The organism is Vibrio sp. ECSMB14106, assembly GCF_000972265.1.
Taxonomy (GTDB): domain Bacteria; phylum Pseudomonadota; class Gammaproteobacteria; order Enterobacterales; family Vibrionaceae; genus Vibrio; species Vibrio kanaloae.
This window is the reverse complement of the sequence record NZ_LAUM01000011.1, coordinates 57,672-101,123: the sequence shown is the minus strand read 5'-3', so window position 1 is coordinate 101,123 and position 43,452 is coordinate 57,672. Positions and strand designations below refer to the sequence as shown.

The following is a 43,452-nucleotide window of genomic DNA, read 5'->3' as shown; positions in this document are numbered from 1 at the left end:
ACTTTGCTTTCAAACTCATCACATAAGTCTGGTGTTATATCGTGCATATATCCTCCGTGAGTAAGGCACTACCTATAAAACAAGGTAAACCTCTATGCTTTTATATGTAATTGAACTTAATCCTTTGTTTTCATCATATTATGCTCAATTCAATAATGAATAAAAATTTGATTAAGCATATTTATCTACTAGACTATCGGAACAGCTTGGCTTCCTTGGTTCATTATCATGTCTTAAACAAGTCAGATATGAGAACAATCACGAATAACCATTCTGGTTTGCTATTAAATAATCAACCATAATATCGGTTAAGTTGTAGCCATACTATTAAAGTTTGTTGCGATTCGGCAATTGATGTAAATCAACAAAGTGAATGGAATTAACATTCTCACGTTGTTAGCATGCTGTTAACATTATAGAATCCTCTACAATCACTAAGAGAATGATTAAAAGGCGTACTGGATCTACGTTATTGGGCAATACTTCAAGGAAGGCAGATAACTGGAAGTAAGTGTTTTTTTGAAAACTTTAAGTTATCATCAAAATTACATTACCTGTATGTTATGTTTTTGCCTAGAATTTATTCTATTAGCACAGTTTCGTCACAAATTTAGGTACCGCCAAATGCAAACCCCGCAGATTCTGATCGTTGAAGATGAGCAAGTAACTCGTAACACTCTAAAGAGTATTTTTGAAGCAGAGGGATATGCTGTTTTTGAGGCTAGCGACGGTGAAGAGATGCACCAAGTGCTATCTGACAACCAAGTTAACCTTGTAATTATGGACATCAACCTTCCAGGTAAGAATGGCTTACTACTTGCGCGTGAACTACGTGAGCAAGCAAATGTAGCACTTATGTTCTTAACGGGTCGTGATAACGAAGTTGATAAAATTCTTGGCCTAGAGATAGGGGCAGATGATTACATCACTAAGCCTTTCAACCCTCGTGAACTGACTATTCGTGCACGTAATCTTCTTAACCGTTCAATGAGCACTAGCTCTATTCAAGAAGAAAAGCGTAGCGTTGAAAAGTACGAGTTCAACGGTTGGGTACTAGATATCAATAGCCGTTCTCTAGTTAGTCCAGATGGCGAAGGCTACAAGTTACCTCGTTCAGAGTTCCGTGCTCTACTTCACTTCTGTGAGAACCCAGGTAAGATCCAAACACGAGCAGACCTTCTTAAGAAGATGACTGGCCGTGAGCTTAAGCCACACGATCGTACTGTAGACGTGACAATTCGTCGTATTCGTAAGCACTTTGAATCCATTTCTGGTACGCCAGAAATCATCGCAACGATTCACGGTGAAGGCTACCGCTTTTGTGGTGACCTAGAAGACTAATTTGATTACGCTTCTGCCCGTTTAGTCCTTCTAACCGGTTAGCACTTCTAACATCAGAAGCACAATCAATCGTTATTAAAAAGGGAGATGCCAACGCATTCTCCCTTTTTTATTGATCATGAATCCGAAAGGTCTAGTAGACCGTATCAACCTTCACATCTTTCTCCACTAACCACTTTACGATTTCGCCATCTCTAAGTTGTACTGCAACATCAACAGCTTTCTCACTTTCGATATCTAGCTGCCATACAAAAGCGACTTCCCACTGAGTTTCACTTTGAATTCTCAAATCAAGATCGTCGGCAGTTACCAGTAAGGTATCCGCCCCCTGCTTAACTGTAACACTCTCGACAGCAAGCGTTGCTGGTAATTGAGAGGTTGACTCTAGATAAATAACACCATGCAAAGTCTCATCTTGATTCTCTCCAATCATCGGCATTTTATTTAGCCAAAGGTTGCTTTTCATTGTGACTATCGCGGTTGAGACTTCAACCTGAGTACCTTTTTGCCATTCTACTTGTGGCGTAGAACAACCCGATAATGCCAACACACATGCGGAAAATGCTAATTTTTTCATTATTCTTCTACCTTTGGTTTAACCAACTTTTTAGGACTTCAATGTCATTCTGATATTCATTATTAATTTCATCCACCCAATCTGAAATATTCTCCCACCACGCAGGCAGATCGGGAGATTGCGCTTTCTGAGCGACTTGCTGTATGCGTTTCAAGCCGATTGAACCTGCCGCACCTTTAATCTTATGCGCTTCAGAAACGATGCTGGCTTGATCTTTCGCGACCATGTTGGAGTTCAATATTTCCATATACTCCGGCATCATATCTTCAAACATCGCTATGCTATCTAAAACCGGTTTCGGCCCAACAATATCAACGTAAGACTCTAGCATATCAATATCAAGCAAAGCGGTGTCAACCAATGAAATAGTAGGCGTATCCTCTGCTACTTTCTCGATAACCTCGGGAACACCTTCGATCAATTTGCTGATCACATCTTGAATAGCGCGAACAGACAGTGGTTTACTGATCGCTTCATCCATGCCTTTTTGTAGGTATTCTTGCTTGTTATTTAAAACATTCGCGGTTAATGCGACCAAAGGAGGTAACTGACTGTATTTCTCTCGGTAATACTGGGCGATATCAAAGCCTGTCATGTCAGGTAATTGAATATCTAACAACACCAGATCGTAGTCTTGTGGGTTGAATACGATTTGAGCCTCTTTACCTGTCATCACCACTGTCACTTCGTGACCTAGGCTTTCAAGTAGAGAGCGAGCCACCGTGATATTAAGTTCAATATCTTCGACCATGAAAATCTTAAGATGCGATTGCTTTCTTGGTGCTTTAATGAGTGCTTGAGTGTCGTGATTGACAGGAACTCGAATCGAAACGGTAAAGGTACTGCCAAAGCCTTCTTCACTGGTTACTTCGATGTGACCATCCATCATGTTGATCAGCTGCTGAGATACCGCGAGGCCAATACCTGTACCCACCGCATGCAGATTATCCGTTCCAGATTTCACCTGATAATACATCGCGAAGATCTTCTCGATTTCACTTTCAGGTATACCAATGCCGGTGTCTTCCACTTCCATAGTAATGTTAGCAAAGTCGCCATCAATATCGGCGCTAACTGTCATTACCACACCACCATCTTTGGTGAATTTCATCGCGTTGCTGACGAGATTCCACAGCACTTGTCTCAGGCGAGTACCATCCACTTCAACCGCAGCAGGAAGGTCGGATAATCTTTCTAAATCAAACCTCAACCCTTTTTGCTCCGCCATCAATGCAGAAATACTTTCGATCTCGACAACAAAGTCTTCAAAGTTGATCGGCGTTGGGAATAACTCAAGCTTACGACGATCGAATTTGTCCATATCAATAATGTCGTTAAAAATATTACCCAGAGTCACCGCACTCACCTTGATGGTTTGCATGTGCTTGCGCTGCTCGGTAGTCAGCTGGCTATCTAATAGCATGCGGCTCAAGCCAATAATACCGTTGAGCGGCGTTCTTAACTCGTGACTAATGGTTGAAATGAACGTGGTCTTGTCCCGACTGGCTTTCTCTAGCGACTTTTGATGCTCTCTACGTTCAGTAATATCACGTCCATAGCCCACTAAGCCCAAGTGACGCCCATCTTTGCTGTAAAAAGGCACCTTACGCAGCTCGAAATAGCTTTTTCGCCCATCAGGGTATTCTAGCCATTGGTCATAGGTCAGGGCCTGATTATCAGCAAACACTTTCTTATCAGTTTCAACAACTTGTTGAGCGATCTCTTTGCTGTATACATCCCAAGGTGTCAAACCAACCAGATCTTTTTCTGTTTTTCCAGTGAGTTCTTCAACCGCGCGGTTACAACCTGAAAACACACCATCTTCATTACGATAGTAGATAAGGTCGGGTGAAGCGTCGATAAACGAGCGTAGGAGTGCGGTACGTTCTGCTAATTCAAGCTGAGTTCGTTCACGCTGAAACACCTCATTTTCTAAATCCTGCATCGCTTCAGCACGTGCTTCTTCCGCTTTTTCTCGCTCTTCAATTTCTTGATTAAGCTTCTCGATATTAAGTTGTAACTGGCTATTTAGCTCTTGGTCTCGCTCACGCATATCGCCAAGCTTAGAAACCAGCTTCGCCAATCTTTGACGAGACTCTTCCAGTTGATCAACAACCACTGAAAGAAAATAAACCGCCCATGGTGTAATGACTAAACCGAAGAAAGCAGAACGAATAATGTCGATATCATCAACATTACCTTTGAGTGCGAGGGTTATGCCGACCTGCACAACTACGGCGAGGGCAACAAGCGCTAAGGCAAGCAAGATAGAAAAGCGGACAATTCCCAATTTTACGAGTAGATCCACGTAATATTGAGCAAGATTTTTCATGGGTTTCATTTAGCGCTCCATGCGATAAGACTAGCAGTATTCTACCTTGTTTGAAGGTAGGAGGTAAGCTAGCTACATCACATGCAGCAAGAGATCCAACGCAATATCATGGTTAATGAATCAATATAAATATTAACTAAGCCCAAATGCACCTGTTAACAAAATCACAGAGTTTATAGGGTTAATGAGTTGAAGAAGGGTGCACAATCGAACGATTTCGACCCTCAGACTTAGCTTGGTAAAGCGCACTATCTGCTAAGGCAACCGCCGACTCCATTTCGTCACCGGGCATCGGTATATAAGAGATGATACCGATGCTGACAGTGATGAATTCAGAGACTGTCGACTTCTCATGATCCAATTCCAATTTAAGGACTTTATCATGGATACGCTGTGCCACCAGCTGAGCACCTTCGGTTGTCGTGTTTGGCAGAATAAAGCCGAACTCTTCACCACCATAACGAGCCACGCAATCAGAAGAGCGATTGAGTACCTGCTTAAATGCCTGAGAAACTTTAATCAACGCATTATCACCTTGTTGATGTCCGTAAAAATCGTTATACCCCTTAAAAAAGTCGATATCACACAGCATAATGGTCAATGGCAACTTTTCTCGAGCATGGTAATACCACAATGCCGACAGCTGCTCATCAAAACGGCGTCGGTTCGAAACCGAAGTTAAGCTATCCATGAAACTGAGACGTTCTAGCTCAAGGTTGGCTTCTTCAAGTTTTTGCTCTGCTAGATAGCGCTCGGTAATATCACGCGCCATAATCAACACACCATTTGTACTCGATGCCGGATCCTTAAACGGTGATTTCACCACATCATACCAAGTGCACTCACCATCACTAGAAACAACCTTATCGATATAGCGTAATGATTTGCCTTGATGAAGCACTTGGTGATCAGTATTAGAAAGGCGCATATAAATATTGTTTGGCACTACATCTTGCAAGCGCTTACCAACTAAGTCACTCACTTCAGAGATACCAAGAGCTGTAACAAACGGCTTGTTACACGCTTGGTAAACCATATTTTCGTTAAAGATACCGATAGAGTCAGGGCTTGCTTCTAAGATATTTTGTAAAATGGTGTCACGTTGAGCAAGCGCAACCTCAGTGTCTTTTCGCTTTTCCATTTCGCCACGCAGTTTTTGCTGCATATCATGCCAATCGGTCACATCATGACTGATGGAAAGCGTACCAATCGCTTCCCCATCTTGAGAAAGTAAAACGCTTTGATAGGTTTCCAGCAAACAGCCCTTTCCATCTTGGTCTGTGGTCCATGATCGCTCACTCACTCGGCCTTTTAGTGCATCATTGGAAACACTCAAAGTGCCCTCTTCAGGGCGACCATACCAAAATTTTTTAAACGAACGATTACTAGCGACCAACTCACCCTTCTGATTTTTCACATAGATCAACTCAGATAAAGAGTCCAAAGCAGTGCGTGCGACATTAAGCTCACGAACCTCTTGGGATAGTTCTTCATTGGTATTGTTATAAGGCGAGGCATGAATCATCCAAGCCCTTTTGCCTCTAAAAAGGATCCTGCGACCAACCAAGTTGATCTTAAAATGCTCAAATTCAGAAAGTGTCCAAATTGAGAGTTGTTCAAATGATTGAGAGTTTATGTGATTGGCTAGGTGATGACGGAAGCTGTTTTCACTTTCTACGGTAGGGAAACGAAAGTTAACGCCAAGCTGGCGGATGCCAAGCAACTGCATGGCTTGGCGATTGGCATATAAAATCTCACCACTTCGAACATCAACAAAATAGAGGGGGGATGGAGTCGCAACTAGAAGTTTTTCTATATGTAACTGATAACGTGAATAAAGGTGCCAGCAGATGAGAACAGTCAGCAATGCGATAACGATATAGATGCCGTAGCCATATGCTCTATCCCACAACCAAGTCATAACCAGTTCCATTTACTCTCAATCTATACCATCAATTCTGTGAGGGAAATGTTACCACTAATTATAGGGATTATCTGCTGTTACCTACTTTCTGTTCAAATCTATCAATTCCCGCTGTTTAATACCGGTAATCTGTATTCAAATACAGCGCCCGTCTCAATGCCTTGGGCACCCGTCTTGTCTAACGAACGGCCAATTTCAGTCATCGCTAGCCATCGGTTTTCACACCATAAAGGAGAAAGCAAAGTTGGACGTCGTGCGGCAGAAGAAACTCGATGATAGACCACATGAGCAGGTGTACGTTGGATAATTGTGCAGGCGATATCAATGTACTCCTCCAAGGTTGGCGCCTCGAGTTTTCCAGCTTTCCATGCCTTAGCCATGGTACTGCCCTCGACAATATGCAGGCCATGCAGTTTGATGCCATCGGTGCCCACCGCCAATACCTTATCCAAGGTTTCAAGATTATCCGCTTTGGTCTCTTTCGGTAGACCAACAATCAGATGAGTACACACCTTAATCCCTAAAACACGCGCACGTTGGGTGATCGTTTCATACGCCGCAAAATCATGCCCACGGTTAATACGCTTCAGTGTTTTATCGTTTGCGGTTTGTAAGCCTAGCTCAAGCCATATTTCATAGCCTTGCTCCACATAACCCGCCAGTAGTTCCAACACCGAATCGGGAACACAATCAGGTCTTGTTCCTACACACAAACCAACAATATCAGCACCTGGCGTCCTAAGCGCTTCTTCGTACATATTCTTGAGTACTTGCACCTCAGCATAAGTACTGGTGTAAGCCTGAAAATAGGCAAGGTACTTCTTAGCTCGGGCAATTTCACCCGCACGAGCTTTTAGCTGATCAGCAATACTTTGAATTTGAGTTTGTTCGTCGGCAAATGAAGCGACATTACAGAAAGTACACCCACCACGGCCGATTGTGCCGTCGCGGTTTGGGCAGCTAAAGCCACCGTGCAGTGTCAGTTTGTGAACCTTTTCGCCATAACGGCGCTGAAGGTCTTGGCCGATAGTGTTAACCAACTCGTGTAATTGCATATTTTGAAAGTGCTCAAGTAAATAAGAATGAATATCAGTCTATTTCTGAAAAAAAATTACATCCCTGCAAAATTCAACCAATTAGTTTACTCAAGGCCTTTTGCGAGCAACCTATCAAATATCAATAAACATGCAAAAATTCGGCTCTATTTGCCTAATGTTGCACATTTGTTAGACATTAAATTCAAAATAAAACGAAAAAAATGGTCTACATGGGTCAACTTTCATTGCAATTCGCCTAGACAAAATTGTAGGATACTTACACATATTGGCTATTTTTGTGTATTTACTTACAACGGAAACTTGTTAATAAGTCGGTGATATCCATATCCCACCTATATAAACCACTAGTTTGTGGCTAAAAACAAACGGATATCACTAAGGATTGTTTTTCTCGCAATACTTTTCCTGCGAGATACGGAAAGGATTCAAACCGCCAGCATAGGTAGGTTTAGACCCATAAATATAAAAGGACAAGGCTGACTTTATACAAATAAGTTGCGCCTAGATTTAACTGGAAGGATGTATCTATGGTAGATCAAGAGCAGAACTCACAGGGTCTGTATACTCCTGAACTGGAGCATGACGCTTGTGGTATCGGTTTTGTTGCGCATCTAAAGAATCGCAAATCTCATGATGTAGTAACTCAAGCACTCGATATGCTTGCACGTATGGAACACCGTGGCGGCCAAGGCTGTGATCCGTGTTCTGGTGATGGTGCAGGTATCCTGCTACAGAAGCCACACGAATTCTTACTAGAAGAAGCCGTAAAACTTGGAATTAAACTGCCATCTTTTGAAAAATATGGCGTTGGTGTTGTACTTTTCCCGAAAGATGAACACAAACGTGCACAGTGTCGTGACATTCTAGAACGCAATGCACAGCGCCTAGAGTTAGAAGTTATCGGTTATCGTGAACTTCCAACGGACAATTCAATGATTGGTGCTGACCCATTAAGCACTGAACCTCAATTTGAACACGTATTTATCTCTGGCGGCCCGGGTACTACACCAGAAGAGCTTGAACGCAAACTGTATGTTCTACGTAACTACACGGTTCGTGTATGCCTAGAAAGCGTGTCAAACATTGGTGATGACTTCTACATCAACTCAATGTCTTACAAAACATTGGTGTACAAAGGTCAGCTAACAACAGAACAAGTTCCTCAGTACTTCCTAGATCTGCAAAACCCAACCATGGTGACAGCTCTAGCACTAGTACACTCTCGCTTCTCTACCAATACATTCCCACGTTGGCGTCTGGCTCAGCCTTTCCGTTATATCGCGCATAATGGCGAAATCAATACGGTTCGCGGCAACCTAAACTGGATGAAAGCACGTGAAGCAATCCTCGAATCGGATCTGTTTACACAAGCTGAAATCGACATGCTACTGCCTATCTGTCAGGAAGGTAGCTCGGATTCGTCAAACTTCGATATGGCGCTTGAGCTACTTGTTCTTTCAGGTCGTACTCTGCCACACGCATTGATGATGATGATCCCGGAAGCATGGCAAGAAAACAAAAACATGGATTCAACTCGTCGTGCGTTCTACCAATACCATGCGAACGTAATGGAACCATGGGATGGCCCTGCATCAGTATGTTTCACCGATGGTGTTCAAGTAGGTGCAACGCTTGACCGTAACGGTCTGCGCCCTTCTCGTTACACAGTGACAAAAGACGACTTCCTAGTCATGGCGTCTGAGTCTGGCGTCGTTGAAATCGCACCAGAAAACGTTGAATACCGCGGTCGTCTACAACCAGGTCGTATTTTTGTTGCTGACCTTGAGCAAGGCCGCATTATTTCTGATGAAGAAGTAAAAGATGGTATCGCGAAAGCGCAACCTTACGAGAAATGGGTTGAAGAGAACCTTCTGAGCTTGAAAAAGCTGCCAGATGCGAGTAACGAATCTAACCAACCTTCTCCAGAGAAACTTCTGCACAAACAACAATCGTTTGGCGTGAGCTCTGAAGAAGTAAACGAAATCATTCTACCGCTTGCGAAAACGGGCTACGAGCCACTTTCTGCAATGGGTGCCGACTGGCCGCTAGCGATTCTTTCTCACCAATCGCAGCACCTTTCAAACTACTTCAAACAATTGTTTGCTCAAGTAACTAACCCACCAATCGACCCGATTCGTGAGCGTATGGTTATGTCTCTGAACACCTACCTAGGTAAAGATCAGAACCTACTTGCTGAAACACCAGAACACTGTCAAAAAGTAGAACTTGAATCGCCAGTTCTATCTAACTCTGAGTTAGAAAAACTGCGTGCAATCGATAACGATCACCTGCAATCAAAGACACTTGATATCGTATTCCAGGCAAACGGTGGTGAAGGGAAATTGGAACGTGCGTTAAAACGCATCTGCCAATATGCTGAAGATGCCGTGATTGATGGTTACTCTATCATCCTACTGACAGACCGTGCGGTTAACTCAAACCACGCCGCTATCCCAGCGATGCTGGCAGTTGGCGCGGTTCACCACCACCTAATCCGCAAAGGTTTACGTGCTAAGTGTGACATCGTGGTTGAAACGGGCGATGCTCGTGAGACACACCACTTTGCAACGCTTATCGGGTACGGTGCCAACGCCGTAAACCCATACCTAGTTATCGAAACGATTATTGATCTGCAACGTACTAAGAAGCTCGATCCAAACGTACACCCACGTGAGTTATTCGCGAACTACCGTAAAGGCGTTAACGGCGGTCTACTGAAGATCTTCTCTAAGATGGGGATCTCTACGCTGCAGTCTTACCACGGTGCACAAATATTTGAAGCACTTGGTATTAGTAAATCAGTCGTTGAAAAGTACTTCACCGGTACTGTGTCTCGTATCCAAGGTCTAACGATCGACGATATCGCACGTGAAGTTCTGGTTCGCCACCGTGTTGGTTACCCAGCTCGTGAAATCCCAGCTCAAATTCTTGATGTTGGCGGTGTTTACCAGTGGAAGCAGCGTGGTGAGAAACACTTATTCAACCCAGAAACGATTTCTCTACTTCAAGAATCAACGCGTAATAAAGATTACGGTCAGTTTAAGAAGTACGCAAAAGCCGTTGATAACCAAGGCGACAACGCAGCCACGCTACGTAGCCAACTGGACTTCATCAAGAACCCTGCTGGCTCTATTCCTCTTGCAGAAGTAGAACCCATCGAGAACATCCTTAAGCGCTTCGCAACAGGCGCAATGAGCTTTGGTTCAATCTCGCATGAGGCTCACTCAACACTGGCAGTGGCAATGAACCGCATTGGCGCTAAATCAAATTCAGGTGAAGGTGGTGAAGATCCCGTACGTTTCGAACGCAAAGAAAATGGCGACTGGGAACGTTCAGCAATCAAACAGGTGGCTTCTGGTCGCTTTGGTGTAACGTCTTACTACCTATCTAACGCTGATGAGCTGCAAATCAAGATGGCTCAAGGAGCTAAACCTGGTGAGGGTGGTCAACTACCTGGTGATAAGGTTGATGACTGGATCGGTGCAACGCGTCACTCGACTCCGGGCGTAGGTCTTATTTCTCCACCGCCACACCACGATATCTACTCAATCGAAGATTTGGCTCAGCTGATCTACGATCTGAAAAACGCGAACCGTAATGGCCGTGTCAACGTGAAGCTAGTATCAGAAGCAGGCGTAGGTACGATTGCATCAGGTGTAGCAAAAGCGAAAGCTGACGTGGTACTTATCGCAGGGTTTGATGGTGGTACGGGTGCGTCTCCGATGTCTTCTATCCGTCACACAGGTCTGCCTTGGGAGCTGGGTCTAGCGGAAACTCACCAAACACTACTGAAAAACGGCCTACGTAACCGTATCGTTGTTCAGTCTGATGGTCAGATGAAAACACCACGTGACCTTGCAGTAGCAACGTTACTTGGCGCTGAAGAATGGGGCGTAGCAACAGCAGCTCTAGTGGTTGAAGGCTGTATCATGATGCGTAAGTGTCACAAGAATACATGTCCTGTTGGTATCGCAACACAAAACAAGACCCTGCGTGAGCGTTTCGACGGCCGCGTAGAAGACGTAGTAACTTTCTTCCAATACATGGCTGAAGGTCTACGTGAAGTCATGGCGGAACTTGGCTTCCGTTCTATCGATGAAATGGTTGGGCAATCTCACAAACTGAAAGTTCGTGATGACATCGGTCACTGGAAGTACAAGAACCTAGACCTAACACCAGTTCTGCATATTGAGCATGCTCGTGAAGAAGATGGTATCTACAACCAGACACAACAAAATCACAACCTAGAGAACGTTCTAGACCGTAAGTTGATTCAAGCTGCGATTCCAGCGCTTGAGAAAGGCGAAGCCGTGAATGCGAGCTTCCCTATCATCAACACAGACCGCTCTACGGGTACCATGCTGTCGAACGAAATCTCGAAGGTTTACAAAGACCAAGGTTTACCACAACCAATGAACGTTAAGTTCCACGGTAGCGCGGGCCAATCTTTCGGTGCATTCCTGGCGAAAGGCGTTAAGTTCGAAGTAGAAGGCGACGCGAACGATTACTGGGGTAAAGGTCTATCTGGCGGTACGTTGGTACTGTACCCAGATGCGAAATCTACGATCGTTGCTGAAGACAACATCGTTGTAGGTAACGTATGTTTCTACGGTGCGACTTCAGGTGAATCTTTCATTCGCGGTATGGCTGGCGAACGTTTCTGTGTTCGTAACTCTGGTGCGAAGGTTGTTGTTGAAGGCGTTGGTGACCACGGTTGTGAATACATGACTGGCGGTGTTGCAATTATCCTCGGCTCAACAGGTCGTAACTTTGCTGCTGGTATGAGTGGCGGTGTGGCTTATGTTTGGGATAAAGCGGGTGACTTCGAAACCAAGCTTAACCCTGAACTGGTAGACCTAGATCCAATTGAACAAGAAGATAAAGATCTTCTACTGGATATGCTAACTAAGCATGTTGAATTCACAGGAAGTGAAGTTGCTCAGTCTTTCCTAGACAACTTTGAAGCAAGTGTTGCATCGCTAGTTAAAGTAATGCCACGCGACTACAAAGCGGTTCTTGAAAAGCGTAAAGCTGAAGCACAACAAGCACAAACGGAAGAAGTGGAGGCAGTATAATGGGTAAGCCTACTGGATTTTTAGAACACGGTCGTGAGCTTCCAAAGAAGCTCGACCCGTCAGTTCGAATTGAAGACAACAAAGAGTTCGTACTCAACGAAGAGTTTGGTAACAAGATCAATACTCAAGCCTCTCGCTGTATGGACTGTGGCGTACCTTTCTGTCACAACGGCTGTCCGATTGGTAACATCATCCCAGAATTCAATGATGCGGTTTACCGTGACAGCTGGGAAGAGGCTTGGAATATCCTAAGCTCTACCAACAACTTCCCTGAGTTTACAGGTCGTGTTTGCCCTGCTCCTTGTGAAAGTGCCTGTGTTCTTGGTATCAACCAAGACCCAATCACTATATGTAATATCGAGAAAACGATTGTAGAAACTGCGTACCGTGAAGGGTACGCAAAACCTAAAACACCACGCTCTCGCACAGGTAAAACTGTCGCAGTTATCGGTTCTGGCCCTGCTGGTTTAGCCGCCGCTGAGCAGCTAAACAGCGCTGGTCACTCGGTGACGGTATTTGAACGTGACGAGAAAGTCGGTGGTCTACTTCGCTTCGGTATCCCAGATTTCAAACTGGGTATGGACGTGATTGATCGTAAGATCAACCTAATGGCTGAAGCCGGCGTTGAATTTAAAGTTAACCAACACATCGGTGTTGATGTTAATGCTCAACAGTTACGCCAGGAGTTTGATGTAGTATTGCTAACGGGTGGTTCTACGGTGCCACGCGACTTACCAATCCCAGGTCGTGAGCTGGAAGGCGTTCACTTTGCCATGGAATTCCTTGGTCAAAACAACCGCCGTGCTAACGACTTAGATCTTAAGACAGAAGAGATTCACGCTAAAGATAAGCACATTGTGGTTATCGGTGGTGGTGATACAGGTTCTGACTGTGTGGGCACATCAAACCGTCATAAGGCAGCAAGCATTACTCAGGTTGAGATCATGCCGATCCCACCAGAGAAGCGCCCTGCAAACATGCCTTGGCCTCAATACCCAATGATCATGAAAACCACCACTTCTCACGAAGAAGGTTGTGAACGTCACTGGAACATCTTAACCAAAGAGTTCATCGGTAACGAACAAGGTCAAGTGACGGGTCTACGTATTGCTGACATCGTTTGGCAAGATGCAAAACCAGGTGAACGTCCAGGTTTTGACGAAGTAGCGAACTCTGAACGTGTTATTCCTTGTGACATGGCATTTCTAGCAATGGGCTTCTTACACCCAGAGCCAACAGGCGTACTTGCTCAACTAGACATTAAACTGGACGAGCGCGGTAACGTCGCTTCTGAAGGTTTTGCGACGAACCAGAAAGGCGTTTTCGCTGCTGGTGATATGCGTACTGGTCAATCTCTGGTTGTACGTTGTATTAATGAAGGTCGTGAATGTGCCATTGCCATTGATGATTTCTTAATGGGTAACTCAAACTTAGAAGCGAAAGCGGATTCACTCATGCTTTCCGCATAATATTTCTCGGGCTAGCGTTGATGACGCTAGCTTAGAGGAAAGGCAACACCCTTCCTAACTTTTATGTTTGGCTAGCACTTGATGCTAGCCTTTTTTCTATCCGCCCGTAGCTTTCCAATTCACCTTGTTGCATAAGTTAAATATCGTTAATACCCAGCCTCTTATATCTCATTGATATCCATCGACTATTTTAGATTATTAAGTGGCTAATCGCGTTTATGCATGATAATTAACCATGAACTTGACCTTAAACACAATTAGCTATACGTTGTAAATCTGGTGAAAACAAAACCGAACGGTATTGTTCATACAACCAATACGTTTTAACTAGCTAAAAAATAATAAGTTTATAAAAAATAACAAGTACATGAATAGTTAGTCATTTACTGTCTGGATGACAGAGAAGCAAAAGGGAGAATTGCAATGGCTCTATATGATCCTAGTCTTGAAAAAGACAACTGTGGATTTGGTTTAATAGCGCAAATGGAAGGCCAACCGAGTCATAAGTTGGTACGAACTGCTATTTCAGCCCTCGATCGTATGACACACCGTGGTGGTATCGCTGCGGATGGTAAAACCGGAGACGGTTGTGGCTTATTGCTACAGAAGCCAGACTCTTATCTCAGAATTATTGCTGAAGAGAATAACTTCAAGCTCGGCAAGCAATACGCTGTCGGCATGATTTTCTTCAGCCAAGATCCAATCAAAGCGCAATCCGCGCAAGACATCGTCAATAAAGAGCTCGCTCAAGAGACCTTAACTGTTGCAGGTTGGCGCGTAGTGCCGACCAATACTGACGTATTAGGTCCGATTGCCAAAGATTCTGTTCCCAATATTCAGCAAGTGTTTATCTCAGCTCCTGCTGGCTGGCGTGAACGCGATATTGAACGACGCCTTTATATCGCTCGTCGTAGAATTGAAAAACAGATCACCGAAGACAAAGATTTCTATATTTGTAGCCTTTCAACACAAGTCATGGTTTACAAAGGTCTGTGTATGCCGGCCGATCTTCCGCGATTTTACCTCGATCTTGCAGACTTACGCATGGAATCGGCGATATGTCTGTTCCACCAGCGCTTTTCAACTAATACTCAGCCACGCTGGCCACTGGCTCAACCATTCCGCTATTTGGCACATAATGGTGAGATCAATACCATCGAAGGTAACCGTCAATGGGCTAAAGCTCGTGCTTATAAATTCTCTTCACCACTGCTGCCCGACTTACAAACGGCCGCCCCCTTTGTGAATGAGACAGGCTCTGATTCATCAAGCCTAGATAACATGCTCGACCTGTTCCTTGCCGGGGGTATGGATGTATTCCGAGCAATGCGTATGCTTGTGCCGCCCGCTTGGCAAAACCACCCAGACATGGACCCAGATCTGCGTGCATTCTACGACTTCAACTCCAAACATATGGAACCGTGGGATGGCCCCGCAGGTATCGTCCTTTCTGATGGTCGTTACGCCGCGTGTAACCTCGACAGAAACGGCCTGCGCCCGGCACGTTATGTCATTACTAAAGACAACCTGATCACTCTGGCATCTGAGGTCGGCATCTGGAATTACGCCCCAGATGAAGTTGCAAAAAAAGGTCGAGTTGGGCCAGGTGAATTACTGGTAATTGATACTCGTCGTGGCAAGCTGTGGCAATCCAACGAGATCGACAATGACCTCAAAGGCCGCCACCCCTATAAAGAGTGGATGGAAAAGAACGTTCACAAATTAACACCGTTTTCCAAATTGTCAGATGATCAAGTCGGTAAGCGTAGCTTTGACGATGACACACTAAAGACTTATCAAAAACAGTTTGCGATGAGTAGCGAAGAGTCAGACCAAGTACTGCGTGTGCTTGGTGACATGGGGCAAGAAGCGGTCGGCTCGATGGGCGATGATACGCCGATGGCCGTGCTGTCTTCTAAAGAGCGCCTCATCACCGATTATTTCCGTCAAAAGTTTGCTCAGGTGACCAACCCACCAATCGATCCACTGCGTGAAAAACACGTGATGTCTTTGGCGACCAGTATTGGTAAAGAGATGAATGTGTTCTGTGAGACCGATGGTCATGCCTATCGTGTCACTTTCGATTCTCCCGTATTACTTTACTCAGACATGCAGCAGCTTCTGCAATTAAGCCAAAAACATTACCGCCATGTCATTCTCAGCATGCACTACGATCCTAGTCATCAAGACCTTGAACAAGCGATCAAGGCGGTATGTGATAGTGCAGAGCAAGAAGTCCGTAAAGGTGCAGTTTTAATTATTCTATCGGATAAAGGTTTAGAGAAAGGCAAACTGCCCATCCCAGCCGCTATGGTTGTTGGTGCGGTACAAACGAGACTTGCGGACACGGACCTACGATGTGATGCCAACATCGTGGTTGAAACGGCAACTGCGCGCGACCCACACCAATTTGCCGTGCTGCTTGGCTTCGGTGCTACCGCAGTTTACCCATACCTTGCCTATGAAGCGTTAAGTAAAATGTTGGATGATGGCTCTTTAGATAAAGACTATCGTGCCGCAATGCAAAATTACCAAAACGGCATCAACAAAGGTCTATATAAGATCATGTCGAAAATGGGTATATCAACCATCGCATCTTATCGTTGTTCACAACTATTTGAAGCCGTTGGCTTACATACTGACGTCGTTGAGCTCTGCTTCCGTGGCGTAACCACACGAATCCAAGGTGCAAGCTTTAGCGATTTCCAACAAGATCTTTATAACCTCTCTCGTAAAGCGTGGACGAAACGCAAACCAATCGAGCATGGTGGGTTACTCAAGTATGTACATGGCGGCGAATATCACTCCTACAACCCAGACGTAGTCAGTACTTTACAAACAGCCGTAAAGACAGGCGAAACATCAGATTATCAATCTTTTGCGAAGCAAGTTAATGCTCGCCCTGCAGCGATGCTGCGTGACTTAATGAGTCTGAAAAAAGCCGAACAACCTCTGCCACTAGAAAAAGTAGAACCAAATAGCGATCTCTTTAAACGCTTTGATTCTGCAGCCATGTCAATTGGCGCCTTGAGCCCAGAAGCACATGAAGCGCTAGCCATGGCGATGAACCGCTTGGGAGGCTACTCCAACTCTGGTGAAGGTGGTGAAGATCCACGACGCTTTGGGACTGATCGTAACTCGCGTATTAAACAGATAGCTTCTGGTCGTTTTGGTGTAACGCCACATTACCTAACCAATGCAGATGTTCTGCAGATCAAGGTCGCGCAAGGTGCGAAGCCAGGAGAAGGCGGCCAGCTGCCGGGTCATAAAGTCACGGCAGAAATCGCTAAGCTGAGATACTCAGTTCAGGGCGTGACTCTGATCTCCCCTCCTCCACACCACGATATCTATTCTATCGAGGATCTGGCGCAGCTGATTTTCGACCTTAAGCAAGTTAACCCTAAAGCCTTGGTTTCAGTAAAATTAGTATCTGAACCGGGTGTAGGCACCATTGCGACGGGTGTAGCGAAAGCTTATGCCGATCTAATTACCATTTCTGGCTACGATGGCGGTACAGCTGCAAGCCCGTTAACCTCGGTTAAATACGCTGGTTGCCCTTGGGAGCTTGGCTTAGCCGAAACTCAACAAGCACTCGTCGCCAATGGGCTTCGTCATAAAATTCGCCTGCAAGTCGATGGTGGTTTAAAAACCGGCCTCGATGTTATCAAAGGCGCAATTCTCGGTGCGGAAAGCTTTGGTTTTGGAACAGCGCCAATGGTCGCAATGGGTTGTAAGTTCTTACGAATTTGTCACCTCAACAATTGTGCTACTGGTGTGGCAACTCAGGATGAAACACTACGCCGTGAATACTTCAAAGGCTTACCTGAAATGGTGATGAACTACTTTACGGGTCTAGCCGATGAAGTACGCCAATACCTTGCAGAGCTTGGGGTAGAAAAACTAACAGACCTAATTGGTCGCACGGATTTACTTGAAGCAGTCCAAGGCCTCACAGCGAAACAGAGCAAGCTCGATCTTTCTTCAATACTCGAAGCTCCGATATCTGCAGAAGGTCACCCGCTATTTTGGACCGAGCCAAACGCGCCGTTTGATAAAGCTCAGCTCAACCAGCAGATCCTTGATGATGCACTCGATGCAATTGATAAGCGACAGTCCACCAGCCTCTACTACAACGTGATCAACACCGACCGTTCGATTGGCGCTCGTATCTCAGGTGAAATAGCGAAACGCTACGGCAACCAAGGTATGGCGGGGGCACCGATTAAATTGTACCTCGATGGTACAGCAGGCCAATCATTTGCAGTTTGGAACGCCGGTGGCGTCGAGCTGTACCTGACGGGTGACGCCAATGACTATGTCGGCAAAGGCATGGCGGGCGGTAAGGTGGTTATCAAGCCTCACCAAGGCACTGCATTCGTTTGTAACGAAGCGACCATCATCGGTAACACCTGTTTGTATGGTGCAACCGGAGGAAAACTATTTGCTGCAGGCACTGCAGGTGAACGATTTGGGGTACGTAATTCAGGTACCGTCGCTGTGATTGAAGGCGCAGGTGACAATGCCTGTGAATACATGACGGGCGGTATTGTGGCCATTCTTGGCGCAACCGGAGTGAACTTCGGCGCCGGTATGACAGGCGGTTTTGCTTATGTGATGGATAAGAATGAAGACTTCCAAGGCCGAGTGAACAACGAATCGGTAGAAGCACTTTCTTTGTCGGACCTATTTATCCACCAAGAACATCTGCGCGGCTTGATTGCTGAGCACTTAGAAGAGACAGGCTCAGTGCACGCTGAAGCGATTCTGGCGAACTTTGATGAATGGATTCCGAAGTTCTACTTAGTGAAGCCGAAGACGGCAGATCTTAACACCTTGCTCGGTCACCAAAGCCGTAGCTCTGCTGAACTTCGTGTTCAAGCGCAATAATTGGAAGGAGCCAATAATGAGCCAGAATGTATACCAATTTATTGATGTGAATCGCGTAGACCCAGCGAAGAAGCCAATCAAAATACGTAAGATTGAGTTTGTAGAGATCTACGAACCTTTCACGAAACAACAAGCTAAAGCGCAAGCTGACCGCTGTTTAGACTGTGGTAACCCATATTGTGAATGGAAGTGCCCTGTCCATAACTACATCCCTCAATGGCTTAAGCTCGCCAATGAGGGGCGAATTATCGAAGCAGCCGAATTGGCTCACCAAACCAACAGCTTACCTGAGGTGTGTGGACGCGTTTGTCCTCAGGACCGACTGTGCGAGGGTTCTTGTACCCTCAATGATGATTTTGGCGCAGTAACAATAGGTAATATTGAAAAATACATTACCGACAAAGCGTTTGAGATGGGCTGGAAACCAGACATGTCCCACGTAGAATGGACCGACAAAAAAGTCGCGATCATCGGTGCAGGCCCCGCAGGTCTTGCGGCAGCTGACATCTTAGTTCGAAATGGTGTAAAGGCCGTGGTATTTGACCGCTACCCAGAGATCGGTGGCCTGCTGACATTTGGTATCCCATCGTTCAAACTAGAGAAAGGCATCATGGAAAACCGTCGCCGTATCTTTAGTGGAATGGGTGTCGAATTTAAGATGAATACCGAAGTCGGTAAAGACGTTCAACTACAACAACTGGTCGATGACTATGATGCCGTTTTCTTAGGGGTCGGTACCTATAAAAACATGCGAGCAGGGTTAGACAACGAAGAAGCACCGGGCGTTTATGATGCTCTACCCTTCCTTGTTTCCAATACCTACAAGGTCATGGAACTGGATAACCCAACGCCATTCATCGACATGAAAGGCAAAAAAGTGGTCGTGCTTGGTGGGGGGGATACCGCGATGGACTGTGTCCGAACTTCGATTCGTCAACACGCAGCTAACGTCGTTTGTGCTTATCGCCGAGATGAAGCCAACATGCCAGGATCTCGTCGCGAAGTGAAGAATGCCAAAGAAGAAGGCGTGAAGTTCATGTTCAACCTTCAGCCTATTGGCTTAGAGCTTAACAACTCTGGTCATGTCGTTGGCGTCAAAGTCGTGAAAACCGCTTTGGGTGAGCCTGATGACGCTGGCCGTCGTCGTCCTCAACCCGTTGAAGGCAGTGAGCATATTCTTGAAGCAGACGCCGTTATCATGGCATTTGGTTTTCAACCTCATGCGATGGAATGGCTAGAACCTTTCGGTGTTGATTTGGATCAGTGGGGACGCATCAAAGCTCCTGGACAACAAGAGTTTCAATACCAAACCACCAACAGCAAGATTTTTGCAGGTGGTGATGCGGTTCGAGGCTCAGACTTGGTGGTGACCGCTATCGATGAAGGCCGTAAAGCCGCGGAAGGGATATTAGATTACCTAGAAGTGTGACTAATCTAAGGTTTCCTTTATTACTCAGTTCGTTACTATAAAAAAAGGATCCAATGATGGATCCTTTTTGAATTAAATACGCTTTATTAAAAGGTAACGATAAAGAGTAAAACAATCACTAAATGGCCAATACCGAAAACGACAATTAGAATTAGAATTAAAACAACGCATAGGAAACACTATGGAAAAAACAGCTCTCCTTTTTCTCTCTCTTTTGACTTTAACCGCTTGCAGCCAAGGTATCACTGACATGGAAGACAGAACTTCATCACCTTGTGGCGACAAACCAAACTGTGTATCGACCCAAGATGATCGTGAGCAGCATGCATTGGCCGCATTTGAATTATCAGATTCAGCAAACCTCGATGCTATTGAACAGGTTGCGCTGACCTTACCGGGCTCGAAAACAGCCAACAGAACCGAAAATTACCTACGTATTGAATGTACTTCTCGCATCATGCGCTTTGTCGATGACTTAGAACTCAGAGTTACTGGTGGCAAGCTGATCGTACGTTCCGAGTCTCGTACTGGCTACTCTGATTTTGGGGTGAACCGAAAACGTGCTGAACAACTTCGCACAAGCCTAAAAAGTGAAGGCCTAATCAAATAGATAAAAGAATACGTGGATAAATCGTCGGTATTAGGATGAGAAGTGCTTCTGGGCAGTCGCTCGACGCTTCTCTTCCATGCTACAATTTCGTTCTACTGTTTACATATTTTTATTAAGAGACTACACATGAAAATCGGCATCATTGGCGCAATGGAGCAAGAAATTGCGATCCTAAAAGCAGCAATTTCAGATATCACTGAAGTGAATAAAGGCGGTTGTACCTTTTTCTCCGGTCAGCTAAATGGTGTTGACGTTGTTTTGCTTCAATCAGGGATTGGTAAAGTAGCAGCAGCTGTTGGTACTTCAATCCTTCTAAGCGAATACCAACCAGATGTCGTTCTAAACACAGGCTCAGCTGGCGGTTTTGACTCAACACTTAACCTTGGCGATGTCGTTATCTCAACTGAAGTTCGTCATCACGATGCAGACGTAACCGCTTTCGGTTATGAAATCGGCCAAATGGCAGGTCAACCTGCTGCGTTCAAAGCAGATGATAAACTTATGGCTGTTGCTGAACAAGCACTAGCACAAATGGAAGATAAGCATGCCGTTCGCGGTCTTATTTGTACTGGTGACGCATTTGTTTGCACGGCAGAACGCCAAGAGTTCATTCGCAAGCACTTCCCGTCAGTTGTTGCTGTAGAGATGGAAGCATCGGCTATCGCTCAAGCTTGTCACCAATTCCAAGTACCATTCGTGGTTGTCCGTGCAATCTCTGACGTTGCAGACAAAGAATCACCAATGAGCTTCGAAGAGTTCCTGCCACTAGCAGCGCAAAGCTCTTCTGAAATGGTTATCAAGATGGTTGCCCTACTAAAGTAAGCGACTAGATATGCAAACACTGTTTGATCAGGTATTTGCAAATGGCGTGCTCCTTGTGATGTGGGGAGCACTGCTTTTTCATTTAATTTTACCTATCCCCCATGCCGCACACCCCACGACCTTATGGCATAAGTTTGCTGAGCTTTTAGCAAGCAAGGTTAATAACAACCACAACTATTCCCAAAGCTTAATCTCAGGCACATTAGCCTGGGGGTTAATGGTACTGCCGACTCTGGTTATTCTCTTGGCACTGCAACCATTGGTTTGGCAAGCTCAACTGTTTGAATTGGCACTGTTATTACTCGCGATTGATTGGCGCAATAATGAAAAGCTGACTAACCAACTGATTAAAGCGATTGGCCGAGAAGATAAAGCGGCCGCTCGTCAGTTACTGGCCCCAATAGTCAATCGTCAAACCGAATCACTTTCGTCACTTGGCCTAGGCAAAGCCGCCACAGAAACCATCATCATGGGTTACGCTCGTAACGTAGTTTGTGTGTTGTTCTGGTACGCCATTGGTGGTGGAATTGCCGCGTTAATGTATCGCCTTGTGGTCGAGTTAGCTCGAGCTTGGTCGCCAAGTCGCAAGCAATTTTCTCCATTCGGCTCAACGGCGATCAAGATAGTCGCTATTCTCGAATTCATACCGATGCGTTTGTTTGCTTTGATGATCGTATGTGGTGATAAAGCAACGCACACATTTAAGATGATGCTAGTCCAAAGTCGCTCTTGGCCACTGCCCGGCCCAGCCTGGTTAATCACGGCCGTTGGCAACAAGCTTGAACTATCATTGGGTGGTCCTGCGATTTACAACAACACCAAAGCCATTCGCGCAAAATTAGGCGGCAGAATCGCACCGTCAACTCTGCATCTATCTCAGGTTCAGAAACTGCTATTTGGTCGTATCACTATCTGGATACTTTTACAAAGCCTAGCCTTATTATTTATTCACCAAGGGATTTAGAGTGAAATCTTCAGCACTTGTTACAAGCCTTACTATTTTGTCTTCCAGCTTATGGCTGCCTTTATCATTTGCAAAAGAAGCATCACTGACTCCAGAAAAAGTACAACCAGCTCAACGCGTGGTCAGCCTTGCTCCTCACGCCACTGAACTCGCGTACAGTGCAGGTTTAGGTAATAAGCTTGTTGCGGTAAGTGAGCGAAGTGATTACCCACCACAAGCAGACAAGCTTGAGAAAGTGGCGAACTACCAAGGTATTAAGGTTGAGAAAATCATCGCACTGCAGCCAGATCTGATTCTTGCGTGGCCTGCTGGCAACCCGCCCAGAGAACTCGCAAAGCTAGAGCAGTTTGGATTTAATATTTACTACTCTAAAACCAAAAGCCTAGACAGCATTGCGACCAATATTGAACAACTAAGCCAATACTCCAGTGATCCGAGTATTGGAGAGAACAATGCTAAGCAATACAGAGAGCAGCTCAACGCGTTGAAACTAAAATATAAAGATGCCGAGCCTGTAAACTACTTTTATCAGCTTAGTGAAAAGCCGATCATCACTGTTGCTCAAGGGCATTGGCCAAGTGAGGTGTTTGAGTTTTGTGGTGGCCACAATATTTTTGAAAACAGCGCCTCTCCTTATCCGCAAGTTGGTATTGAACAAGTTGTACTAAAGAAACCTGAGGTGATCTTCACCTCTCAGCACGCCATCGAGAATGGAACCATGTGGCAAACTTGGGAAGAGGAGATTCCGGCGGTCGCTCAAGATCAGATTTGGTCACTCAATTCTGACTGGATCAATCGCCCGACAACCAGAACTTCAAAAGCGATTCAACAAGTGTGCGATTTCTTCGATAGAGCTAGGCAAAATCGCTAACTATTTGCTGCATTTTTTCGTACAATTCGCCACCAACGTCAATACCTATAATTTCAACCAATAAGAGCACCAGTATCATGGACTCCATGCTGCTTTATATTATCGATTTATTTGGCACTGCCATCTTTGCTATTTCTGGCGTTTTTGTCGCAGGCCGTCTTAAGATGGATCCCTTTGGCGTCGCCGTTCTAGGCAGCGTGACCGCAATTGGCGGCGGCACTATTCGTGACATGGCATTGGGTGCGACTCCCGTTTTTTGGATCACTGATACCACCTACCTTTGGGTCATCATCACTACCTGCTTGCTGACCATGATTATTGTAAGACGTCCAAAACGTCTGGCTTGGTGGATATTACCGGTATGTGATGCGATTGGCTTAGCGGTGTTTGTTGGCATTGGTGTAGAAAAAGCGCTTATCTATCAAGATTCAGCACTAGTGGCCATCATCATGGGTGTCATCACCGGCTGCGGTGGCGGTATTATCCGTGACGTGCTTGCCCGTGAAGTGCCAATGATTCTAAGAAGTGAAGTCTACGCGACCGCTTGTATCATTGGTGGCGCTTTCCATACCATGGCGATCAGCATGGGGCACGATTCAGAAACTGCATTTCTGGCCGGCGTGTTCTCAACGCTATTGATCAGGCTTGGCGCCATTCGTTGGCATTTATCATTGCCGACCTTCGCCATCAAATAAGCTATCGTTACCCAATAGAAAAGAGCTCCGCTGGGAGCTTTTTTTATTTCTGCCTCGCTAATCCTTATATCGTTATCTTATTTAAGCTAACCTCTCCAAGTCTCAAGACTAGAGAATGAATGCTGTTTGAGGTAAGTTGAAACAATCATTCCCAAATTTCATGAATATAACCAATGCTACTCGAAGGAATCGAAACTCTACTGGTATTGAGTAAAGCAAAGACCATGAGCCGTACAGGCAGTTTGCTTTATATCAGCCAATCAGCGGTCAGCAAACGGATTGCGAATTTAGAAAGGAAGCTAGGTAAAAAGCTCATTGAACCGAGTGGCCGACAGATCAAACTGACGCCGGATGCAATTGCACTAGTCGAGAGTATCGGCCCTGCATTCAACGAGCTTCGTGGCCTTATTTATGAACAGCAAGAGTTGGAAGATACCACTCTCATCACTTTAGATAGCTCTAAGTCTCTGATAGCGGGCTATCTAGGTGAGATGATGGGGCAATTTATCAAACAAGATAAACACATAACCATCACCACCAACCATACCCCAAGAATCATAGAGCGCGTACAATCTGGCAAGGCAACCTTGGGGTTGTGTGCTGGTTTACTGCCGCCGCATCATGGATTGATGACCTTCCACCTGTTTGATGAGCCGTTTTACATTGTAAGTAAGCAGTCGCTCACGGCACTTCCTCCATTGGTCATTACCAACGATATGACGAACCCTGCCAACTCTTATCAGTTATCTGTGCTTGCAAAATTCGATATCAAACCCTTAATGGAGATGGATGCCTACACCGCAGCAGCGCAACTTGCATTAGGTGGAGCGGGGCCGGCTTTAATCCCGCTCTCTATCGTAAAAACACTCAATATTGAGTCTCAATACCTGTATAGTTTCCCAGAATTAGCAGGCTTAATTCGACCAATTCATATCTGTGTGAGGCCAAATAGCTATCACTCTCCAAGGGTTAAAACAGTGATAGAATCGATTGTTGATGCTGTTCCCAAAGCAGTTTAGACGCCATTAGCATCGACATTACGATCACAAGGGGGCGAATCCACTTCTGCCCTTTTGTCACTACCACTTTAGCGCCGAGCTGAGCGCCCATAAAGCCACCGACCGCCATCACTAATCCTAACTCCCAAATAGGCAAGCCAGCCAAGATAAAGAAGATCAATGCAGCAATGTTCGAGGTGAAATTAAGTACCTTGGTGCGAGCTGTAGCATCAACCAAAGAGAAATGCCCAATGACGACAAAGCAAACCGTAAAAATAGACCCCGTACCTGGACCAAAGAACCCATCGTAGAAACCCACACCACCGCCAATACACAGCGCAAACATTGCCTCAGAGATCTTTTGCTTGCCTTTAGAAACCGTTGTTGGAGGTGCAAGCAGAAAATAGAGAGAGATAGCAATAAGCAACAGTGGGATAACACTCGTCAGTAAGCTTGCATCTATATATTGGACTAATTCAGCCCCAATAGCCGAACCAATAAAAGTGCAGATGATCGCAAAACGCATCTCTTTAATACTGACGATACCATTGCGCACGAAATACCAAGTCGCCGAGAAGCTACCAAAAGAGCTTTGAAGTTTATTAGTAGCAAGGGCCTGTGTCGGTGGGACACCCGCCGCGAGTAATGCAGGTAAAGTTAATAAGCCACCGCCGCCAGCCATCGCATCAATAAAGCCAGCCACCGTTGCGACAACAAACAAAATAGCCAATATTTCTAGAGTGATTTCCATATACTCAGTGCCTTAAAATTCCGTATAACGACAACTTACCACCCTAAGAAAGCGATCAATAACGAAACACAAGATTTTAACCTATTCCAAATCTTCATCATTTAGTCTAATGCTAATCACAATAAGTGAGTGTTCATAAATCGAGTGGGAACAGACTTGAGAATAAAAAGGAAATTATCGAGACTTTTAACAAACTAGGGAGAACAGTTGTTTACTACGAGAGGTATAAACAGGATGGCAAGCATAAAAAAGCCCGCTCTTCAGAGCGGGCCTCTACTTTCGTTTAATCTAGTCGATTAAGCTTCGTTCGCTTTTACTTGAGCATGTAGCTCTTGAACTGAAATGACTGACGTCTTCGCATCTGCAGTGTGCGCCATGCAAGTCGCGAATGCAGCGTTTAGCGTAGTCGTGTAGTTAACTTTTTCAGCCAATGCGCCACGACGAAGTACTTTAGAATCTTCAATCGCTTGACGACCAGCCGCAGTGTTCACGATGTACGTGTACTCGTTGTTCTTGATACGGTCAAGAATGTGAGGACGACCTTCGTGTACCTTGTTTACTAGACGTGGGTTGATACCGGCTTCGCCAAGGATAACCGCAGTACCATGTGTTGCGTCTAGCTGATAACCAAGCTTAGATAGCTTAGATGCTAGGTCAACAACACGCTCTTTATCGCCTTCACGAACCGAAAGAAGTGCACGGCCGCCTTCTGGGTAGATGTTGCCACAACCCAATTCAGCTTTAGAGTATGCTTCTGCGAATGTCGCGCCAACACCCATAACTTCACCAGTAGAGCGCATTTCTGGGCCTAACAGTGGGTCAACACCAGGGAACTTGTTGAATGGAAGTACAACTTCTTTCACTGAGTAGTAAGGTGGGATGATTTCTTTGGTAAAACCTTGAGACTCTAGCGATTGACCCGCCATTACACGAGCGGCAATCTTAGCGATTGGCGCGCCCGTTGCTTTAGACACAAATGGAACCGTACGTGCTGCACGAGGGTTAACTTCGATTAGGTATACTTCATTGTTCTTAACCGCAAACTGCGTGTTCATCAGACCACGAACACCCAATTCGAACGCTAGCTTTTCAACTTGCTCGCGCATTACGTCTTGGATTTCTTGGCTTAGCGTGTAGGCAGGAAGAGAACATGCTGAGTCGCCTGAGTGAACACCCGCTTGCTCGATATGCTCCATGATACCGCCGATAACAACGCGCTCACCGTCACAAATCGCATCGACGTCTACTTCAACAGCGTCGTCTAGGAAGCTATCCAGTAGTACTGGAGACTCGTTTGATACGCTTACTGCTTCGTTAAAGTAGCGACGTAAATCTTGCTCGTCGTATACGATTTCCATCGCACGACCACCAAGTACGTAAGAAGGACGTACAACTAATGGGAAGCCGATTTCGCGAGATTTCTCAACCGCTTGCTCCATTGTTGTTACTGTCGCGTTCTCTGGCTGAAGTAGGCCTAGACGGTCTACAGCAACTTGGAAACGCTCACGGTCTTCTGCACGGTCGATTGCGTCTGGGCTAGTACCGATTATTGGCACGCCAGCCGCTTCAAGAGCACGAGCCAGTTTAAGTGGCGTTTGGCCACCGTACTGAACGATAACGCCTTTTGGCTTCTCAACGCGAGCGATGGCTAGTACGTCTTCCAGGGTGACTGGTTCGAAGTATAGACGGTCAGAGGTATCATAGTCTGTAGAAACGGTCTCAGGGTTACAGTTAACCATGATAGTTTCGTAGCCATCTTCACGTAGTGCTAATGATGCGTGTACACAACAGTAGTCAAACTCAATACCTTGGCCGATACGGTTTGGACCGCCGCCTAGAATCATGATCTTGTCTTTGTCTGTTGGGTTCGCTTCACACTCCTCATCGTAAGATGAGTACATGTAAGCCGTATCTGAAGAGAACTCAGCCGCACACGTATCTACACGCTTGTAAACTGGGTGAATATCGTATTGGTCACGCATACGACGGATTTCGCTTTCTGCGACTCCTAGAATCTTAGATAGTCGCGCATCTGCAAAACCTTTACGTTTAAGCTTGATTAACTCGTCTTTATTTAGACCAGCAAAACCTTTCGCTTTCAGTTCTTGCTCAAGATTTACGATATCTTCAATTTGAACTAGGAACCAACGGTCGATTTGCGTTAGGTTGAATACACCATCTACTGACATACCCGCACGGAATGCGTCAGCGATGTACCAAATACGCTCTGCGCCAGCTTCTTTCAGTTCGTGACGAATAGTCGTTAGCGCATCTGGTGCGTCTAGGTCTACCATTTCGTCAAAACCAGTCGCGCCAACTTCTAGGCCGCGAAGTGCTTTTTGTAGAGATTCTTGTTGGTTACGGCCGATAGCCATCACTTCACCAACCGACTTCATTTGCGTCGTTAGACGGTCGTTAGCGCCTGCAAATTTTTCGAAGTTAAAACGAGGAATCTTAGTGACTACGTAGTCGATTGTTGGTTCGAATGATGCTGGTGTTGCGCCGCCAGTGATGTCATTCATTAGCTCGTCTAGCGTGAAGCCAACAGCCAGTTTCGCGGCAATCTTAGCGATTGGGAAACCTGTTGCTTTAGAAGCAAGTGCAGAAGAACGAGATACACGTGGGTTCATCTCGATGATAACCATACGGCCATCTTTCGGGTTAATACCAAACTGTACGTTTGAGCCACCCGTTTCAACACCAATCTCACGCAGTACTGCTAGAGATGCGTTACGCATTAGTTGGTATTCTTTGTCTGTCAGCGTTTGAGCTGGAGCCACTGTGATTGAGTCACCTGTGTGAATACCCATTGGGTCGAAGTTTTCAATCGCACATACGATGATGCAGTTGTCGTTCTTGTCACGAACCACTTCCATCTCGTACTCTTTCCAACCGATAAGTGATTCATCGATAAGAAGTTCGTTAGTTGGAGATAAATCCAAACCACGACGACAGATTTCTTCAAATTCTTCTTTGTTGTAAGCGATACCGCCACCAGTACCACCCATCGTGAACGATGGACGAATGATACAAGGGAAGCCAACCATGTCTAAAACTTTGTAAGCTTCTTCCATCGATTTCGCTGTATCAGCAGTTGGACACTCAAGGCCAATTGCTTTCATTGCTTTATCGAAGCGTGAACGGTCTTCTGCTTTATCAATAGCGTCAGCCGTTGCACCAATCATTTCAACACCGAACTCTTCAAGAACGCCGTGCTTTTCTAGGTCTAGAGCACAGTTCAATGCCGTTTGGCCACCCATAGTAGGTAGAACGGCATCAGGCTTCTCTTTAGCGATGATGTTACGCACCACTTCCCATTGAATAGGTTCGATGTAAGTTGCATCTGCCATCTCTGGGTCGGTCATGATTGTCGCTGGGTTCGAGTTTACAAGAATAACTCGGTAACCTTCTTCGCGAAGCGCTTTACAAGCTTGAGCACCAGAGTAATCGAACTCACATGCTTGGCCGATAACGATCGGGCCAGCACCTAGAATAAGAATACTTTTAATGTCAGTACGTTTTGGCATTGTCTACTACTCCGGATTAAGCTGTGTGCTGTTTAATTAATTCAATGAAGTGGTCGAATAACGGCGCTGCGTCTTCTGGACCAGGGCTTGCTTCAGGGTGACCCTGGAAGCTAAACGCGGGTTTGTCTGTACGGTGAATACCTTGTAGAGAACCATCAAACAGTGATTTGTGCGTTGCACGTAATGTCTCTGGAAGGGTTTCTTCGTCAGCAGCAAAGCCGTGGTTTTGCGAAGTAATCATCACAACATCACGATCTAAATCTTTCACTGGGTGGTTTGCACCGTGGTGACCAAACTTCATCTTCACAGTCTTAGCACCTGACGCTAGAGCAAGAATTTGGTGACCTAGACAGATGCCGAAGATCGGTAAACCTTTTTCTAGGAACACTTTTGTCGCTTCAATTGCGTAAGTACATGGTTCTGGGTCACCAGGGCCATTTGAAAGGAACACACCGTCTGGGTTCAGCGCGAGTACTTCTTCAGCAGAAGTTTCAGCAGGAACAACCGTTAGGCGGCAGCCGCGGTCAACAAGCATTCGTAGGATGTTTCGTTTTGCGCCGAAGTCATAAGCAACAACGTGGTATGGCAATTCAGAGTCGGCTTTCGCTTCAGGAAGTCCCCCCGTAAGCGTCCACGAACCTTGTTTCCATTGATACGCTTCTTTTGTTGTAACTTCTTTCGCAAGATCCATACCTTTTAGGCCAGGGAATTCTTTTGCTTTAGCTAGAGCCAAAGCTTCGTCTAGGTTCCCATCGTTTACCGAAGAGCCTGCTACGATACAACCGTTTTGAGCACCTTTTTCACGAAGAATACGCGTCAACTTACGAGTATCGATATCAGCGATACCCACAACGTTTTGCGACTTAAGGTAATCAGAAAGGGATTGTTCATTACGGAAGTTAGAAGCGATAAGAGGGAGATCGCGAATCACAAGGCCTTGAGCATGGATTGAAGAAGATTCTTCGTCTTCGGAATTGGTTCCGGTATTGCCAATGTGAGGGTAAGTAAGGGTAACGATTTGTTGAGAATAGGAAGGATCAGTGAGGATTTCTTGGTACCCCGTCATCGAGGTATTAAAAACGACTTCACCAACTGCAGAACCTACAGCGCCAATGGCTTCACCGTGAAATACTGTCCCATCTTCTAGGACGAGTAGTGCTGACTTCTTCAAGACAACCTCCAGAAATAAAAATGCATTTAAATTGACTTAATTTGCAAATATACCTTCCTGCAACACCAGAAACTGCGTGTTTATGGAAATTAGACAAATTGGCGGTATTTTAGTGATGCACGTGATACGTGTCAATATTTAACGTAAAAGAAATTAAACATTTATATAAACTAATTCAACTTTTGCCACCAAAGCTTCAAAAGTTCAACTTTAATGCTCGTTTAGTTCGAATATTAAGATTTTCTAATCTTTACCCTTCATTTTCACCAACCATATAGTGACAGAAATATCACCGACAAAAAGCAATCGATAAACACAAAGAGAAAACCCTATAATTTAGACACCTAAAACAAAAAACAAACAATACCAGTCAAAAATCACAGTCAAGTCATAGAAAAACGACGATAATAAGAAAGTAGAGAGGAACTTGTAAAAGGAGAAATAGCGAAGGGAAAGGTACCAAACAAAGAAAGCGCCGGCAATTGCCAGCGCATAAATATCTATTTATAGATCATTCAACCCAAGGACATCTGTCATGGTATAAAAGCCTGCTGACTTACCATTTAACCAAACTGCGGCCTTGATTGCGCCATTAGCAAAGGTCATTCGATCTGTGGCTTTATGAGTAATTTCAACTCTCTCCCCGATATCAGCAAACATAGCAGTGTGCTCACCAATGATGTCACCAGCACGAATCGTCGCAAAACCAATCTCATCTTTAGTACGCTCGCCAGTAATACCTTCGCGTGACCATACGGCGACATCATTTAACTCGTTACCCATCGCACCCGCGATCGCTTCGCCCATACCAATAGCAGTACCAGAAGGCGCATCAACTTTATGACGGTGGTGAGCCTCAACGATCTCAACATCACAGTAATCACCCATCACTTTAGCGGCCTTTTCTAGCAGCTTAAATACCAGGTTCACACCCACACTGTAGTTAGGTGCCATTACGATAGCGATCTCTTTTGAAGCAGCATCAATCACTCGCTTCTCTTCTTCAGAGAAACCTGTTGTTCCTATGATCAGCTTCTTACCATGACGTTTACAAAGTTCAATATTCGCTAATGTGCTAACAGGCGCAGTAAAGTCGACGATAACATCAAATTCTTCAATCGCTTTCGAGAGGTCATCGACTAGAGCCACATCAAAACGACCTTCACCGCATAACTCGCCGATATCAACGCCGACCAAAGATGATTCTGGTCGCTCTGAGCCAGCACCAACACTTGCTTCTGAATTATGATGAGCGGCTTTCACCAAGTTGCGACCCATGCGGCCCGCTGCTCCTGCAATTGCAATTCTTACCACTGCGAATATCTCCATTGTTTTGGTTACCGTTACCGCTTACCTCTGCAGCAACGTTCATTCGGTTAATATCTTTAAACTAACAACAATCTCAAACTCAGGCTAGCAATTACGAAAACTCTTTTATCACTCGCTCTAAAATTGGCACATTTGCCTCTGGGAAGGCGTATTGATTCAATGATTCAAGGCTTACCCATTCACCTTGCTGACCTTCCTTACCGTAAGGCTGCTGTTCAAAGTCAGTCACGAGAATAAAATCGAACTTCAACGACTTATCCGTGTAATCAAACTCAAGATGCTCAAAAAAACATTGCTCTGTCACTTTGATACCAATTTCTTCATCTAGCTCTCGAGTCATGGCTTGTTCAATGGTTTCGCCCGCTTCAACCTTGCCGCCAGGAAATTCCCAGAAGCCGCCTTTGTGCTTGTCATCAGGTCGTTTAGTGATAAATACCTGCGACTTATCTTGGTTAAAGACAATACCTGCAACAATATGGATTCTTTTCATTAAGCTTTCCTCAAAATTAGCTTAAAAAAAGAGCCGCCTAAGCGACTCTTTATATTTTCATTGTCAGTTTTTCTGAAGCTAAGCTGTAGTGCTTAAGAGCAAGGCGGTGGCACGGAGCTTACGATAGTAAGTGAGTACCACCAACGCAGCTATTAAGCGCTACGGCGACGATTCATAGAAACTTAGTTAATCTGACCGTGACACTGCTTGTACTTTTTACCACTACCACATGGACATGGCTCGTTACGACCCACTTTGCGCTCATCACGTACTACCGTCTGTGGAGATGCTGGTTCAGCTTCATCGTCACCTAACTGATTTTCAGCGGTTGCATGTTGTGCTTGTGCACGACGCGCCGCTTCTTCAGCTTGAGCTTGACGTTGAGCTTCCATCTTTTCTACTTCTTCTTGTTGCTGAACGCGAACTTTAGAAAGGATAGTAACAACGTCGGTTTTTAGTACATCTAGTAGGCCTTCAAACAGTTCAAACGACTCGCGCTTGTACTCTTGCTTCGGGTTCTTCTGAGCATAACCACGTAAGTGGATGCCTTGACGAAGGTGATCCATCGCAGCCAAGTGCTCTTTCCAAAGACCGTCTAGCGTTTGTAGCATCACAGACTTCTCGAAGTTACGCAGTACTTGAGCACCAACCACTTCTTCTTTCTGTTTGTAGGAATCAACCGCCATACCAAGAATACGTTCACGCAATGCTTCTTCATAAAGCTTATCGTCTTCATCTAGCCAACCTTGAATATCAAAGTCTAGATCGAAGTCATTCTTCAGACGATCTTGCAGACCAGCGATATCCCACATGTCTTCAAGAGATTGAGGAGGAATGTACTCATCGATAACCGAAGTAAACACGTCTTCACGGTTGTGTTCGATCATTTCGCTGATGTCGTCAGAACTCATCAGTTCATCACGAAGCTCATAAACCACTTTACGTTGGTCATTGGCTACATCATCGTACTCAAGAAGTTGCTTACGAATATCGAAGTTACGACCTTCTACTTTACGTTGAGCTTTTTCAATTGAGCGAGAAAGCATCTTAGATTCGATCGCTTCGCCTTCGTCCATACCACTTTGGATAAGACCAGCCATACGATCTGATGTAAAGATACGTAGCAAAGAGTCTTCCATTGATAGATAGAAGCGAGAAGAACCTGCATCACCTTGACGACCAGAACGACCACGTAGCTGGTTATCGATACGGCGAGATTCATGACGCTCAGTACCAATAATGTGCAGACCACCTGACTCAAGTACTTTATCGTGGATGACTCTCCAGTCAGCTTTGATCTTATCGATCTGCTCTTGAGTTGGGTTATCTAGCTTATCAACTTGTGCCTGCCAGCTGCCACCTAACACGATATCGGTACCACGACCGGCCATATTAGTTGCGATAGTTACCGCACTTGGCGTACCTGCTTGTGCAACGATCTCGGCTTCCATCTCGTGGAACTTAGCGTTTAGAACGTTGTGCTTAATTTTTGCTTTTTTCAGTGCGTTAGACAGTAGCTCAGATTTCTCGATAGAAACTGTACCAACCAGTGATGGCTGACCAGCGGCTACACGGTCTTTAATGTCTTCAATGATCGCATTGAACTTGTCTTCTTCAGTACGATAAACCACATCTGGCATATCGTTACGAACCATAGGTTTGTTGGTTGGAATAACCACTGTTTCTAGGCCGTAAATAGACTGGAATTCGAAAGCTTCTGTATCGGCTGTACCTGTCATACCAGACAGTTTTTCGTACAAACGGAAGAAATTCTGGAAGGTAATCGATGCTAGTGTTTGGTTTTCATTCTGAATCTTCACACCTTCTTTAGCTTCAACCGCTTGGTGTAAACCTTCAGACCAACGACGACCTGGCATTGTACGACCAGTATGTTCATCAACGATAACCACTTCGCCTTCATCAGTAACGATGTAGTCTACGTTCTTCTCAAACAATACATGCGCACGAAGAGCCGCGTTTACGTGGTGAAGCAGGCTGATATTGGTTGGAGAGTAAAGTGTATCCCCCTCTTCCATTAGCTCATTTTTCACCATTAACTCTTCAACAAACTCTTGACCATTTTCAGTCAGGTGAACCTGCTTCGATTTTTCGTCCATGGTGTAGTGACCTTCACCACGGTACTCTTCTGAATCTTCTTTATCCTGGCGCTCAAGGCTAGGAATCAGAGTGTTAATGCGCGTGTAAAGCTCTGAACTATCTTCAGCTGGACCAGAGATGATTAGCGGAGTTCGAGCTTCATCGATTAAGATGGAGTCAACTTCATCGACAACAGCGAAGAAACGTTCACGTTGAACACGATCTTCAGCACGGAAAGCCATGTTGTCACGTAGGTAGTCAAAGCCAAACTCGTTGTTTGTTCCGTATAGTATATCAGCTTGGTAGGCTTCTTTTTTCTCTGGTGGAGCCATGTTTGGTACATTCACACCAACCGTCATACCAAGGAATTCAAATAATGGGCGGTTTGTTTCCGCATCACGCTTCGCTAGGTAGTCGTTCACCGTTACTACGTGAACACCTTTACTTGGAAGTGCGTTTAGATAAGCAGGCAGGGTGGCAGTAAGGGTTTTACCTTCACCAGTTCGCATCTCTGCAATTTGGCCGGCATTTAGAACCATGCCACCAATCAATTGCACGTCAAAATGACGCATGCCGTAAACACGCTTAGACGCTTCACGTACCGTAGCGAAAGCTTCAGGTAGAAGTTGATCTAACGATTCACCTTTATCTAAGCGCTCACGAAACTCAACCGTTTTTGCTTTTAGCTCTTCATCAGAAAGTGCTTCAAACGTTGGTTCGTAGTTATTAATTTCTTTTACAATTTTTCTAAGGCGGCGCAGTGTTCTGTCATTGCGACTGCCAATTACCTTTGTCAGCAGCTTAGTAATCATGTGCTTGGAATCTCTTCGTTCTCAGATCGTCCGCGATCTATTTTAAATGCCGTCAGTCTCTACTAGCTATGAACTAGTCTTCAGTTACTAACCAAGGATACTGAGATAAATCTAGTATCTTTGATATTGTACTTGAGAGTAGAGTTTTCAAGGCTTGAGTTAAAATTAATGCCCCTTAGTGTAAGTAATTTTCACACTAACGACCATTTAGAACACCATTTGTTTGATGTGCTTGGAACTTTTCTTTCTAATTGCTGATGGATTAAGCAAACTACGACCCATTGTCCAGCAATTTCCGTAGGTTAACGACACTGTATCTATTTTCTAGATACAAAAAAACCAGGTCAATGACCTGGTTTTCGAAATCTTATATTATTGTAAACAATAATTACGCTAGAACCATTCCTGGTTCAGCAAATGCAACAGGAGAGCCAGCTTCTTCTTCAAATGTTGCCCACTCCCAAGCTTCTGCGTCAGCAAGTACTGCACGTAATAGTTGGTTGTTTAGGCCATGACCTGATTTGTATGCTCGGAACTCACCAATAATAGCATGTCCACACATGTAAAGGTCACCAATCGCATCCAACACTTTATGTGTTACAAACTCATTCTCAAAACGAAGGCCTTCTTCATTAAGAATTCGGTATTCGTCCAGTACGATAGCATTATCGAAGCTACCGCCAAGTACTAGGTTTTGAGATTGTAGATATTCAATATCACGCATAAAGCCGAACGTACGAGCACGAGAAATTTCTTTCACAAAACCTTGTGAAGAGAAATCAAATAATAAACGTTGCTCGTCAGACTCAATGGCAGGATGGTTAAAGTCGATCTCAAAGTCCATACGGAAGCCGTTAAATGGAACAAATTCTGCCCACTTATCGCCATCTTCAAAACGAACAGGCTTTTTGATTCGAATAAAACGCTTCGCTGTATTCAGTGTTTCTACACCCGCTTGCTGTAGCAAGTATACGAATGGGCTTGCGCTACCATCCATAATTGGAATCTCTGGTGCATCCACTTCAACAATAATGTTGTCGATGCCCATCCCCGCTAGAGCGGCGTTAAGGTGTTCCACTGTAGAAATACGTACACCTTCATCATTAACAAGAGCAGTACATAACATAGTGTCACGAACTGATGCTGGATCAGCTGGGAAATCTACAGGTGGATTTACATCAGTACGACGGTAAACAATGCCTGTATTTGCAGCTGCCGGGCGAAGAGTAAGTGTGACTTTACGACCAGAGTGGAGACCCACACCAGTTGTTTTCACAATTTCTTTCAGAGTACGTTGTCTGATCATCTGCTTGCCTCTTATCAGTGCTACAAATCACGGCCAGTATTTACCGACCGCGGATTTTACCATTAATTCGACTATAGTCAAATTTTGGGTGTTTGCTAGTCAGCCTGACGTCGTAAAAATGCTGGTATATCTAAATACCCACTTTCTTTCTCAGCTTTAGGTGCTGCATTTTGGCTAGCGCCTGAACCTGAAGAAGCCGGTGACGACGTTGTTGGCTGTTGCTTAACTTGAGATTTTACCTCAGTTTTTTCCTGCAATGGCTGTGCCACTTTCTCTTCCACTTTTGCTGCTGTTTGAGCAGCTACCTGTGGTTGAGGGGTTGACGCAACTTTAGTATTACCGCCAGCAACCAAAGTAATGTCTGGTTTTCTCTCAGTGCCGATACCTGTTGCTACAACAGTTACACGGATTTCATCCGTCATATCAGGGTCTAGAGAAGTACCTATCACTACTGTTGCATTATCAGATGCGAATGCCTTAACTGTATTACCCACAGTTTCGAACTCATCTAGACGCATATCTAGGCCTGCTGTGATGTTCACAAGAACGCCACGCGCACCAGCTAGATCGATATCTTCTAGTAATGGGCTAGAAATTGCCGTTTCAGCGGCCTCTTCAGCACGGTCATCACCTTTAGCGATACCGCTACCCATCATTGCATGACCCATTTCCGACATTACGGTGCGAACATCCGCGAAATCGACGTTAATCATACCAGGGCGAGTAATTAGCTCAGCAATACCTTGTACAGCGTTTTTAAGTACATCATTTGCACTTGCGAAAGCTTCTAGCAGTGTTACGCCGCGGCCAAGTACTTTAAGTAGCTTTTCATTTGGAATCGTAATTAAAGAATCCACATGTTTAGAAAGCTCTTCGATACCTTGCTCAGCAAACGCTAAACGCTTTTTGCCTTCAAAGCTAAACGGTTTAGTTACAACAGCAACCGTTAGTACACCAAGCTCTTTCGCAACTTCAGCAATCACTGGAGCAGCACCTGTACCTGTACCACCGCCCATACCAGCTGCGATAAATACCATATCGGCGCCAGTTAGAACTTCTTTAATTCTTTCTCTATCTTCGAGAGCTGCATCACGGCCTACTTGTGGGTTTGCACCAGCGCCCAAACCTTTAGTGATATCACCACCAATTTGGATCACGCTGCTCACGCTTGTTTTACGAAGTGCTTGTGCATCAGTGTTAACACTGATGAATTCTACGCCTTCGATTGATTCACGTACCATGTGCTCAACAGCGTTACCGCCACCGCCACCAACTCCAACGACTTTAATTACTGCATCGTCAGACATTTCCATCATCGGTTCAAACATGTGTTATCTCCGTTTTTTCCTGCAACTCAGGTTAAAACTCTTTTTGTATCCAATTACGCAATTTGCCAAATAGACCAGACATTGAAGGTGCAGAACGCTTAGGTTCGCTGTAATCACCTTCATCACTGATCTGACAATCTCTTGCGTAATGAAGTAAACCAACCGCCGTAGAATGATACGGCTCTTTAACATAGTCAGTTAAGCCACTAACTTCTAATGGCTTACCAACTCGAACTTGATTGCGGAAAACACGTTCCGCACACTCTACCAACCCGTCAATTTGTGCTGCTCCACCAGTGAGAACGACGCCAGCTGCAAGGTGGTGTTTAATACCTTCATCTCGTAGCTGCAATTGAACCGTATCAATAGTTTGGTTAACAAGCCCCATAAGTTCAGTGTAACGTGGTTCAATCACTTCCGACAAAGTTTGTCGTTGCAAACTTCTCGATGGACGACCACCAACACTTGGGACGTTAACAGAGTCATCCTTGCTTACAAGTTCACTTAGAGCGCAACCATGATTCACTTTTATCTCTTCAGCATCACTTACTGGTGTGCCGAAGGCGAAGGCAATATCACTGGTTACTGCATTTCCTGCGTAGGAAAATACTTCTGTGTGTCGCAGTGCGCCGCCAGTCCAAATGGAAATATCCATCGTACCAGCACCGATATCAACCACACACACTCCAAGCTCTCTCTCGTCTTCAGTAATTACCGCATTACTTGAGGCAAGTCCTGAAAACACGATGTGCTCTACAGTGAGACCACATCGTTCGACAGCTTTAATAATATTTCTTGCCATATCGCTATGACAAGAAATTAGGTGAACACTGACTTCCATTCGAACACCAGATAAACCAAGAGGGTTCTTAATTCCTTCTTGATAATCAATGGTAAATTCTTGTGGAATTACGTGCAGAATTCTCTGCTCATCACCTATTTTAATTGATTTCGCGGTATGGATCGCTCGATCCATATCGTCTTGAGACACCTCTTCATCAGAGATAGTGCCCATGCCTTTTTCAATTCGGCTTGCGATATGCTTGCCCGATAGCGAGATAAATACATTGCTGATTTGGCATTCAGCCATCAACTCTGCTTGATCAATAGCTCGCTGAACCGACTTCACTACCGACTCTAGGTCGTTTACACCACCTTTATCCATACCTCTGGATGGGCTTTGCCCTGAACCAATGATATTGATTTGACCATCAGGCAGTATTTCACCAACCAGAGCTGATATGGTCGCAGTGCCTATATCAAGACCAACGATTATGTTGTCATCTGCGGTCTTAGTCATCTGTGCTCTCTTCTAACCCTTGCTCTGGAAACCAGCCTACAGCGGCTCCCGTATCATACCTGAGGTCAATGTAGCTCACTTGATTCGCTTTACTTCCTAATTCGTTATAAAGCGAAATGAAGCGTTCAACACGCTCATCTAAAGAATCTTTACCTAGCTCTAAACGGATACCGTTATCTAGGATTATTTGCCAAGCACGACGCTCATTGAGAACGAGCGAGGTAACCGTCAACCCTAAACTATTAATCAAAGGGGTTATCTGTCGCCATTTTTCTATTACTACTTGGCTGGTGCCGTCAGGGCCATAAAGCTTAACTCTATCGCCCTTCAAAAGGCCGATATCACCATTAAATACCTGACCATTTTCATTCAGCAGCATGTTGCCATTCCAGATTGCTGCAGCTTGATATTCCGTCAAAAATACTTTTATTGTGTCTGGCCACTGTTTGCGAATAGAGACAACTGATACCCAAGGCAACGCTTCCAAACTTTCTTGCAATACACCGATATCTTGTGACATGAATGTACCGATATGCTCAATCTCGCTAAATGCATGTTGAACATCACCAGCGGTTACGTAAGTTAAGTCGCCTTGAAGTACTATTTTGGAGAGCGGCAATCGTTGATCGTCCCACATCCAAGTCAGTGTGGTATAGAAAAGAAACCCAATGAGTAGCAATACCATTACAAAAAAAGACCCTTCTAGGGCATGTTTCTTGAGCGATGGTAAACTGAATAGGTGGCGGTTTTCGCTAAAAGTACTTTCTACCAAAGCCCGCATTCCCTGTAGTTGGTTCGCAATTCTATTCCCTATCTTCATAATAGAGGTAAAAGTACTTACTTTAACCTATGAATTATACTGAGCAAAATCAAACTATCAAACGTTGATAAGAAGATTTTTGGTCAATTTTAGGTCAATCGCAAGAAGTGAGCGATCAACCACAGTCTGTAAACAGTATTTTGTTACGCGTTCAACATCTTATTTATATCTAATTGTAACGATTCAAGCTGCTTGGCTACACGACCAACATCACCTGCACCCTGCGTCAAAACAAGGTCTCCACCTTGAATTATGTTTGCTAAAACCGATGGCAGAGTATTGATATCAGCCACGAAAATTGGGTCTATCTTACCACGCCCGCGAATAGTTCGGCTCAATGAACGCCCGTCAGCACCAGCAATAGGTTTCTCACCTGCTGAATAAACATCTAATAAGATTAATACATCAACTTGATCAAGAACGTTTGCAAAGTCATCGTACAGATCTCGCGTTCGGCTGTAGCGATGAGGTTGAAAAATCATCACAAGACGTTTATCAGTCCAGCCACTGCGAGCCGCTTGAATGGTTACATTCACTTCAGTCGGGTGATGGCCATAATCATCGACCAACATTGCCACGCCGTTCCCTGTTTCGTATTCACCAAGGTGATCAAAACGACGGCCAGTACCTTCCGTTCCCGCCATCGCTTTGAGAATCGCTTCATCGCTGATGTCATCTTCTGTTGCTACAGCAATCGCCGCTGATGCATTCAGTGCATTGTGACGACCCGGAATGTTTAACGTGATATCAAGGTTAGCTTTACCTTCGCGTACTACCGTGAACTTACCTTGTTGACCTTCTTGTACGTAGTTCTCAATACGAATATCCGCATCTTCTGAGAAACCGTAAGTAATCACCTGGCGACTTACCTGAGGAATAAGCTCACGCACTACTGGATCATCAACACACATCACAGCCTGACCGTAGAATGGTAGGTTGTGTAAGAAATCAATAAACGTCTGCTTTAGCGTTTCAAAATCGCCGCCGTAGGTGTCCATGTGATCAGCTTCAATATTCGTTACGATACTGACCATTGGTTGCAGATGTAAGAATGACGCATCACTTTCATCAGCTTCAGCGATAAGTATACGGCTTGAACCTAGGCGAGCATTAGTACCCGCACTTTTCACCAAACCACCGTTTACGAAGGTTGGATCTAAACCCGCTTCCGAGTAAATCTGTGTCACTAGCGCTGTAGTCGTTGTTTTACCGTGCGTACCTGCCACAGCAATACCATGACGAAAACGCATCAGCTCAGCCAGCATTTCTGCTCGACGAACGATCGGTGTACGCGCTTCACGAGCGGCAATAATTTCTGGGTTCTCTTCGTTAATAGCGGTTGAAACCACCACCACACTTGCATCAGCAACATTGCTTGCTTGGTGACCGATATAAATGGTCGCGCCCTTGCTAATCAAACGCTCAGTCACTAGATTTTGAGCAATATCAGACCCGGTAATTTGGTAACCTTCATTGAGCAAGACTTCAGCAATCCCGCTCATTCCGGCACCACCAATACCAATGAAGTGGATAGATTTAACACGGCGCATCTCTGGCACCATTGCACGGATTTGCGCTAAGTCTTGGGTATGTTCAATCGTCATCAATTCAATCTCATTATTTTGCTAAAGCTTTAATCGCTTCAGCGACGGTCACATCAGCATCAAGCTTGGCGGCTTGACGAGCTTTTGTTGCCATCATTTTTAATTCATTTCTATCAAGCTGCGCGATAGTGTTCGCTAGCTTATCAGCCGTTAGTTGAGGCTGTTCAATCATTAACGCGGCGCCACATTCAACTAAATGGTCGGCATTCAACGCTTGTTGTCTGTCTTTGTGCATAAACGGAACGAAGATAGATCCGACACCTGCCGCAGACACTTCTGATACGGTTAATGCACCTGAGCGACACACTAATAGATCTGCCCACTCATAAGCTTGCGCCACATCATCAATAAATTCAGTCACTTGAACATTATCAACAGAATGTGATTTGTATTGCTCAATAACTTGCTGTTGATTATTTTTTCCGGCTTGGTGCATCACAGTAAAACCAGAACCCAACTGAGCCAAGGTCATTGGCAGAGTATCGTTAAGTATTTTAGCCCCTTGGCTACCGCCCATCACGAGGATGCGAATATCGCCATCACGATCTGCCATGCGTTGCTCTGGATCAGGAAGACTCACAACATCTTCACGTACTGGGTTACCCACTACTTCTGCTGTAGGGAAAGCGCCAGGGAAAGCTTGAAAGACTTTTTTCGCGATGTTAGAAAGCCATTGGTTGGTTAAACCTGCTACCGCATTTTGTTCATGCAAAACCACTGGAATACCAGACAACCAAGCTGCAATACCGCCAGGCCCACTGACGTACCCGCCCATGCCAAGCACCACATCTGGCTGCCACGCTTTAATGTGCTGTCTTGCTTGAAGTATGGCATTAATAATCTGAAATGGTGCTTTAATTAATTTGCTAATGCCTTGACCTCGAAGGCCTTTAACTTTGATGAAGTCGATCTCAATACCATGCTTTGGCACTAAATCAGCCTCCATTCTGTCCGCCGTACCTAACCAGCGAATTTCCCAGCCTTGTTGCTGAAGCTTTTTAGCTACGGCTAACCCTGGGAAAACGTGACCGCCAGTACCACCAGCCATCACTAAGAGTTTTTTATTTTGTTTCATCACGTTAGATTCTTACTCTATTGATTCGTTTTGATTATCTGTTTGTTCTTTTTCTTCCCATCGACATTCGTGATCGATACGTAACAACATGGAAACAGCAACTGACATCACAATGAGACTTGAACCACCATAACTGATCAACGGTAATGTTAGACCTTTCGTTGGAACGATACCTGAAGCAGCGCCGACGTTAACAAGTGTCTGAAAGGCAAACCAAATACCAATGCCAAAGGCAAGATAGCCGTTGAACAATTGGTCGCTTTCGAAGGCTTTTTTCCCAATTAGGATCGCTTTAAATACCAAACTAAAAATAAGAATTAGCACTAAAGTAACACCAACAAAACCCAACTCTTCAGCCAATACAGCAAATACAAAATCGGTATGTGCTTCTGGAAGATACTCTAACTTTTGAACTGAGTTGCCGAGACCTTGCCCCATCCAGTCACCACGGCCAAACGCCATGAGTGATTGAGTTAACTGGTAACCACTGCCAAACGGGTCATTCCAAGGTTCCCAAAAAGAGGTCACACGTCGAACACGGTAAGGTTCAACCACAATCAAACCTACCACAGCTGCAATACCAGCAACCATCAGTGCGATAAACTGTGAGAGCTTAGCCCCCGCTATGAATAACATACCAAACAAGGTCACCAACATTACGACGACCGTTCCCAAATCAGGTTGACCCAGTAGCAACACTGCAAAGGCACCGAACACCATGATGGGCTTAGCAAAGCCACCAAAGAAGGTTTTTCTCACCTCATCTTGTTTTCGAACCAAGTAGCCAGCC

At 45.0% G+C, this 43,452-nt stretch carries 28 protein-coding genes (1 of these 28 cut by a window edge); 11 read left to right on the top strand and 17 right to left on the bottom strand.

The annotated features are described in order from the left end of the window. Positions 1–624: 624 nt before the first annotated feature. Positions 625–1,341: a two-component system response regulator ArcA gene (gene arcA / locus WR49_RS10010; protein ID WP_017056076.1), complete on the top strand. Its 717-nt coding sequence runs from the start codon at positions 625–627 to the stop codon at positions 1,339–1,341. Between the two features lie 133 nt (positions 1,342–1,474). Here the strand turns inward: arcA and WR49_RS10005 are convergent, their stop codons facing one another. From WR49_RS10005 to WR49_RS09990, 4 genes are all read right to left on the bottom strand, one after another. Beyond that, positions 1,475–1,918, bottom strand: a complete 444-nt coding sequence (locus tag WR49_RS10005) for a hypothetical protein (RefSeq protein ID WP_046223892.1) — start codon at positions 1,916–1,918, stop codon at positions 1,475–1,477. A 7-nt stretch (positions 1,919–1,925) separates the two neighbouring features. After that, positions 1,926–4,259 carry an aerobic respiration two-component sensor histidine kinase ArcB gene (gene arcB, locus WR49_RS10000; RefSeq protein WP_017056074.1) on the bottom strand — a complete coding sequence of 778 codons (2,334 nt, stop codon included), beginning with the start codon at positions 4,257–4,259 and terminating at the stop codon, positions 1,926–1,928. 172 nt (positions 4,260–4,431) lie between these two features. Continuing rightward, positions 4,432–6,183: a diguanylate cyclase gene (locus tag WR49_RS09995; protein ID WP_046223891.1), complete on the bottom strand. Its 1,752-nt coding sequence runs from the start codon at positions 6,181–6,183 to the stop codon at positions 4,432–4,434. Positions 6,184–6,275: 92 nt separating this feature from the next. Next, positions 6,276–7,229: a TIGR01212 family radical SAM protein gene (locus WR49_RS09990; protein ID WP_046223890.1), complete on the bottom strand. Its 954-nt coding sequence runs from the start codon at positions 7,227–7,229 to the stop codon at positions 6,276–6,278. A 530-nt stretch (positions 7,230–7,759) separates the two neighbouring features. On the opposite strand from WR49_RS09990, the gene gltB (WR49_RS09985) reads away from it, so the two are divergent. From gltB (WR49_RS09985) to WR49_RS09940, 10 genes are all read left to right on the top strand, one after another. Then, positions 7,760–12,307, top strand: coding sequence for a glutamate synthase large subunit (gltB, locus tag WR49_RS09985; protein ID WP_046223889.1), 4,548 nt, complete (start codon positions 7,760–7,762; stop codon positions 12,305–12,307). Continuing rightward, positions 12,307–13,776, top strand: coding sequence for a glutamate synthase subunit beta (locus WR49_RS09980; protein ID WP_017056070.1), 1,470 nt, complete (start codon positions 12,307–12,309; stop codon positions 13,774–13,776). The genes gltB (WR49_RS09985) and WR49_RS09980 overlap by 1 nt, the downstream gene beginning before the upstream one ends. A gap of 423 nt (positions 13,777–14,199) precedes the next feature. Then, positions 14,200–18,663, top strand: coding sequence for a glutamate synthase large subunit (gene gltB, locus WR49_RS09975; RefSeq protein WP_046223888.1), 4,464 nt, complete (start codon positions 14,200–14,202; stop codon positions 18,661–18,663). 16 nt (positions 18,664–18,679) lie between these two features. Continuing rightward, positions 18,680–20,092, top strand: a complete 1,413-nt coding sequence (locus tag WR49_RS09970) for an FAD-dependent oxidoreductase (protein ID WP_046223887.1) — start codon at positions 18,680–18,682, stop codon at positions 20,090–20,092. Between the two features lie 181 nt (positions 20,093–20,273). Further along, positions 20,274–20,702, top strand: coding sequence for a DUF1499 domain-containing protein (locus WR49_RS09965; protein ID WP_017056067.1), 429 nt, complete (start codon positions 20,274–20,276; stop codon positions 20,700–20,702). A 126-nt stretch (positions 20,703–20,828) separates the two neighbouring features. Further along, positions 20,829–21,524: a 5'-methylthioadenosine/S-adenosylhomocysteine nucleosidase gene (gene mtnN, locus WR49_RS09960; protein WP_017056066.1), complete on the top strand. Its 696-nt coding sequence runs from the start codon at positions 20,829–20,831 to the stop codon at positions 21,522–21,524. A gap of 10 nt (positions 21,525–21,534) precedes the next feature. Further along, entirely contained in the window at positions 21,535–22,488 is a 954-nt protein-coding gene (locus tag WR49_RS09955; RefSeq protein WP_046223886.1) for a cobalamin biosynthesis family protein, read from the top strand. Between the two features lies 1 nt (position 22,489). Next, positions 22,490–23,359, top strand: a complete 870-nt coding sequence (btuF, locus tag WR49_RS09950; RefSeq protein WP_046223885.1) for a vitamin B12 ABC transporter substrate-binding protein BtuF — start codon at positions 22,490–22,492, stop codon at positions 23,357–23,359. Between the two features lie 77 nt (positions 23,360–23,436). Continuing rightward, positions 23,437–24,054 carry a TRIC cation channel family protein gene (locus tag WR49_RS09945; RefSeq protein ID WP_017056062.1) on the top strand — a complete coding sequence of 206 codons (618 nt, stop codon included), beginning with the start codon at positions 23,437–23,439 and terminating at the stop codon, positions 24,052–24,054. Positions 24,055–24,227: 173 nt separating this feature from the next. Next, positions 24,228–25,073 carry a LysR family transcriptional regulator gene (locus WR49_RS09940; protein ID WP_017056059.1) on the top strand — a complete coding sequence of 282 codons (846 nt, stop codon included), beginning with the start codon at positions 24,228–24,230 and terminating at the stop codon, positions 25,071–25,073. Here the strand turns inward: WR49_RS09940 and WR49_RS09935 are convergent. From WR49_RS09935 to ftsW, 13 genes are all read right to left on the bottom strand, one after another. Then, the gene (locus WR49_RS09935) at positions 25,024–25,803 is read right to left on the bottom strand and encodes a TSUP family transporter (protein ID WP_017056058.1); all 780 of its coding nucleotides are present in this window, start codon (positions 25,801–25,803) and stop codon (positions 25,024–25,026) included. The two genes, WR49_RS09940 and WR49_RS09935, sit on opposite strands and share 50 nt — an antisense overlap. A 296-nt stretch (positions 25,804–26,099) precedes the next feature. Continuing rightward, positions 26,100–29,330: a carbamoyl-phosphate synthase large subunit gene (gene carB, locus WR49_RS09930; RefSeq protein ID WP_017056057.1), complete on the bottom strand. Its 3,231-nt coding sequence runs from the start codon at positions 29,328–29,330 to the stop codon at positions 26,100–26,102. Between the two features lie 16 nt (positions 29,331–29,346). Next, a complete protein-coding gene (gene carA, locus WR49_RS09925) occupies positions 29,347–30,501 on the bottom strand; it encodes a glutamine-hydrolyzing carbamoyl-phosphate synthase small subunit (RefSeq protein WP_010434758.1) in 1,155 nt (384 codons plus the stop codon). 504 nt (positions 30,502–31,005) lie between these two features. Further along, positions 31,006–31,830: a 4-hydroxy-tetrahydrodipicolinate reductase gene (dapB, locus tag WR49_RS09920; protein ID WP_017056055.1), complete on the bottom strand. Its 825-nt coding sequence runs from the start codon at positions 31,828–31,830 to the stop codon at positions 31,006–31,008. Positions 31,831–31,921: 91 nt separating this feature from the next. Then, a complete protein-coding gene (gene mutT, locus WR49_RS09915; protein WP_046223884.1) occupies positions 31,922–32,320 on the bottom strand; it encodes an 8-oxo-dGTP diphosphatase MutT in 399 nt (132 codons plus the stop codon). 182 nt (positions 32,321–32,502) lie between these two features. Continuing rightward, on the bottom strand, positions 32,503–35,229 hold the full coding sequence (gene secA, locus WR49_RS09910) for a preprotein translocase subunit SecA (protein ID WP_017056053.1): 2,727 nt from the start codon (positions 35,227–35,229) through the stop codon (positions 32,503–32,505). A gap of 388 nt (positions 35,230–35,617) precedes the next feature. Continuing rightward, entirely contained in the window at positions 35,618–36,535 is a 918-nt protein-coding gene (lpxC, locus tag WR49_RS09905; RefSeq protein ID WP_017056052.1) for a UDP-3-O-acyl-N-acetylglucosamine deacetylase, read from the bottom strand. A gap of 95 nt (positions 36,536–36,630) precedes the next feature. Next, positions 36,631–37,863, bottom strand: coding sequence for a cell division protein FtsZ (gene ftsZ, locus WR49_RS09900; protein ID WP_046223883.1), 1,233 nt, complete (start codon positions 37,861–37,863; stop codon positions 36,631–36,633). Between the two features lie 31 nt (positions 37,864–37,894). Beyond that, positions 37,895–39,163: a cell division protein FtsA gene (gene ftsA, locus WR49_RS09895; RefSeq protein WP_017056050.1), complete on the bottom strand. Its 1,269-nt coding sequence runs from the start codon at positions 39,161–39,163 to the stop codon at positions 37,895–37,897. Continuing rightward, positions 39,156–39,935: a cell division protein FtsQ/DivIB gene (locus tag WR49_RS09890; RefSeq protein WP_046223893.1), complete on the bottom strand. Its 780-nt coding sequence runs from the start codon at positions 39,933–39,935 to the stop codon at positions 39,156–39,158. The genes ftsA and WR49_RS09890 overlap by 8 nt, the downstream gene beginning before the upstream one ends. 191 nt (positions 39,936–40,126) lie before the next feature. After that, positions 40,127–41,587 carry a UDP-N-acetylmuramate--L-alanine ligase gene (murC, locus tag WR49_RS09885; protein ID WP_046223882.1) on the bottom strand — a complete coding sequence of 487 codons (1,461 nt, stop codon included), beginning with the start codon at positions 41,585–41,587 and terminating at the stop codon, positions 40,127–40,129. 13 nt (positions 41,588–41,600) lie between these two features. After that, the gene (gene murG, locus WR49_RS09880) at positions 41,601–42,662 is read right to left on the bottom strand and encodes an undecaprenyldiphospho-muramoylpentapeptide beta-N-acetylglucosaminyltransferase (RefSeq protein ID WP_046223881.1); all 1,062 of its coding nucleotides are present in this window, start codon (positions 42,660–42,662) and stop codon (positions 41,601–41,603) included. A gap of 12 nt (positions 42,663–42,674) precedes the next feature. Continuing rightward, on the bottom strand, positions 42,675–43,452 hold the 3' portion of the coding sequence (ftsW, locus tag WR49_RS09875) for a cell division protein FtsW (RefSeq protein ID WP_046223880.1). Its footprint extends 419 nt past the window's final position; the window shows 778 of its 1,197 coding nt (coding positions 420–1,197); its start codon lies off the right edge, out of view — the gene reads right to left on this strand; it ends in the stop codon at positions 42,675–42,677.

Excerpts from the sequence above, each read along its gene's own strand:
- carB (WP_017056057.1), bottom strand. The coding sequence starts at position 29,330 with ATGCCAAAACGTACTGACATTAAAAGTATTCTTATTCTAGGTGCTGGC.
- mtnN (WP_017056066.1), top strand. The coding sequence starts at position 20,829 with ATGAAAATCGGCATCATTGGCGCAATGGAGCAAGAAATTGCGATCCTA.
- murC (WP_046223882.1), bottom strand. The coding sequence starts at position 41,587 with ATGACGATTGAACATACCCAAGACTTAGCGCAAATCCGTGCAATGGTG.
- ftsA (WP_017056050.1), bottom strand. The coding sequence starts at position 39,163 with ATGACTAAGACCGCAGATGACAACATAATCGTTGGTCTTGATATAGGC.
- WR49_RS09990 (WP_046223890.1), bottom strand. The coding sequence starts at position 7,229 with ATGCAATTACACGAGTTGGTTAACACTATCGGCCAAGACCTTCAGCGC.
- gltB (WP_046223889.1), top strand. The coding sequence starts at position 7,760 with ATGGTAGATCAAGAGCAGAACTCACAGGGTCTGTATACTCCTGAACTG.
- arcB (WP_017056074.1), bottom strand. The coding sequence starts at position 4,259 with ATGAAACCCATGAAAAATCTTGCTCAATATTACGTGGATCTACTCGTA.
- dapB (WP_017056055.1), bottom strand. The coding sequence starts at position 31,830 with ATGGAGATATTCGCAGTGGTAAGAATTGCAATTGCAGGAGCAGCGGGC.
- WR49_RS09940 (WP_017056059.1), top strand. The coding sequence starts at position 24,228 with ATGCTACTCGAAGGAATCGAAACTCTACTGGTATTGAGTAAAGCAAAG.
- WR49_RS09970 (WP_046223887.1), top strand. The coding sequence starts at position 18,680 with ATGAGCCAGAATGTATACCAATTTATTGATGTGAATCGCGTAGACCCA.
- lpxC (WP_017056052.1), bottom strand. The coding sequence starts at position 36,535 with ATGATCAGACAACGTACTCTGAAAGAAATTGTGAAAACAACTGGTGTG.
- WR49_RS09995 (WP_046223891.1), bottom strand. The coding sequence starts at position 6,183 with ATGGAACTGGTTATGACTTGGTTGTGGGATAGAGCATATGGCTACGGC.
- WR49_RS09935 (WP_017056058.1), bottom strand. The coding sequence starts at position 25,803 with ATGGAAATCACTCTAGAAATATTGGCTATTTTGTTTGTTGTCGCAACG.
- WR49_RS09955 (WP_046223886.1), top strand. The coding sequence starts at position 21,535 with ATGCAAACACTGTTTGATCAGGTATTTGCAAATGGCGTGCTCCTTGTG.
- ftsZ (WP_046223883.1), bottom strand. The coding sequence starts at position 37,863 with ATGTTTGAACCGATGATGGAAATGTCTGACGATGCAGTAATTAAAGTC.
- WR49_RS09965 (WP_017056067.1), top strand. The coding sequence starts at position 20,274 with ATGGAAAAAACAGCTCTCCTTTTTCTCTCTCTTTTGACTTTAACCGCT.
- WR49_RS09980 (WP_017056070.1), top strand. The coding sequence starts at position 12,307 with ATGGGTAAGCCTACTGGATTTTTAGAACACGGTCGTGAGCTTCCAAAG.
- murG (WP_046223881.1), bottom strand. The coding sequence starts at position 42,662 with ATGAAACAAAATAAAAAACTCTTAGTGATGGCTGGTGGTACTGGCGGT.
- WR49_RS09945 (WP_017056062.1), top strand. The coding sequence starts at position 23,437 with ATGGACTCCATGCTGCTTTATATTATCGATTTATTTGGCACTGCCATC.
- WR49_RS10005 (WP_046223892.1), bottom strand. The coding sequence starts at position 1,918 with ATGAAAAAATTAGCATTTTCCGCATGTGTGTTGGCATTATCGGGTTGT.
- mutT (WP_046223884.1), bottom strand. The coding sequence starts at position 32,320 with ATGAAAAGAATCCATATTGTTGCAGGTATTGTCTTTAACCAAGATAAG.
- arcA (WP_017056076.1), top strand. The coding sequence starts at position 625 with ATGCAAACCCCGCAGATTCTGATCGTTGAAGATGAGCAAGTAACTCGT.
- secA (WP_017056053.1), bottom strand. The coding sequence starts at position 35,229 with ATGATTACTAAGCTGCTGACAAAGGTAATTGGCAGTCGCAATGACAGA.
- gltB (WP_046223888.1), top strand. The coding sequence starts at position 14,200 with ATGGCTCTATATGATCCTAGTCTTGAAAAAGACAACTGTGGATTTGGT.